The sequence below is a fragment of the Marinobacter sp. NSM genome (genome assembly GCF_052380025.1).
Taxonomy (GTDB): Bacteria; Pseudomonadota; Gammaproteobacteria; order Pseudomonadales; family Oleiphilaceae; genus Marinobacter.
On sequence record NZ_JBQTCK010000003.1, the window covers coordinates 516,060 to 573,730 of the forward strand.

General features: G+C 58.3%; 48 protein-coding genes and 1 pseudogene (2 of these 49 cut by a window edge). 23 read left to right on the forward strand and 26 right to left on the reverse strand.

What is annotated here, in order from left to right:
* Window positions 1-437: the end of a hypothetical protein gene (locus ACTZWX_RS10015; protein ID WP_444713798.1), read on the forward strand. The gene continues 769 nt to the left of window position 1, outside the view; 437 of the gene's 1,206 nt are visible here — the last part of the coding sequence; the start codon falls outside the window, past its left edge; its stop codon occupies window positions 435-437.
* Window positions 438-446: 9 nt separating this feature from the next.
* The gene (locus ACTZWX_RS10020) at window positions 447-860 is read left to right on the forward strand and encodes a substrate-binding domain-containing protein (RefSeq protein ID WP_444713799.1); all 414 of its coding nucleotides are present in this window, start codon (window positions 447-449) and stop codon (window positions 858-860) included.
* A 65-nt stretch (window positions 861-925) separates the two neighbouring features.
* Here ACTZWX_RS10020 and ACTZWX_RS10025 read toward each other — a convergent pair whose 3' ends face one another.
* Window positions 926-2,374 carry an NAD-dependent succinate-semialdehyde dehydrogenase gene (locus tag ACTZWX_RS10025; RefSeq protein WP_152439312.1) on the reverse strand — a complete coding sequence of 483 codons (1,449 nt, stop codon included), beginning with the start codon at window positions 2,372-2,374 and terminating at the stop codon, window positions 926-928.
* Between the two features lie 195 nt (window positions 2,375-2,569).
* Between ACTZWX_RS10025 and ACTZWX_RS10030 the strand changes: the two genes are divergently transcribed.
* Window positions 2,570-3,583 carry a histone deacetylase family protein gene (locus ACTZWX_RS10030; protein ID WP_444713800.1) on the forward strand — a complete coding sequence of 338 codons (1,014 nt, stop codon included), beginning with the start codon at window positions 2,570-2,572 and terminating at the stop codon, window positions 3,581-3,583.
* A 1-nt stretch (window position 3,584) separates the two neighbouring features.
* On the opposite strand, the gene thiI is transcribed toward ACTZWX_RS10030, so the two are convergent.
* Window positions 3,585-5,039, reverse strand: coding sequence for a tRNA uracil 4-sulfurtransferase ThiI (thiI, locus tag ACTZWX_RS10035; RefSeq protein ID WP_444713801.1), 1,455 nt, complete (start codon window positions 5,037-5,039; stop codon window positions 3,585-3,587).
* 121 nt (window positions 5,040-5,160) lie between these two features.
* Between thiI and ppnN the strand changes: the two genes are divergently transcribed.
* Window positions 5,161-6,543 carry a nucleotide 5'-monophosphate nucleosidase PpnN gene (gene ppnN / locus ACTZWX_RS10040; protein WP_444713802.1) on the forward strand — a complete coding sequence of 461 codons (1,383 nt, stop codon included), beginning with the start codon at window positions 5,161-5,163 and terminating at the stop codon, window positions 6,541-6,543.
* A gap of 27 nt (window positions 6,544-6,570) precedes the next feature.
* On the opposite strand, the gene ACTZWX_RS10045 is transcribed toward ppnN, so the two are convergent.
* On the reverse strand, window positions 6,571-6,906 hold the full coding sequence (locus ACTZWX_RS10045) for a c-type cytochrome (RefSeq protein ID WP_444713803.1): 336 nt from the start codon (window positions 6,904-6,906) through the stop codon (window positions 6,571-6,573).
* Between the two features lie 225 nt (window positions 6,907-7,131).
* On the opposite strand from ACTZWX_RS10045, the gene ACTZWX_RS10050 reads away from it, so the two are divergent.
* Complete coding sequence (locus ACTZWX_RS10050) at window positions 7,132-8,235, forward strand: enoyl-CoA hydratase/isomerase family protein (RefSeq protein ID WP_444713804.1); 1,104 nt, start codon at window positions 7,132-7,134, stop codon at window positions 8,233-8,235.
* A 9-nt stretch (window positions 8,236-8,244) separates the two neighbouring features.
* On the opposite strand, the gene ACTZWX_RS10055 is transcribed toward ACTZWX_RS10050, so the two are convergent.
* From ACTZWX_RS10055 to ACTZWX_RS10065, 3 genes are all read right to left on the reverse strand, one after another.
* Window positions 8,245-8,832 (reverse strand): ankyrin repeat domain-containing protein, encoded by a 588-nt coding sequence (locus tag ACTZWX_RS10055; RefSeq protein WP_058091580.1) that lies wholly within the window; start codon window positions 8,830-8,832, stop codon window positions 8,245-8,247.
* A gap of 70 nt (window positions 8,833-8,902) precedes the next feature.
* Window positions 8,903-11,047: a tRNA(Met) cytidine acetyltransferase TmcA gene (locus ACTZWX_RS10060; protein WP_444713805.1), complete on the reverse strand. Its 2,145-nt coding sequence runs from the start codon at window positions 11,045-11,047 to the stop codon at window positions 8,903-8,905.
* Entirely contained in the window at window positions 11,048-11,425 is a 378-nt protein-coding gene (locus ACTZWX_RS10065) for a DUF2237 family protein (protein WP_354447841.1), read from the reverse strand.
* A 190-nt stretch (window positions 11,426-11,615) separates the two neighbouring features.
* Here ACTZWX_RS10065 and ACTZWX_RS10070 point away from each other — a divergent pair, with 190 nt between their 5' ends.
* Together ACTZWX_RS10070 and ACTZWX_RS10075 are read left to right on the forward strand one after the other, a co-directional pair.
* Entirely contained in the window at window positions 11,616-13,943 is a 2,328-nt protein-coding gene (locus ACTZWX_RS10070; RefSeq protein ID WP_444713806.1) for an ATP-dependent helicase, read from the forward strand.
* A 164-nt stretch (window positions 13,944-14,107) separates the two neighbouring features.
* Window positions 14,108-15,271: an OmpA family protein gene (locus ACTZWX_RS10075; RefSeq protein ID WP_444713807.1), complete on the forward strand. Its 1,164-nt coding sequence runs from the start codon at window positions 14,108-14,110 to the stop codon at window positions 15,269-15,271.
* Between the two features lie 81 nt (window positions 15,272-15,352).
* Here the strand turns inward: ACTZWX_RS10075 and ACTZWX_RS10080 are convergent, their stop codons facing one another.
* Window positions 15,353-16,597, reverse strand: coding sequence for a methyltransferase (locus ACTZWX_RS10080; protein WP_444713808.1), 1,245 nt, complete (start codon window positions 16,595-16,597; stop codon window positions 15,353-15,355).
* Between ACTZWX_RS10080 and ACTZWX_RS10085 the strand changes: the two genes are divergently transcribed.
* The gene (locus tag ACTZWX_RS10085; RefSeq protein WP_444713809.1) at window positions 16,596-17,276 is read left to right on the forward strand and encodes a tRNA/rRNA methyltransferase; all 681 of its coding nucleotides are present in this window, start codon (window positions 16,596-16,598) and stop codon (window positions 17,274-17,276) included. The genes ACTZWX_RS10080 and ACTZWX_RS10085 overlap by 2 nt on opposite strands.
* Before the next feature lie 2 nt (window positions 17,277-17,278).
* Here ACTZWX_RS10085 and ACTZWX_RS10090 read toward each other — a convergent pair whose 3' ends face one another.
* Both ACTZWX_RS10090 and ACTZWX_RS10095 read right to left on the reverse strand, forming a co-directional pair.
* Entirely contained in the window at window positions 17,279-18,550 is a 1,272-nt protein-coding gene (locus ACTZWX_RS10090; RefSeq protein WP_444713810.1) for a D-amino acid dehydrogenase, read from the reverse strand.
* Window positions 18,551-18,562: 12 nt separating this feature from the next.
* Window positions 18,563-19,393: a polyphosphate kinase 2 family protein gene (locus ACTZWX_RS10095; protein ID WP_444713811.1), complete on the reverse strand. Its 831-nt coding sequence runs from the start codon at window positions 19,391-19,393 to the stop codon at window positions 18,563-18,565.
* 119 nt (window positions 19,394-19,512) lie between these two features.
* Here ACTZWX_RS10095 and ACTZWX_RS10100 point away from each other — a divergent pair, with 119 nt between their 5' ends.
* The 3 genes from ACTZWX_RS10100 to ACTZWX_RS10110 all read left to right on the forward strand — a co-directional run bounded on the left by ACTZWX_RS10100 (window position 19,513) and on the right by ACTZWX_RS10110 (window position 23,213).
* A complete protein-coding gene (locus ACTZWX_RS10100) occupies window positions 19,513-20,322 on the forward strand; it encodes a TatD family hydrolase (RefSeq protein WP_444713812.1) in 810 nt (269 codons plus the stop codon).
* The gene (locus ACTZWX_RS10105; RefSeq protein WP_444713813.1) at window positions 20,319-21,527 is read left to right on the forward strand and encodes an HD-GYP domain-containing protein; all 1,209 of its coding nucleotides are present in this window, start codon (window positions 20,319-20,321) and stop codon (window positions 21,525-21,527) included. The genes ACTZWX_RS10100 and ACTZWX_RS10105 overlap by 4 nt, the downstream gene beginning before the upstream one ends.
* Before the next feature lie 66 nt (window positions 21,528-21,593).
* The gene (locus tag ACTZWX_RS10110) at window positions 21,594-23,213 is read left to right on the forward strand and encodes a Na/Pi cotransporter family protein (RefSeq protein ID WP_444713814.1); all 1,620 of its coding nucleotides are present in this window, start codon (window positions 21,594-21,596) and stop codon (window positions 23,211-23,213) included.
* On the opposite strand, the gene ACTZWX_RS10115 is transcribed toward ACTZWX_RS10110, so the two are convergent.
* The 8 genes from ACTZWX_RS10115 to ACTZWX_RS10150 all read right to left on the reverse strand — a co-directional run bounded on the left by ACTZWX_RS10115 (window position 23,183) and on the right by ACTZWX_RS10150 (window position 31,192).
* Window positions 23,183-24,580, reverse strand: coding sequence for a diguanylate cyclase domain-containing protein (locus ACTZWX_RS10115; RefSeq protein WP_444713815.1), 1,398 nt, complete (start codon window positions 24,578-24,580; stop codon window positions 23,183-23,185). The genes ACTZWX_RS10110 and ACTZWX_RS10115 overlap by 31 nt on opposite strands.
* A 9-nt stretch (window positions 24,581-24,589) precedes the next feature.
* Window positions 24,590-25,462 (reverse strand): phosphate/phosphite/phosphonate ABC transporter substrate-binding protein, encoded by an 873-nt coding sequence (locus ACTZWX_RS10120; protein ID WP_444713816.1) that lies wholly within the window; start codon window positions 25,460-25,462, stop codon window positions 24,590-24,592.
* Window positions 25,459-26,415: an ABC transporter substrate-binding protein gene (locus ACTZWX_RS10125; RefSeq protein WP_444713817.1), complete on the reverse strand. Its 957-nt coding sequence runs from the start codon at window positions 26,413-26,415 to the stop codon at window positions 25,459-25,461. Before ACTZWX_RS10125 ends, ACTZWX_RS10120 begins: the two co-directional genes overlap by 4 nt.
* A gap of 121 nt (window positions 26,416-26,536) precedes the next feature.
* A complete protein-coding gene (locus ACTZWX_RS10130) occupies window positions 26,537-27,445 on the reverse strand; it encodes a lysine exporter LysO family protein (protein WP_444713818.1) in 909 nt (302 codons plus the stop codon).
* A 65-nt stretch (window positions 27,446-27,510) separates the two neighbouring features.
* A complete protein-coding gene (locus ACTZWX_RS10135) occupies window positions 27,511-27,831 on the reverse strand; it encodes a DUF2288 domain-containing protein (protein ID WP_061330908.1) in 321 nt (106 codons plus the stop codon).
* An 86-nt stretch (window positions 27,832-27,917) separates the two neighbouring features.
* Window positions 27,918-28,325, reverse strand: coding sequence for a response regulator (locus ACTZWX_RS10140; RefSeq protein ID WP_152439329.1), 408 nt, complete (start codon window positions 28,323-28,325; stop codon window positions 27,918-27,920).
* Window positions 28,309-29,463, reverse strand: a complete 1,155-nt coding sequence (locus ACTZWX_RS10145) for an HDOD domain-containing protein (protein ID WP_444713819.1) — start codon at window positions 29,461-29,463, stop codon at window positions 28,309-28,311. The genes ACTZWX_RS10140 and ACTZWX_RS10145 overlap by 17 nt, the downstream gene beginning before the upstream one ends.
* A gap of 10 nt (window positions 29,464-29,473) precedes the next feature.
* Window positions 29,474-31,192, reverse strand: coding sequence for a diguanylate cyclase (locus tag ACTZWX_RS10150; protein WP_444713820.1), 1,719 nt, complete (start codon window positions 31,190-31,192; stop codon window positions 29,474-29,476).
* A 94-nt stretch (window positions 31,193-31,286) separates the two neighbouring features.
* Between ACTZWX_RS10150 and ACTZWX_RS10155 the strand changes: the two genes are divergently transcribed.
* The 5 genes from ACTZWX_RS10155 (at window position 31,287) to ACTZWX_RS10175 (ending at window position 37,089) form a co-directional block, all read left to right on the forward strand.
* Window positions 31,287-33,062, forward strand: a complete 1,776-nt coding sequence (locus tag ACTZWX_RS10155) for a sensor histidine kinase (RefSeq protein WP_444713821.1) — start codon at window positions 31,287-31,289, stop codon at window positions 33,060-33,062.
* Window positions 33,063-33,188: 126 nt separating this feature from the next.
* Window positions 33,189-33,542 carry a GAF domain-containing protein gene (locus ACTZWX_RS10160; RefSeq protein ID WP_444713822.1) on the forward strand — a complete coding sequence of 118 codons (354 nt, stop codon included), beginning with the start codon at window positions 33,189-33,191 and terminating at the stop codon, window positions 33,540-33,542.
* 78 nt (window positions 33,543-33,620) lie between these two features.
* On the forward strand, window positions 33,621-35,132 hold the full coding sequence (locus ACTZWX_RS10165) for a GAF domain-containing sensor histidine kinase (RefSeq protein WP_444713823.1): 1,512 nt from the start codon (window positions 33,621-33,623) through the stop codon (window positions 35,130-35,132).
* 50 nt (window positions 35,133-35,182) lie between these two features.
* Complete coding sequence (locus ACTZWX_RS10170; protein WP_444713824.1) at window positions 35,183-35,677, forward strand: CHASE domain-containing protein; 495 nt, start codon at window positions 35,183-35,185, stop codon at window positions 35,675-35,677.
* Window positions 35,678-35,838: 161 nt separating this feature from the next.
* The gene (locus ACTZWX_RS10175; RefSeq protein WP_444713825.1) at window positions 35,839-37,089 is read left to right on the forward strand and encodes a sensor histidine kinase; all 1,251 of its coding nucleotides are present in this window, start codon (window positions 35,839-35,841) and stop codon (window positions 37,087-37,089) included.
* Window positions 37,090-37,140: 51 nt separating this feature from the next.
* On the opposite strand, the gene acnA is transcribed toward ACTZWX_RS10175, so the two are convergent.
* A complete protein-coding gene (gene acnA / locus ACTZWX_RS10180; RefSeq protein WP_444713826.1) occupies window positions 37,141-39,900 on the reverse strand; it encodes an aconitate hydratase AcnA in 2,760 nt (919 codons plus the stop codon).
* A 262-nt stretch (window positions 39,901-40,162) separates the two neighbouring features.
* Between acnA and ACTZWX_RS10185 the strand changes: the two are divergent.
* The 3 genes and pseudogenes from ACTZWX_RS10185 to ACTZWX_RS10195 all read left to right on the forward strand — a co-directional run.
* Window positions 40,163-41,322 (forward strand): annotated as a pseudogene (locus ACTZWX_RS10185) (PAS domain-containing protein); the annotation flags it as partial.
* Window positions 41,229-44,525, forward strand: a complete 3,297-nt coding sequence (locus ACTZWX_RS10190; protein WP_444713860.1) for an MHYT domain-containing protein — start codon at window positions 41,229-41,231, stop codon at window positions 44,523-44,525. The pseudogene ACTZWX_RS10185 and the gene ACTZWX_RS10190, both read left to right, overlap by 94 nt.
* Window positions 44,522-45,514, forward strand: coding sequence for a response regulator (locus tag ACTZWX_RS10195; protein ID WP_342631360.1), 993 nt, complete (start codon window positions 44,522-44,524; stop codon window positions 45,512-45,514). Before ACTZWX_RS10190 ends, ACTZWX_RS10195 begins: the two co-directional genes overlap by 4 nt.
* On the opposite strand, the gene ACTZWX_RS10200 is transcribed toward ACTZWX_RS10195, so the two are convergent.
* Both ACTZWX_RS10200 and ACTZWX_RS10205 read right to left on the reverse strand, forming a co-directional pair.
* Complete coding sequence (locus tag ACTZWX_RS10200) at window positions 45,511-46,869, reverse strand: methyl-accepting chemotaxis protein (protein ID WP_342631361.1); 1,359 nt, start codon at window positions 46,867-46,869, stop codon at window positions 45,511-45,513. The two genes, ACTZWX_RS10195 and ACTZWX_RS10200, sit on opposite strands and share 4 nt — an antisense overlap.
* A gap of 149 nt (window positions 46,870-47,018) precedes the next feature.
* Entirely contained in the window at window positions 47,019-48,542 is a 1,524-nt protein-coding gene (locus ACTZWX_RS10205) for a methyl-accepting chemotaxis protein (RefSeq protein ID WP_444713827.1), read from the reverse strand.
* A gap of 241 nt (window positions 48,543-48,783) precedes the next feature.
* Here ACTZWX_RS10205 and ACTZWX_RS10210 point away from each other — a divergent pair, with 241 nt between their 5' ends.
* Complete coding sequence (locus tag ACTZWX_RS10210; protein WP_342631363.1) at window positions 48,784-50,238, forward strand: hypothetical protein; 1,455 nt, start codon at window positions 48,784-48,786, stop codon at window positions 50,236-50,238.
* A 50-nt stretch (window positions 50,239-50,288) separates the two neighbouring features.
* Here ACTZWX_RS10210 and ACTZWX_RS10215 read toward each other — a convergent pair whose 3' ends face one another.
* The gene (locus ACTZWX_RS10215; RefSeq protein ID WP_342631364.1) at window positions 50,289-51,740 is read right to left on the reverse strand and encodes a rhomboid family intramembrane serine protease; all 1,452 of its coding nucleotides are present in this window, start codon (window positions 51,738-51,740) and stop codon (window positions 50,289-50,291) included.
* Window positions 51,741-52,035: 295 nt separating this feature from the next.
* On the opposite strand from ACTZWX_RS10215, the gene ACTZWX_RS10220 reads away from it, so the two are divergent.
* Window positions 52,036-52,476, forward strand: coding sequence for an OmpA family protein (locus tag ACTZWX_RS10220; protein WP_342631365.1), 441 nt, complete (start codon window positions 52,036-52,038; stop codon window positions 52,474-52,476).
* A 62-nt stretch (window positions 52,477-52,538) separates the two neighbouring features.
* Here the strand turns inward: ACTZWX_RS10220 and ACTZWX_RS10225 are convergent, their stop codons facing one another.
* The 5 genes from ACTZWX_RS10225 to ACTZWX_RS10245 all read right to left on the reverse strand — a co-directional run bounded on the left by ACTZWX_RS10225 (window position 52,539) and on the right by ACTZWX_RS10245 (window position 56,742).
* Window positions 52,539-52,940, reverse strand: coding sequence for an MAPEG family protein (locus ACTZWX_RS10225; protein WP_061330920.1), 402 nt, complete (start codon window positions 52,938-52,940; stop codon window positions 52,539-52,541).
* Window position 52,941: 1 nt separating this feature from the next.
* Window positions 52,942-53,184, reverse strand: coding sequence for a GlsB/YeaQ/YmgE family stress response membrane protein (locus ACTZWX_RS10230; RefSeq protein WP_061330921.1), 243 nt, complete (start codon window positions 53,182-53,184; stop codon window positions 52,942-52,944).
* 74 nt (window positions 53,185-53,258) lie between these two features.
* The gene (locus ACTZWX_RS10235; RefSeq protein WP_444713828.1) at window positions 53,259-53,978 is read right to left on the reverse strand and encodes a lysophospholipid acyltransferase family protein; all 720 of its coding nucleotides are present in this window, start codon (window positions 53,976-53,978) and stop codon (window positions 53,259-53,261) included.
* A gap of 47 nt (window positions 53,979-54,025) precedes the next feature.
* Entirely contained in the window at window positions 54,026-54,607 is a 582-nt protein-coding gene (locus ACTZWX_RS10240) for a class GN sortase (protein WP_342631367.1), read from the reverse strand.
* Window positions 54,604-56,742, reverse strand: coding sequence for a marine proteobacterial sortase target protein (locus ACTZWX_RS10245; protein WP_444713829.1), 2,139 nt, complete (start codon window positions 56,740-56,742; stop codon window positions 54,604-54,606). The genes ACTZWX_RS10240 and ACTZWX_RS10245 overlap by 4 nt, the downstream gene beginning before the upstream one ends.
* A gap of 181 nt (window positions 56,743-56,923) precedes the next feature.
* On the opposite strand from ACTZWX_RS10245, the gene pdsR reads away from it, so the two are divergent.
* Window positions 56,924-57,625 (forward strand): proteobacterial dedicated sortase system response regulator, encoded by a 702-nt coding sequence (gene pdsR / locus ACTZWX_RS10250; protein WP_342631369.1) that lies wholly within the window; start codon window positions 56,924-56,926, stop codon window positions 57,623-57,625.
* Window positions 57,626-57,627: 2 nt separating this feature from the next.
* A protein-coding gene (locus ACTZWX_RS10255) for an ATP-binding protein (protein ID WP_444713830.1) crosses the window boundary here: on the forward strand, window positions 57,628-57,671 show its beginning. Its footprint extends 2,008 nt past the window's final position; 44 of the gene's 2,052 nt are visible here — the first part of the coding sequence; it begins with the start codon at window positions 57,628-57,630; its stop codon lies beyond the right edge, outside the window.

Genomic DNA, 57,671 nt, shown 5'->3' on the forward strand with positions numbered 1-57,671 from the left:
GAGGCAATTTCTTTGGCCTGGGTGCCAGCTATGACGACGGCAGCTGGCAAATTATCGGTGAGGTGACCCGCGTTGAAGTCGATGGCAAGTTTGCCGATACCGACTCAGCTTACCTGTCCGTTGGGCATCGCTTTGGCAACTGGACTCCTTACCTTGCGGTTGGCTGGGTAGAGAGCAAAGATGACAATGAGCGTTTGGGCTTTGTTACCACAGGCGGCGGAACTATTTTGGCCCCGGAATCCATCCTTAACTTCCAACGCGAAGACTACAGCGTAGGCACCCGCTGGGACATTACCCCAGGCGTAGCCATCAAAGCGGACGTCACCCATTCCCGCGGCTTCGACAAAGGCACCGGCAACCTGAACCCTTCCTATATTCTGGCTTCAGGCACCAACAGCACCAACGTCTACACACTGAAAATCGAATCGGCATTCTAAGGAGGCCCCATGAAAAAGCTTAGCCTGTTGTTTGCGGCCTGCTTGATGGCCAGCCCCCTCGCCCTGGCGGATGTTGTGATTATTGGCCACCCGAGTGGCCCGGACAGCATCAGTTCCAATCAAGTGCGTGACCTGTACCTGAATCGCAGTCAGGCGCTACCGGATGGCCAGAATGCCAAACCGTTCGAGCTGCCGGAAGGCGATGCCACTCGCGCCGAGTTCCACAGCAAAGTCACCGGCCGTAACGATGCCCAGCTGAAGGCGTTCTGGTCTCAGCAGGTGTTCACCGGCCGTGGCCAACCGCCGGAAGAAGCGGGCAATGCCTCTGCCATGAAGGCCCAGGTCGCTTCCACGCCTGGCGCCATTGGCTACATCGACTCCGCCGATGTGGATGACAGCGTCAAGGTGATCCTGACGCCCTGAGCTCCGGCTCTGAAATGCAAAAAGGCGAGCCGAGGCTCGCCTTTTTGCTGTTGTGAGGCCCGTGATCAGAAACCTCTGGGCACCGTCTGCGCTTCCACAAACTCGAACAGGCCTTCCAGACCACCTTCACGGCCAATACCGGAGGCTTTCATGCCACCGAAAGGCGCTTCCGGCGTGGGGCCAGTTCCAGTGTTCCAGCCAACGTGGCCAAAGCGCAGGCCAGCGGCGACCCGCTGGGCACGCTCGGCATCGGCGGTGAACACGTAGGACGCCAGGCCGAACTCGGTGTCATTACCGGCATCAATGACTTCTTCCTCAGTGCGGAACAGAGCCATGGGCACCAGCGGGCCGAAGGTTTCCTCCTGATAACAACACATCTCACGATTTACGCCCAATACCACTGTGGGTGGGAAAAACAGACCCTTGCCCAACTCCGCCGGCTGCTTGCCGGCCACCAGTTTGCCGCCTTTCTCCAGGGCATCTTCGAGGTGGCGTTTGACCTTGTCGAAACCGGCCTGGTTAACCAGCGGGCCAATGTCGACGCCGTCTTTCATGCCATCGCCAACGGTCATCTTGTTGACCCGTTCAGCCAGCTTCTGGCCAAACTCCTCCGCCACCTTTTCGTGCACGAAAATCCGGTTGGCACACACACAGGTCTGGCCACCACCACGGAATTTGTTGGCGATCAGGTTGTCGGCGGCAGCGTCCAGGTCGGCGTCATCAAAGACGATGAACGGTGCATTACCGCCCAACTCCAGCGCCAGTTTTTTCACCTGCTCCGCTGTATCGAGAATCAACCGGCGCCCCACTTCGGTGGAACCGGTAAAGCTGAGCATCGGCACGTCTTTGTGCTCGCACAGCACCTTGCCGATCATGCTGGCCTTGCCCATGACCAGATTGACCATGCCATCCGGTAACCCGAGCTTGTCCATCACGCTGAAGAAGGCCACCATCGTCAGCGGCGTTTCACTGGCCGGCTTGATCACAGACGGGCAGCCGGCCGCCAGGGCAGCCGAGAGCTTTTTGGCTATCATGCCAATGGGAAAATTCCAGGGCACGATCAGGCCGGTCACACCAACAGGCCGGTAATGAACGGTCCAGGTGCAATCCTTGGGCTTCTCCGGGATGGTATGGGCATCCAGGGCGTTGACGTGTTTGGCGCAGTAATCGAAGAAACCCGCAGCGTAGTCCACTTCGCCCTGGGCTTCCTTCAACGGCTTGCCGTGCTCCATGCACAGGATTCGGCCAATTTCTTCGCGATGCTCTTTTAAACCATCGCGAATGTCTTCCAGCCACTTGCGCCGGGTTTCGATGGGCCAGGGGTTGGTGAGCCGGAGCGCAGACTTGCCTGCTTCGACGGCATCCAGCACATCCTGCTCTGACATGGACGGCACTTTGGCAACCACTTCGCCGGTGGCTGGATTGAACACATCAAAGGTGTTACCGCCGGCACTGTCGGTCCAGCGCCCACCGATGTAGCCTGTCAGGTTTTTCAGCAGTGGTGACTCGATCATTTCGGCTCCTCTTCAATAACCTGGGTGCGCCCGAGTGCGACGTGGCGCGGGTGTATTGGGACGTCTTCCATAGTGGATGCTGATCGCCGGCCTGTAAAGGCGGCGCACAAAAAACGCCCCAGGCGATTCGTTGACCCCTCAGTGTCACTGCCTATACTCGGAAGAGTATTTCCAGACTCCCGAGGAGGCGGTTCAATGAAGGCATTTTTTCATCCGGCGCAGGATCTGCATATTCCCAAAACGTATTTCACGCGCGGCCAGATGCGCCAGCCTCAGGAGGTTCCAGACCGCACCAGCCAGATGCTCGAGGGGCTCAAGGCCATGGGAATCCCGGTTCTGCAACCGGCGGATCAGGGCGCAGCGCCCATTTCGAAGGTGCACGACCTGGGCTATCTTCGTTTCCTGGAGTCGGCCCATCGTCGCTGGATGGAGAACGAGGACTGGGGCGATGAGGTGATGTCCAATATCTTCGTGCGTTCCCCAAACGCCATGCGCGGCATACTGGCCGAGGCCGCCTGCTATCTGGCGGACGGCAGTTGCCCGATTGGCGAGAACACCTGGAAAGCAGCTTACTGGTCAGCCCAGACTGCCCTGGGAGCAGCAGATGCCCTGATCGCCGGGGAACGCACATCCTATGCCGTGTGTCGCCCACCGGGCCACCATGCCCGCAAAGACGCAGCCGGGGGCTTCTGTTATCTGAACAACGCGGCCATCGCCGCCGAGCACATGAAAAACCGGTTCCCACGCACTGTCATCCTGGATACCGACATGCACCACGGCCAGGGCATACAGGAGATTTTCTACGACCGCAGCGACGTGCTGTACATCTCCATTCATGGCGATCCCACCAACTTTTATCCGGTGGTCAGTGGTTTCGAGGATGAACGGGGTGAGGGCGACGGCTACGGTTACAACATCAATATACCGATGCCCCACGGCGCCAGCGAAGACGATTTCTTTGCCAAGGTTGAAGAGGCCCTGGCCGCAATCCGGCTGTACCAGCCGGATGTGCTGATCCTGACCCTCGGCTTTGATATCTACAAGAACGACCCCCAGGCGAAGGTGTCGGTGTCCTCTGAAGGCTTCTGCCGACTGAGCACCCACATACGCCAGCTGGGGCTGCCAACACTGGTGGTGCAGGAAGGCGGGTATGACCTGGACGCCCTCAGCGAGAACGTCCAGCAATTCTTTAAAGGCCTGGCGGGTTGAGTCAGGCGGCAGGCTTGTAAACCTTAACATTGCCGTGCCCTTCTGACTTCAGGTGACCGGCGTGCATCCGGCTCATGGTGCCCCGGTCACAGTACAGCAGGTACCGGCGGTTGGCCGGCAGAACAGAAATCTGCTGGTTCAGTTCGTAGAACGGGATTTTCAGGATCTCGTTGTTGGTCAGTGTCAGTGGTGAACGCTCTTCCTCTGACGGGTGTCGCACGTCGATGATCACGTCTTCCACCGCAGGGGTCTGCACCAGCTCCACCTCTTCCGGGGTGGTGATGGTGTCCAGCAACTGGCTGACCATGGTGCCCTGCTGATTGACAATCGCCTGCGCCAGCACCTCCGGGTTCATGTTGGCTTCTTCTTCCTCGATCCGGTGCAGCTTGGCACGGGTCACCGGCTTGCTGGAAATAACCCCGCAGTACTCCGGCATGGTCCGGGCGAAGGGCTCGGTGCCGATCTCTTTGGCAATGCGGATAATCTCCTGCTTGTCCATGGCAATCAGCGGGCGTAACACCACCTCGTCACTGGCGCGGTCCACCACGTTCAGGTTGGTCAGGGTCTGGCTCGATACCTGGGCGACGGCATCGCCCATCACCAGACCGGTCGCAGTGTAGTCCCGGGCAATTTCCGCCGCGGCTTTGAGCATCTGGCGCTTCAGTACCACACCCCAATGCCGGTGATTCACTGACCGCATGATCTCGGCCACCACACCTTCAAAAGGTACCGAAATAAACTTCACGCCATGGGAGGCCCCATACCGCTGCCAAAGGTAATGCACCACTTGGCGCACACCCACTTCGTGGGCGGTGCCGCCCAGGTTGAAGAACAGAAAGTGGCTGCGAATGCCCCGGCGCATCATCAGGTAGGCCGCAACGGAAGAGTCATAGCCGCCAGATACCAGAGTCATTACCGTTTCCACGGTACCCAGCGGGTACCCCCCCAGGCCTTCGTGGCGGCGATGGGCAATGTGGAACTGCTCCTCGTTGAGCTCGATGCGCACTTCGAGGTCCGGATTCATCAGGTCAACGCCCCGGGCATCGGAAGCCTGGAGCAATGCGGCACCCACCGAGCGTTCAAGGTCAATGGAGCGGAACGAATGGCTGCCTTGGCGCCGCGCCCGCACCGCAAAGGTCTTGCCCGCAAGGCGCTCAGCGTAGGCCTGAACCGCCTTTTCGCCGATGTCATCCATGTCGACAAAGGGGAAAACGCCGATTTCCTGAATGGTGGAAATGCCCGGTATACGGGTCAGTTCATCAATCACCGTGCCGGCCAGGCTGCGGCCATCGGGAACCTCCACATCCACCCTGTCCCAACTGCCGTCCACCCGAATCTCAGGGTCCAGCCGGGACAGCAACTTACGAATATTCTGCCGCAACTGGCGCATTTGCTGCTGGCGAACGGGTTTACTCTTGATGGCCACTTCCGGGGCGGGACGAATGAGCAGTTTCATAAAAAAGACTTTGATCGGAATAACGTCGGGTAGCGTAATAAGCAGAAACGCCTTAGTGTACCCTTTTGCCAGAGCGGCTCAAAATCCGTCATTGCCGAAACCATCAGGAGCTCCATCAACGATGACCGAATCCACCATGAATGCCCTGGTTTCCCCGGAGGGCAGCCTCGAAATACTCTCCAACCACGAGGTCAACCGGCTCAAGGACAAGAGCGAGGGTGGCTTGTACCGTCTGTTCCGCCAGTGCGCCCTGGCCGTGCTCAACACCGGCGTTGAAACCGACGACTGTAAGGAACTGATGGAGGCCCACGCCGATTTTGATGTTCGCCTGGTGCCCCAGCCCCGAGGCCTGAAACTGGAGCTGATCAACGCCCCCAGCCACGCCTTCGTGGATGGCGAAATGCTGCGGGCAATCCGTGAACATCTGTTTTCAGTGTTGCGGGACATCGTATATAGCCATTCCATCCCCAACACCGTCGCAGGTTTCCGCCGGGACAACCCGGAAGATATTACCAACCTGGTGTTCCACATCCTGCGCAACGCCCGGGTGCTGCAGGCCGGTCGCCAGCCAGATCTGGTAGTGTGCTGGGGTGGCCACTCCATCAGCCACGATGAGTACCAGTACAGCAAAGACGTGGGCCATCAACTCGGCCTGCGCGGGCTCAGCATCTGTACCGGCTGTGGGCCTGGTGCCATGAAGGGGCCGATGAAGGGGGCCACCATCGGCCACGCCAAACAACGGGTGAAGAACGGCCGCTACATCGGCATTACCGAACCGGGCATTATCGGCGCCGAAGCCCCAAACCCAATCGTGAACGAGCTGGTGATCATGCCAGACATTGAAAAACGCCTGGAGGCCTTTGTCCGCTGCGGCCACGGCGTGATCGTGTTCCCGGGTGGCGTAGGTACTGCGGAAGAAATTCTGTACCTGCTGGGCATCCTGCTACACCCGGATAACGCCGACCTGCCCTTCCCGGTTGTCTTCACCGGGCGCAAGGAGAATGCCGAGTATTTCGAGATGATCGACAAGTTCATCCGCAACGCACTGGGTGATGAGGCGGCCAACAAATACGAGATCATCATTGATGACCCGGCCCGGGTGGCACAAACCATGAAGCAGGGCATGAAAGACGTGGAAACCTTCCGGCGCGCCATGCAGGATGCCTATTACTTCAACTGGATGCTGAAGATCGATCCGGTGTTCCAGTTACCGTTTGAACCGAATCACGACAACATGCGAGCATTGGAACTGCACAGGGACCAACCGGTGCACCTGTTGGCGGCAAATCTGCGCAAGGCCTTCAGCGGAATTGTGGCGGGGAACGTCAAAGAGAGTGGTATCCGGCAGATCCAGGAGAAGGGTCCGTTTGAGATCGCCGGTGATCCGACGCTGATCCGGCCCCTGGAGGCCATGCTGGAGCAGTTTGTTGAGCAGAACCGGATGAAACTGCCAGGTACGTCGGCCTATCGGCCCTGCTACCGGATTGTCAGTGGTGCGGCCTGAGCCGCACCACTTTCACAGCAAGAGGTCTTACTTGCCGCCGTCAGCTGGCAGGCTGGCGTAGTAGGCTGCCAGGTTGGCGATGTCGTCATCGCTCAGGCCAGCGGCCTGGCCTTGCATGACAGCCGCCTGGCCACCCTGGCGCTGGCCATTCTTATAGGCCTTCATGGAAGACACGAGATACTGTTCTTTCTGGCCGGCCAGGTTCGGGTACATCGGGATCTGGGAGATACCATTTTGCCCGTGGCAGGCGGCGCAGACTGCAGCTTTGGCTTTGCCAGCAGCGGCATCGCCCGCAACAGCCGCAAACGGAGCGGCTGCGCCCAGCGCAAACAGACCAGCAACTGCGAAGTGCTTCAGATTCATTGTGTTCACCCTCTCATCGTTTTAACGTTCACTTACCGGCGATGATGCCGGACAGTAATTCAGGTTTCATTTATAGCACAGGCGGCCCCTGCCTCAAATGTGATAGATCAAGGACATTCGTGCGACCATGGTCCCCTTTTACTCTCGAACCGGGTAAGGGACAGTACGAACAAACCGCTAACTGCGACCTGTAACAGAACAATGTGATTGCCGGAGAGACACTTCATGCCCGTAGAGGTTCAGGAACTCCCTTGCCGGGAAGGCCATATTGGCCTGCTGACACTGAATGCGCCCGACACCCTGAATGCACTGACCGAAGAGATGATTGTTCAGGCTCAGGAGGCCCTGGACACCTGGGCCGAGGACGATCGAATCTGCCTGGTGGTGCTGCGAGGAGCCGGTGAACGGGCGTTCTGTGCCGGTGGAAATATCCGCAATCTTTACGATGCACTGAATGGGCAGGGTGACACAGAGGCCCCGGCCCGGTTCTTTACCCGTGAATACCGCCTGGATTACAGCGTTCACCGCTTCCCCAAGCCGGTGATTGGCCTGGCACATGGCATTGTCATGGGGGGCGGACTGGGCCTACTGTCGGCCTGCCGTTACCGCCTGGTAACCCCGGATGTCACCCTGGCCATGCCCGAGATCGGCATCGGGTTGTTCCCCGACGTTGGTGCCAGCTGGTTTCTGAACCGCCTGCCGGGTCGGTTGGGTCTGTTCATGGGGCTGACCGGGGCTCGGCTCAACGTCAGCGATGCACTTCGGGTGGGCCTGGCCGACCTGGTTATCGAGCCCGCACAAGCGAACGATTTGCTCTCACGCCTACAGGACGAACGCTGGACCGGTGAGGCGGCGGCCGACGACAACCGCCTGTTCCGGCTGCTCAACCAGTTGGAAGCCCTGGACTATCGCAGCCTGGCGGCCGGCCACCTGGAGCAGCACGAACAGACCATTGCACGCCTGAGTGCTGGAGACGATCTGCCAACCGTGGTGGATCAACTGCTGTCTGCCGACAACGAAGACCCCTGGTGGCAGGCTTGCCAGCGAACCTTAAGAGATGGTTGTCCGGTCACCGCCTGGCTGGTTTGGCACCAGTTGCGCAAAGGTCAGCAGATGTCCCTGAAGGACGTTTTCCGAATGGAGCTGGCCATCGCACAGGAGTGCACGCGCCGGCCCGATCTGGCCGAGGGTATTCGGGCGTTACTGATCGATAAAGACCGGTCGCCGGACTGGTCTTACCCGTCGGTAGCAGAGGTGCCTGCGGACGTGATCGGACGGCACTTCCAGCCGGAGTGGGATGATACCAACGACCCGATGGGCCTCGACTGACCCGGCTGGCTACCGTGCAGCGCCCGCCTGAACCAGCAACATTTCCAGATCCTGATTGTTGCTGGCCCGGGCCAGGTCCAGGGCGGTGCGACCATCGGCGCTCCGGAAGTGAACATCGGCCCCGGCCGCCAGCAGCATTTCCGCGGTCAGCAAGTCGCCGCTTTCCACCACTTTCATCAACAGGGATTGCCCGTCCTGGCTGACGTTTACATTGGCCCCGGCCGCCAGCAAGGCCCTGACCACCGCCAGGTGGCCGTTTTCCGCGGCGTGAATAACGGCGGTATAACCGCGGGCATCCCGGGCATTCACCTCTGCCCCCGCCGCCAGAAGCAGGCGCACAATCCGGCGATTACCGTTGGCAGAGGCCACCATCAGCGGGCTTTCCCCGGCATCTGCCTGAACATTGGGGCTGACTCCCTGCGACAGCAGGTTGAGCACTGTCCGGTCTTCATCGGCCTTGACCGCTGCCATTAGCTGGCCCGGGTCTCCGGAGATGTCGGCTGCGCCTTTTCCAGCGCCCGTTGACGCGCAGCCGGACAGCATCGCCAATGTGACGGTGACTAACAGAAGAACAACCTTGCCTGCTTCCCTGGCCATAATGAGCAATCTCTTGTGTGATTTTTGCAGCTATTCTGAGCAGCCGATGGCAAGAATTAAATCGAACCGTTCACAACTCGGGCCCGTTTTGCAGAAGTTGACAGGCCAACCCCCGGAGCCGCTGCTCTGCGTCCCGTTGACCGCTGCACAGTAACGCAGCCTGCAGTGCCGCCCAAGACCATCCCTGCAGCACCGCCCGGCACCACAACGGAAAGTCCGGTTGCCGGCTCAGCCAGGCCATCACACCCGGGGCAACGCTCACTGCCTGCAGCATCGGCAGGGCCAGTTCAAACCCTCGAAAACCATGGGCAAAGCTCTGCAAATCCCGCAGATCGTCGTTATCCGCGCCAGCGTTTGGCGGCAAATCCGCGCCCAGGGTGCCCATAAGTATAGGCTCAAGCTGCGACCAGTGGCGAGGAACCAACACCTGCCAGTGGCGGGCAAACCGGGTTCTCAGTTGCGTCTCGAGACTGGCCCCGGCATCGGACAGGCCACGCATCATCTGCACCGGAAACTCGCCGGTGCTTGCTTCCTGGCGCAAACCCAGACGAACCACCCGAAAATCACAAGCCTGCCAGAATCTGACCAACGGATCGTTGCCACCAAAGCTGGTGCCGATCGCGTCCAGGCCCTGCCCGCAGCAAGCTGCGGCGGCAGCATCCACCAGTTGGCGACCTATCCCAAGGTGGCGGGCCTGCTCCACAACTGCAATGCGGACCACTCTCAGGGTTTTCAGGCTGGCGGCTTCCGGGAAGCCACCATGGCTGGCCAGGGATTGTGCCAGCAGGTGGCCCCTTACCCTGCGGCGGCCCTGCACTATCTGCTCGGCCAATCCTGCTTCGATACCGCCTTCAACGGTGCCCCAAAGCACACCCACCGTTTGCCCCCGGTACACTGCGCGCCAGGATTGCGCGCCGGGGTCATCCAGCCATTGCCGCAAGTCTGCGGGCGTTGTCCGGTAGTGAGCATCGACCAGCAGACCGAAGGCCTGTGACAGCTCCTGCTCGCTGGCGCCAGCCGGCACCCAGGGCTGGATATCAACGCCAGCAACCTCCGGCACGGGCTCTACCGCACCCTCTGCGGCCAGCAGAAACAGCCTGAACACCAGCCGTTCCAAAGGATCATCACCAGCCCAGCGTACCGGCTGGTGTAACGGGATTCCTCGCCAGTGAGGCGTTTCCCGGTCGAGAACCTCACGAAACCGGATAGCAAAACCACGCCCGGTGCCTTCATAGCCATGAACCGTGGTGGTAAAAGCCACCCTCGGCCAGCCCAACAGTATGTCGCGTAACCAGTGCGCCGGCAGGCCGGCAGCTTCGTCCACCAGAACCACCTCGGCGGCCGGGCGGGCGGTCAGCAGCTCTGGCAGCGGCATGTAGCTCAAGCGGTGGCCTTCGCGGGTCACAAGAACCGATTCCGACTGTTCAGCCAGTTGATCGCCAAGTTCGAGCACTGCGTGCCTGAACAGGGTATCCACGTTATCCCGGGAAGGGGCCGTCACCAGCACCTGCTCGCGACCGGCCAGGAGCAGACGGGCCGCAGCGATGCCCATGGCGGCAGACTTGCCACGGCCCCGGTCCGCGGTGATCACCAGGGGGCGTCGGCGGCGGCCCTGGCCGAACCGCTCCAGGTGTTGCAGCAGTTGTTGCTGTTCGTCGGTGGTTTGCGGGGTGAAACCGGCAGTATTTGCCGGCAATTCCGGCCAGTTTATCAAGCCTGAGTCGTCTGCCTGTACCCGGATGATGGAGGTATCGCCACTGATCACCATCGCCAGCCTGGCGGCAAATGGATGCGCTTCGGCTTGATCAAGGCCGGTGCGGACATAATCCGGATCGCCATAGTGACGCCACTGATCCAGGGGCGGCACCAGCCAGAACAGTATACCTCCGGCCTGCAGTGTGCCTGCCAGTGCCGCAAAGGCATCGGGCGGGTTTCCTTGCCAGCCGTCCCAGACCAGCAGGCTGGTTTCCCGGCCCAGCCATTGCTGGTAATGGTTGGCCTGAAGGTGTGGCAGGCCCACGGCTTCAGCGTGTTCGGCCCGGCCAACCCACAGGCTGTGGCTGGTGTCCATCCGGGACAGTTGCCGGTGCATCCAGGTGCAGGTGTTTTCCTGCGAGCCTTCCACCAGAATCAGGCGGCGGTGGCCGATGGTCCTGAGCGTGGTTTGCAGGCTTTGCCAGTCTGCGGTCGGATGCTCCCGGCTTGTGTCAGTCATTCAGCTGAGATCCGCGGCATGGGCTTTGAGGTCAGCAAGTTCGCAAGCTTCAAGGGCTCTTTGGTGGGTGGCGCGCAGTTTGACCCGCGGGGCACTGTTGGCTTCGAAGGCTTGCTGCCAGCGGCCGGCGCAGAGGCACCAGCTGTCGCCGGGTTTCAGGCCGGGGAAGCCGAATTCGGGCCTGGGCGTGGAGAGGTCGTTGCCCTGGGCTTTGGAGTATTCGAGGAAGTCGGCGGTGACGATGGCGCAGACGGTGTGGTTGCCCAGGTCATCGGGGCCGGTGTTGCAGCAGCCGTCGCGGTAGAAGCCGGTTTTTGGGCTGTTGCCGCAGGTTTCCAGTTTTTCGCCCAGTACGTTTAGCGATTGCTCAGTTTTCATCTTTCCCCATCTCTTCAGGTTTCGGAGGTGGCAAGGTGTTGGGTAAGCCTTTCAAAACACGCTCCTTCGGCCCATCCCTGGGGCGCTTGGGCTCCGCCATCCCTGGCTCCGCACAGTTTTGAAAGGCTTACCCAACCCCTTGCATTCAACTGGTGAGTAATATTCCCCCATAATCCAATCTTTTACGATTATGCGGGAGCGCTATTCCCGCTACCAGTTGGCCAGTACAATAGCCCGCATGCCTACCAAACCCCAAATCCCGAATACCTCTCACCTGCCCGAGTTTCTCACCGACGAGCAGCGGGCGATTATTACGGCCGGCTATGAGCATGCGGTGATCACCGCTGTGGCGGGCAGTGGCAAGACGTCGACGCTGGCCTGGCGGATTCGGTTTCTGCTGGAGCAAGGGCATGATCCGGACCGGATGCTGGTGTTGATGTTCAATCGCAGTGCCCGGGTGGATTTTGAGCGGAAGCTGCAGGAGGTGTGTGATCGGTCCGGGCTGGCGTTGCCGGAGATTCGGACGTATCACGCCATGGGGCTGCGGTTGTATAAGCGGTTTGTTCGGGAGGGGTATCTGCCGGGGTTTTCGGAGAAGATTCTGACCGAGCAGGAGATTGCGTTTCAGGCCTGGTTGTTGACCCGGCGGTTGGCGCCGGAGGATCTGGCGGATGAGATTCGGCGCAACAAGAAAGAGTTTGTGGAGACGGCCACCGGGTTTATTGATCTGGTGAAGACCGGGTTGTCGCCGGCGGAGGTGGTGTTTGAGGAGTTGGGGTATTCGGACAAGCATCGGTATCTGATCGATTTGTTCCACAGTTTCGAGCAGTGGCGTAAAGGCCAGGGGCGGATCAGTTATGCGGATATGTTGTATGAGCCGGTGATGGCGATACATCAGAACCCGCCTCTGCAGCGTCTGGTGGGTAACAAGATGGATCTGATCCTGGTGGATGAGTACCAGGATACCAATGAGATTCAGCATCTGTTGTTGCGCTACGTGGCCGGTGACCGGGCTCGGGTGACGGTGGTGGGGGATCCGGACCAGACCATTTATGAGTTTCGCGGGGCCAAGCCGGAGTTTATTTTGCGCCGGTTCAGTGATGAGTTTGAGAGCCCGCTGGAGCAGACGCTGAGCTACACCTTCCGGTACGGGCATCAGGTGGCATTGCTGGCCAATCATCTGATTTGCCATAACACCGGGCGTAAGGATGTGATGTGTCATTCGCATCCGTCCACGCCGGCGACCACCGTGGACCTGCATCGAGCGGAGAATGACGGTGACCAGGTGCTGCGCATTCTGCAGCAGCAAGCACCGGGGCAGAACAGTCAGACCGCGATTCTGTTCCGGGTGTGGAGCCAAAGTGTGCCGATTGAGCTGAAGTTGCTGGCCCGGCAGGTGCCTTACCGAATTGACGCCGGTAAGGGGGCACTGTTCAGTCGCGAGGTGCAGGCCATCACCGCCCTGCTGATGGTGGTGACCGGCCGGCTGAAGTTGCTGCCGGATTCCGACCGGCTGGATCTGGCGCGGCTGCTGCTCCGGTTTCCCCATGTTGGCCTGAAAGAGCCTGAACTGGAGAACCTGGCACAGTTCCTGGCAGCGTTTGACGGGGCCTGGCATGAGCGGCTGCTTGAGATGGATTTTGACGCGCTTGCCCCGATGGCGGGCCGCAAACTTCGTAAGCTGGGCGAGGTGCTGGCGCAGCTTGAGCGATATAAGGGTCCGGTCGCGGGGCTGATCAGTGTGTATGCGGAGCACATGGAGCTCTACGAGGGCATTCGCAGCCTGGCGCTGACCCACGACAGTGCCGAGGAGCGCATTGATACCGTGCAGGGCTTCCGGGAGTACCTGAAGGGACTGGATCTGACGGCTGAGGGCGCACTGGATCATCTGAAAGCGCTGAAACAGCAGGCAGGAGAGCAGCAGGGTCACGGGGTGTTGCTGTCCACCATCCATCGCACCAAGGGGCTCGAATGGCCGGTGGTGATTATTCCCGGCCTGCAGGAGAAATACCTGCCCTACAGCCCAAGGCCCCAGGACGATGCCAGGGCTCTACTGGAAAGCGAGCGGCGGCTGCTCTACGTGGCCATGACCCGAACCCGCCAGGCCCTGCATCTGATTACCCGTCCAGCCAGTCAACAACCCCACCTTGAGGGCGATCAGGGCCCCAGCCGGTTTGTGGCCGAGTTGTGCTTTGAGCTGTCCAGGGAACTGGGTGCCGTACTGGAGGGGAACTACCCAAAAGAAACAGGGTCACTGAGCCTTAGCGTCCCGCTTACACCGGTCAGCCTGCGTTATGCAGACCGCGAGGGGATTGTCATTGAAGGCCAGAAGAATGCGCCTCAGGCTGTCACCACGGAACCGGTTTGGCATCATGCGCGTGTTGTCCACGCCATCTTCGGTGCTGGCGACGTGACGTCAGAGGATGAGAGTTCGTTTGAAGTGCGCTTTGCCAATGGCGATACCCTGAACTTCAGCAAGAAGAGCGCTCATCTGTATTTCACGTCGATATCAGATTAAAACGACGCTGTCAGTGAACTGCGTACAATTCCCGACGTACCAACTACTGTCATTTTTTTGTTTTTTTTGGCTTACTGACCTAAATTCCGAGTAATACAGGTGTTTTTCGGAGTTTTCATTCCTGAGAGAACTGCAGGAAATAACAACTAAACAGGAGGTTCTGCATGAAGATCATGCGCCCGGTCGCTCTGGCCGCCCTTACAGCATCCCTTGCCACGCCCGCTCTGGCCGACCGCCAGGAAACCATTTACCTGAACCCATTCGCCGGCTTCCAGCTGTTTGATGACAAACGGGATCTGAGCGAAACCGGCACCTTTGGTGTTGGCGTTGAGTATCGCTTCCTGCCGCGCTGGTCGGTTGAAGCCGTGTACTCACGGGCTGATGCGGACCGCAAATATGTCGCGGGAGAATCAGAGTTCCAGGAACTGAGAATTGACGGCACCTATTACTTTGCCGGCCCGGACGCAGTATGGAACCCGTACGTATCACTGGGTGCCGGCCATGCCGAATTCGGTGTGGGTGCCGGCCATGCCGAATTCGGTGTGGATGATACTATTTACTACACCACTGCAGGCACCGATCACGAAGAAACCCGTGTAAACGTGGGCGTGGGCTTCCGCTACAATGTCAGCGACAGCATCTCCATCCGTGGCGATCTCCGAGAGTTCCACGGTATTGATGAAAGCACCTTTGACACCATGGCCTCACTTGGCCTGAGCTGGGCCTTCACCCGCACTGTTGCTTCCTCGAAGCCCGCTCCTGCCCCCGCGCCAGCACCGGCTCCCGCAGATTCGGACGGTGATGGTGTGCCCGATAACCGCGATCAGTGCCCGAACACGCCAGCCGGTGTTCAGGTAGACAGCCGGGGCTGCCCGGTGGACAGCGATGGTGACGGCGTGCCGGATTACCGCGACGAATGTCCGAATACTGCTGCCGGTGCCACCGTTGACGAGCGCGGCTGCGAAGGTATGACTGAAACCGTGGAAACCATTGAGCTTAGGGTTCAGTTCCCCACGAACAGCTCCGAGATTGATGCCACGTTCGATAACGAAATTCGTCGCGTAGCGGACTTTATGGCCGAGTACCCGGAAACCACCGTGGAAATCGCGGGTCACTCCGACAGCATTGGTGACGCGGAGTACAACCGCCTCCTGTCCCAGCGTCGTGCCGAGGCCGTTGCTAACCGGTTGACCAATGTGCTGGGCGTTGATCCGGAGCGCGTCAGCGCCATGGGCTATGGCGAAGCCGAGCCGATTGCCAGCAATGACACGACCGCTGGCCGTGCCCAGAACCGCCGTGTTGAAGCACGCATTCAGGTTAGTCGCTAAGACCAACTCATAAGGTAATGAGCAAACAAGGCGCCCTCCGGCGCCTTGTTTGTTTCCGAGCCAACGCTCTTCAGAAAGACATCAGTCCGACACCCTGACCGCATCCAGCAACAGGTTGCGCGGAGTCAGTGAGCGCTCACAAAAGGCCCCCAGCCGCACCCGATAGCCCTGCTCCTCCAGGAACACCGCATAATCAAACACCAGCCAGAGCTCCAGCGGCCGCCGGAACAGGTGCCGCAGCAGTTCGTGCCGGCATACTTGCTGGAACCGGCGTTCCCCTTCAGCCAGCCAGTGCTGCCAGTCCAGGCTTTCCGGCAGCTCCAGGCGCTTTTTATCGGCCGCCCAGGCACAGAAGGTTCTGAAATCACCTGCATTCAAACGCCCGGGATGGGATGGTACTGGAAGGTAGCTATCGACGCCGCGAAGGTGCCGCTGAAGGGCATCAAAGCCCAGGCGCCAGATACTGATTTGTCGGGTTTGCTCGCGCACCCTGGCCGGGGCCGTAACGGTCTCCTGCACCGCAAGCCGAAGGCCGTTGCGATCAATGCTCAATGCGCCAGCGTGGTGCCGTGCATGCTCAGACATCAACGGGTAGGTTTCATGTTCGGTAAGGTGATAACAGCAGGGCGAGAAACTCAGACGTGGTGTCTGTTCCACGCTGCCTCGGCGAATCAATTGCCGGTGCAGGTCTCCGCAGGCATGCAAGGCAACACCATGAACACTGCCGGGCCAGGTCAGGGTTTCAGCCATGACATCCTGATGGCGCAGGGTGACAGGATCCTGGTAATGCTGCGCCAGGCGATTGCCATCCGCCACCAGTTCCGGATTCCATTCAAACCCCAGCACCGAAGGCGCCCCTTGCCCAACCAGAGTGCGGGCCAGATGGCCCTTGCCGCAGCACCAGTCCAGTACCGGCCCAGTCAGTGGCCGCACCGATGCTGAAAAGGCGCCTGCCTGCTCGCGCTTGCGCCCCGGCATATCCACCGCAGCCACTTCGGCCAGCGCCGCCGCCCGGCTGTCGTCTGTGGTGGTCAGGGCAGGCACCGCTATCAGGTCAGGGTAACCGGCCAGGTCCGGGACGAAGCAGGCGACGCTTTGTGAAAGTTCTGCCAGATTCTCTTCCAGATACTCACAGTCATGGTCACCCAGCGCTTCCAGCCAGGCCGCGAGTTCCGGACAATCCCGGCTCCACGCCGGTGCTGGTTCCATAAAGGGAATCGGGCGCCAGAGTGGCTCATGCCGGGCAAGCCAGTCGTTCACGGCCTGCCAGCGGTTGTAAAAAGTCACGGGCGACTGGTGTACACTCGCCGCCGGAGGTAACGTCATGAAACTGGCCTTTGTACTGGTTGAACCAAAAGTTCCGGAGAACGTCGGCGCGGCTGCCCGAGCCCTGTGCACCATGGGTTTTTCCGACCTGTGGCTGGTCAATTCCGACCTGCATACCCGGCCGGAAGCCCACTGGCTGGCCCATGGCAGTGATCACATTCTCGATAATGCGCGCATTTTCCCTGATCTGGCAGCGGTAAGAAACTCCGCGGATCTGCTGATGGGCACCTCGGCCAAGCCCCGGCATAACAGGCAGGACTGGCACGAGCCCGCCGCACTTCGCACGGTGCTCTCTAACAAGGGGGATACAGCGGCCACGGCTGCCCTGGTATTCGGGCGGGAAGACCGGGGCCTGGCCAACGAGGAGCTGGCCCTGTGCGATCTGTTGACCGGGTTCCCCATGGCGGTGACTTATCCCTCCCTGAACCTGGCCCAGGCGGTGATGCTTTACGCCTGGGAGCTATCCGGGCTGCAAAAAGCCAGTGTACAGCCGGAAACCGCGGCCAGCACATCAGGCCTGGCGGCACTGCGCTCGCGGCTGGAGAGCCTGTTGCCAGAACTGGACGCTCCGGCAGACGAAAAGCTATCCCAGTGGGTGTTCGAAAAACTGCCGCTGCTGTCTGACCGGGATATCGGCTTCGTTCACACCCTGTGTGGCAATATCGAGCGCAAACTCTGACGCTATTCCGCAAAGCGTCCGGGCCGGAAAGCATCCAGCACCACAGACGGCTCCTCGCCATCAATCACCTGGGCAATGACATCTGCACTGCCGGCAGACAGGGTCCAGCCGAAGGTACCGTGGCCGGTATTCAGGAACAGGTTGTCCCTGGGGCCTTTTCCGATGATCGCGGGGCCGTCCGGCGTCATCGGGCGGAACCCGGTCCACGTCTCTGCCGCCGCCAGGTCCGCACACCCCGGAAAACGGGATTCAACGGACCGTTTGATGGTATCAATCCGCGCTTGCGGAATGTCCCGGTTGAAGTCCGCCAGCTCGACAAATCCGGTTGCACGCAATCGGTCACCCAAGCGGGTAGACACCACCTTGAAGTTGTCATCGTGAATCGTGCTGAGCGGGCCCTTGGCCGCATCATGCAGGGGTACGGTGATGCTGTAACCCTTGATCGGATAGATCGGCAAACGCAGCCCCAGTGGCTGCACCAGTTGAGGTGACCAGCAGCCGGCACAAACTACAAAGGCGTCCGCCTCCAGGGTTTCCAGCCGACCGTCGGCGTTGGTCAGCTGCACCGCTTTCACGCGGGTATCGTCCGCGATCAGCCGCTCCACCTTCACATCGTATCGGAAGTTCGCGCCCAGCTGCTCGCACACGTTCGCCAGTGAGCGGGAAAACCGATGGCAGTCGCCAGTGCCATCGGTTTCATAGCTAATGGCACCGTACAGGGGGCCATCACCGGTCATACCCGGTTCCGTTTCCCTGACCTGTGCCGGCGTCAGTAGCCGGGAGGCAATACCCATGTCATTCAGCAGTTCGTGAATAGCCCGGTAGTCATCCATGGCCTCCGGCTTGCTGGCCAGGTGCAGCAGCCCACGATGCTGGCCGTCGAAGGCCAGATCGTGTTCCTGCTCAAGGGCCACGAAGCGCTCCCGGCTGTGCATGCCCAGACGCAACATGGCCCGTTTGTTCAATCCGAATAGACCCGGCGACCAGGCATAACGAAGTGTGGCGAACATGAAACGCATGGCATCCAGTGACGGCGGCACTTTCAGTTTCAACGGGCCGGATTTCTGCAGAATCCAGGGCAAGGCCTTGAACACCATCGAGGGGTCGGCCCAGGGATAGACCACACCATAGGATCGCTGGGCCGCGTTGCCTTTGCTGGTTTCGTTACCGGCCAGCGGATGGCGCTCCAGCACCGTCACCTGGTGGCCACGGCGCAGCAGCTCACGAGCCGTGGTAACGCCGACCACACCACCGCCTACAACCACGATATGCATAACTCGCCTCCGTTACTCCACGCCATTCTCAGCCAGCAGGGTCCGATACTCTTCCAGTACATCCGGATGCTCCTCCGGATAGTCTGGCGCCAGGCTTTTGAGCACTTCCGCCACCAGCGCCGCCACAATGGCCCTGGCCTCAGGTTTGCGATCTCCGGGCACAATAAACCAGGGCGCCTCATTGGTATGGGTGGCTGCCAGCGCTTCCTCCGCATACGCCTGGTATTTATCTCGCATTTTCCAGCCCTCGATATCGGAGCGGTCAAACTTCCACCGTTTACGAGGCTTGTCCAGGCGCTTTAGCAACCTTCGCTTGTGTTCGTCTTCGGACAGATTCAGCCAGACCTTCACCACACAGGTACCCTCACTGACCAGGTGCTGCTCGAAATCCCGAATCGCCCGGTACCGGGCTTGCCAGTTGTAACTTTCCTCGGCCCGCACCGGCCAAACCCGTTCCGCGATCACCGCTTCGTGGTGGCTGCGGTTGAATGCGACCATCTGCCCATAAGCCGGCAACAAAGGCGTGACACGCCAAAGGAAATCATGGGCAGATTCTGTTGCTGTGGGCCTGCTGAACGACCAGGCATGAAAGCCTGCAGGATCGGCATAGGTAGCAAGTGTTCGAATCAGGCTGTCTTTGCCACTGGTATCCGGGCCATGTATCACCAGCAACAGGGCTTTCCGACCATTGGCCCAAAGCCGGCGCTGGTACTCGCCGATATCTTCCAGGCTCGACTCCAGTGCCGGTAGTTTTTCGTCGTCATCCAGCAGACTGGGGTATCGACCCAGCGCCGGCTTTTTCGGGTCCAGAAACCATGTTCGTGCGAACGCCGTATACTCCATCAAGGAAACTCCCTATCAGCACGATGCAATGCAACGATCACCCAAGGTGATAAACTAGCGTGATCCAATTCTCAGAATAGCAGCCAAGCGACGGCTGTGATGGAGCATAGACCCCAGGCATGAGTAAGAAACGTCGTGAGATTCCCGTATTTGATCACCCGATCATCGAGACCCACTGCCATCTGGATTACCTGAAGGATCGGCCACTGGCCGAGATCCTGGAACAGAGCCGCAAGGTGAACATCGAACGGGTGATCACCATTGCCGTGTCTCCGGAAAACCTGGCCGCTGTGCGAGAACTCAGCCAGCTTGAGCCCTGGGTGTATGGCACCCAGGGCATTCACCCCCACGAAGCGGAAAGCTATTCCGATGAGGTAGAGGCTGAAATCCGCGAGCATGCCCGGGATGACAAAATCGTCGCCATCGGCGAGATCGGCCTGGACTATTACTACGACAATGCAGACCGGGGTGTGCAGCGGGAAGTATTCCGTCGCCAGCTGCAAATTGCCTGCGACAGTGACCGCCCGGTAGTGATCCACAGCAGAGAAGCAGACGACGACACCATCGCCATCCTGCAGGAGTTTGAGCAGACCCTGACCCGCCGAGGAGTGATTCACAGCTTTACCTCCGGCGCCGGGCTGGCCCGCTATGCGCTGGATCAAGGCTGGTGCCTTGGTTTTAACGGCATCACCAGCTTCAACAAGGCAGAGAACGTTCGGGATATCGTGCGCATGGCCCCGATTGAGCAGATTCTGCTGGAAACCGATGCACCTTTCCTGACGCCGGTACCCTACCGTGGCCGGGAAAACGCACCGTTCTATCTGCCGTTTGTTGCCGAGAAAATCGCCGAGGTGAAGGATCTCCCCCTCGACCAGGTCTTAGCCCAGACTTACCAGAACAGCCTGAGGACGTTCTTCCCACAACCATGATCAAACGCATCCCCATCGCTGCGTTGAAGGTCGGCATGTACATTTCCGACCTGAATAACGACTGGATTCCCCATAACACCCAGCGCAAGAAAGGGGTGATCAAGCGGGAAGAGACCATCGAGAAAATCCGCAGGATGGGGGTCCAATACGTCTATATCGACGTTGAGAAAGGGCTGGACTCCCAAGACGCTGAGACCGCCCAAGAAGTGGATCAGCGCAATGAACAGGCCCTGCAGAATGCAGGTGAACAGCGCCCGGGCATCCAGCACAGGGTTGCCCTGACAGAAGAGATTGTCATCGCCCAGCGGATTCACAGCCAGGCCCAGGGCCTGGTGGGCAGTTTCATGAACAACGTCAAAATGGGTGCCGCCATTGATATCGCGCCCATTCACCAACTGGCCGACGAACTGCAAAACTCCGTTCTGAGAAACGCCAACGCCCTGAGTTGCCTCGGCCGCATCCGTGAGAAAGACAACTACCTGCTGGAACACTCCGTTAACCTCAGTGTGCTCATGTCACTGTTCGGCAACTACCGTAAACTGCCGGCAGACGTACTGCATCAAACCGTGGTGGGCGCCCTGCTCCATGATCTTGGCAAGATCCTCACCCCAGATGACATCCTGCATAAACCCGGCCGCCTGACGGCGGAAGAATTTGAAGTGATGAAACTGCACGCCCGGCACTCCAGGGACATCCTTGCCAGCACCGAAAGCATCGGCGAAATCGCCGTGATTACCGCCGCCCAGCACCATGAGAAACTGGATGGCAGTGGTTACCCGGAGGGTCTCAAGGGCGAAGAAATTACCGAATACGGGCGCATGGTGGCAATCACCGATGTGTACGATGCCATCACCTCCGACCGGGTGTATCACAAGGGTATGACGCCGTCCCAGGGGCTGAAAAAACTGCTCGAATGGAGTGGTGACCATCTGGACCCGGAACTGGTGAAACAGTTTATCCGCTGCATCGGCCTGTACCCGGTGGGCTCGCTGGTACTCCTTGAGAGTGGACGGCTGGGGGTGGTGGTGGAAACCAACGATCAGGATCAGCGCCTGCCCGTGGTACGGGTGATATACCACACCCGGTTTCGACTACCGATTACGGTGGAAACCATCGATCTATCCCGCGCCGGCAACCAGGACCGGATTGTCCGGGCGGTGGACCCGGAAGACTACAAACTGGATGTGCGCAAATTCCTGGCCTGAGGCATCGCGCCAGCCAACCTCTGCTACACTCGCCACTAATCCGAAAATCACAACGACAACCGAACCATGATCTCATCCGTGTTCCAGATTCTCGGTGGCCTGGCGCTGTTCATGCTGGCCATGGAAATGATGACCACCGGCCTGAAGAACGCCGCTGGCCACCAGTTACGACACCTGTTAGGCACCTGGACCAGAACCCCCCTGCGGGGCCTGATGGCCGGCTTTGCCATCACCGGTATTGTGCAGCACTCCGGGGCGGTTACCGTTGCCACCATTGGCTTTGTCAACGCAGGCCTTCTAACCCTGGCTCAGTCTCTCGGGGTCATTTTCGGTTCCAACATAGGCACCACCATGACCGCCTGGCTAGTCAGCCTGGTGGGGTTCGGGTTCAAGATCGAAGCCCTGGCGCTGCCGCTGCTGGCGGCCGGTGTCGGCTTCAAGATGATCAGCCGCAATCAGCGGAACCAGTTCCTAGGGGAGGCGCTGGCGGGCTTTGCGCTGTTTTTCCTCGGCCTGTCGATTCTCAAGACGGCACTGGAATCCCTGGCCGGGGGCTTTACCGACGGCGGTATTATCAGCCCGGATTATGGCCTGTTTACGTTTCTGGCCATCGGGTTTCTGGCCACGGTTCTGACGCAATCCTCCAGCGCCGCCCTGGCCATTGTTCTGACCGCTGCAGCCGGTGGGTTGATCAGTCTGGACAATGCGGCAGCGGCGGTGATCGGCGCCAACCTGGGCTCCACTTCTACGGCTGCCCTGTCGGCCCTCAAAGCCACCGCCAATGCTCGCCGGCTGGCGATTGGCCATATCCTGTTCAACGTATTTACCGGCGCCATCGCCCTGATGATACTGCCGGTGATGCTGTGGACCCTGGCGATGCTGACCGACTGGCTGAACCTGGAAGCCAACCCCGCCGTTTCTCTGGCGCTGTTCCACACCCTGTTCAATGTCCTGGGGGCGGCCATTATGCTGCCATTTACCAAACCCTTTGCCCGATTTCTGGGCCGGATGTTCCGAAGCAAGGAGGAAGATAATGCCGTGCCCCGTTATCTGGACGATACCCTGATCACCACGCCAGAACTGGCGATCGGGGCGGTGGACCAGGAAATGAAACGACTGATCGGCCATAGCCGGGGCCTGCTGAGGGTGTGTCTTGATCGGGAGAGCCTGACCGAAGCCGATATCCGGCCGAAAGCCGATGCCATCCGCAACCTGAACCGGGCGATCACTGACTATATCGGCCGACTGAGGGCAGAAAAAATGCACCCGTCTGTGGTGGATGCCCTGACCATCAGTATCCGCACCTGCCGCTACCTGGCCGAAGCCACCGATCTCACCACCCGACTGTTGCAGCTGCGGCAGCTAAGCCACCGGACCGAGTTTGCCGAGCAAGCTGAGACACTGGAGCACTATCTGGATACCATCCGGGAGCTGATCGCGTCAGAAGGCCCGGCTGAGACGCTGCTGGCCGAGGCAGAGGGCACTTACCACCGGTTGAAAAACACGATGTTGCAGATGATGGTACGGCGGGATTTCAGCACCACCCTGGGGGACCAGGCTCTGGATACCCTGAGTTCTGTACGGCGGCTCAATGACCAGTGGAGCAAGGCCCTGAAATGGCAACCGGCCATCCATTTGCTCAATGGCGCCCAGCATCAGCTGCCTGAGTCAGAAAACCTGCAGTAACGGTTTTTACCCTCACGTTTGGCGCGATACATGGCCTGGTCTGCTTGGCGTAACAGCTGGTCGCCATCCAGCTCCACGTTTTGCGGGTACAGGGTATAACCCAGGCTGGCAGACACCTCAACACTGTGGTCAGCTACCCACACCGGGTCGCCAATCTTGGTTAATAAGCGCGCCAACAACGCCTCCAGGGTTTGCTGGTCGGCGACGTTCACCACGATGGCGGCAAATTCATCACCTCCCAGCCGGGCCAGGGTGTCTTCCTCGCGCAGGGTTGAACGCATGCGGCGGGCAACTTCCACCAACAAACCATCCCCTGCGTCGTGCCCGAAGGCATCGTTGATGGGTTTGAAATGATCCAGATCGATGTAAATCACCGCCAACTGATAGTTCTGCCGGCGGGCCTGGGCCATGGATTGCTCCAGCCGGTCCGAGAACAGCACCCGATTCGGCAAGCCGGTCAGTGAATCATAGTGCGCCATGGTGCGCAGCTGTTTCTCGGTTTCCTTGAGCTGGGTGACGTCACTGAACACCCCGACGAAATGACTGAGCTGCCCCTGCTCATCGAACACGCTGCTCAGGGTGAGGCTGAGCACGATGGCGTGACCATCCCGGTGCCTGCTGGAGAATTCGCCGGTCCAGACGCCGTGCTTGCGCGCCGCAATCAGGATGGCACTGCCTTCGTCCATGGGCATGGGTGGGAGGTTGCCTACCGCCACCTTGTGGTCCCGCCCGGTAATCAGTGAGTAGGCTTCGTTGATGTCCATGACAACACCGTGGGCATCGGTGATAAAAATAGCTTCACGGGCATTCTCAAACACTCGCAGGGCCAGTCGCTGGCGCTCCTCTGCATACTTACGGCGGGTAATGTCGTACCAGGAACAGAGAATGGAAGGGCTCTCCTGATCGTGTTCATAGACTGGCGCCAGGGTCATATCCACCCAGACATCGGAACCGTCCGAACGCACGAACAGCCACTCAGACTGTGCCACTTCTCCGGTCGTTACCCGCCTGATCAGTGCATCCGCTTTTTGCAGGGAAGGTGTACCGTCCGGCTGCGCATGGGGCGAGAAAGTGGGCAGGCTCTTACCTAAAAGCGATGCCTCGGAGGTGTAACCCACCAGATCCACGGCGGCCCGGTTGCAATTGATCAGTTCCCCGTTACGGATCATCAGCATCGGCTGGGGCCAGCTGCCAATGAGCTCACGCTGGCGCCGTTCCTCGGTAGCCAGCTGGCGCTTCTTGCGGCTGAGCCAGAGACTGGTGACCACGAGCATCACGAAGAGAACTGCAACCGTCAGCACCCAGATCCGGTACTGGTTCAGCACATCCACCCAGGTGACTCTAGGCACCTGGTCATAGGGCGCCATTCTCAGGGTTCAGGCCAGGTCTTCGACCGACTGGTAGTCTGCGGGGGGTGAAAACCCCGCCAGGCCCGCCGCCCGGGCAGCGGGGTGACCACGTTGCAGAGCAAACAGGGCAGACGCCACCTGACGCACAATCTGGCTATCGACATGGGGCAGAGATACCAGCGGCCACTCAGGGTAGAGGCGGGTAGACACCGCAAACGGGAAGCCGGCCAGCGACTGGACATGAATCATTTTCAGCTCGTCCGCCAACGCCGGATTTTCCTGGATGAGTTCCTCGTATACGCCGGTCCGGACAAACCCAACATCGGTATCGCCGGTCAATACCGCTCGAATGACTCGGTCATGATTACCCAGGTGCACCATCCGGTTGTGGCGGAGAATGTCCACACCCGCATCCCTCAGCTCCAGCGCCGCTGCCTGAAAGCCACCAAGGTAATAAATACCCGGGGTAGCTATGCTTTTGCCTCTGAGGTCTGCCAGGCGATTGATGTCACTGCGTTCGGTGCGGGTCAGGATTAGGCCACCAATACTGCCAGTGGAACGGCCTTGCCACTCTCGTTGCAGGGTGGCAAGCACCCCGGTCAGGCTGCGCTCGCTGCGGATCATCAGAAAGTGACTGGGGTTGGTCAGAAAGAAATCCACGCGATTGGAGGCCAGCGCCCGGTTCATGTCATTCTGATTGAATACCCGCAGTCGCACCTCCAGTCCGGTTTCCTGGCTCAAATACTCTGCCAGCAGGCTATAACGTTCCTCGATCACCGGCTCTGGCCGGTAAGACAGAATCCCCAGAGTGACAGCCTCCTTGGCCACGGCCAGCGGTGCCCAGAGTCCGGCCAGCAGGCCTAGCACTAGAATAAGAGTGCAGGAACACAGCCGGTTCATGACAAACTCCGAGGCAGGAATGACGGGTCGCAAAGGCGTTCGTACACAGGATGGCTGGCCATCAACCCCTCGCGGACCAGAATGCCGGACAGTCGTTTCGCGACCACCTCAATCCGGCCATGATGAGCCAGGTATCGCTGGTTGGCTGCAAGCTCCGGAAGCATCACCGTGGCCAGGGAGCGGCGCACCGAATCCGGCGTTATTCCCTGACGGGTGGCGACTCGATACACTGCATCATGCATGCTGCGCACCAGATGATGCTGGCCCCGGAAGTAGCCGTACACCAGATCACGCACCGAACCGGGTTTTCGGCGGGCGGCTGCCTCAGTGACGATCAGGGTATCAAAGATGGTATCAGGCACGTGACTGCTATCGAATAGCCGGGTACCTCCGGCCTGCTCCAGCACCGAGGCAGTCGGCTCGTAGCATACCGACGCTTCAATATCGCCATTTTGCCAGGCGGACAAATGGCGATTCACCGGCAGATCAACCAACGAAACCTGATCGGTACTCAAGCCGGCCCGCTCCAGAATAGAGAACAGCATAATCCCCGAGACGCCACCCAGTTCGACGGCGATGGACCGGCCCCGGAGCCCGGCAAGACTGGTGATGGTGGGTTTGACCACCAGGACATCGGCACCGACAGACACGTTGGTAACCGTTACCACACGCAGGGGTACGCCCTCCGCGTATACCCGTAACGCTTCATCCAGGATCAAGGCGGCGGCATCCAGCTCGCCGGCCAGCAGACCCGCCATGGAGTCGCTGGCTGCCGAATGTTTGACCAGCCGAACCGAATCCGGCAGCCAGCCAAACTCCTCCGCCAGGTAAAGGGGTTCGTAACCAATCCAGGGATGAATGCCAGTACGCAGCGGTGCGGATTTTGAACAACCGGCCAACCCCAGAGCCGAAAGGGCGGCAACGGACAGTTGCAGGAATTGGCGGCGGTTCATTCAGGCTCCGGAGCGGCATCGTTTATTCGGATACTAATACGTAGCCACTATATCGGTAAATCTGACCAAAGCATTGCACCGGGTCAATTTCAGATTCTGAATGTCATCGGATTCCTGCCGCTCAACCCAAAGCCAGAAAGGTCCCCATCAGCACCGGCGACAGAAACGACAGTAAAAAGCCGGAGGCAATCGCTACCGGCACGCAGGCAAGGCCGCCGCTGCTTCGAATAACGGGAAGGGTGAAATCCATAGCGGTTGCACCACCGTAACCGATGGCCAAGGCCGGGCGCGCACCAATAACCAGCGGAATGATGGCAAGGGCGATGATCTCCCGCAGCACATCGTTCAGGAAGGCCACGCCACCCCAGGCGGGCCCCAGAGCATCGCCGATCACGATGCCAGACAACGAATACCAGCCAAATCCGGAGGCCAGAGCCAGGGAATGGTGCCAGGGCACATCCAGCCACGGAATTAGCAAAAGGCCCGCCAGCAGGGAACTCAACGCCATCGCCAGCGCAATGCCCAGGCCCTGGCGGTTCATCAGCAATTTGCGGAGCGACAACCCGGCATTACGCAACTGCAGCCCAATAAAGAACAGCAACAGCATCAGCGCCCAGGTAGCCACATCGTCAACCAGCGGCAGTTGCGGTAACAGGAAGTAGCCGGCCAGGGCCCCAGCGACAACCGCCAGTAGCGGTTTCAAGCCGGCAAGGAACAACCGGCGATAACTCGGCCTCTCCTGACCGGCTTCCTCTCCCGTGGACATGGGCTGCCAGCGGTGGAACAACCACAGGCCCACGAGGTTGGCCACCAGTAGCACCATTACCAACCCCGCCACCTGAGCAGCCATGGTGCCTAATTGGTCCAGCAGGCCATCCATCTGACCAAGGCCAAGACCCAACAGCGCCAGAATGAAATAGACCAGGGCTTCCACGGTATAGTGTATGACCGTCATCAGACGGCGGCTAGAGAGCGCTATGGCAAAGCCCAGGAACAAAGGCGCCAGAACAAGCAACGCACCAGTCAGCATAAACCCCTCACCGGCAGGTTAGAAAATATCGGAAACCGGCGTCGTGGGCCGGCAACAGCACTGGGTCAATGCAGGCCCTGGCCAGAACGATCCTGAACCAGCACCCAAGGGGCAATCACCACGGCCCAGAGTTCGGCATTGCGATCGTACCAGGCGCGGGCGAGATCGGGCGCGACCTCCCCTACCTGGCCGCCCGACATCCAGTGCTCGAACTGCGCCTTGTTATCGGCGGTCAGTTCGGCCGCCACGTTCAACAGATCCAGCTCCGGCGCTACTCGCACCACCTGGCCGCGGGCGTAATAGGTTTGCAGCTCATGCCAGTGAATTCGGGAGGTTTCAAGGTTCAGCCGTGCTTTGATTTCATCAGGGGATTCAGAAGAAGACATAACACCTCAACTAAGCAGCTACTCATTCAGGCGCGCCAGCCTAACGCAAATTGGCCAATCACGCACTCGTCAGGGCCAGCGCTGCATCATGCCCCCTGCGTATTGTCTTTCGCTATTCGATGAATATCATCCGCCAGCGTCATCGGGTCAAAGGGTTTGGGGATAACACCGATGGCCCCCAATGCCAGATATTCTTGGATTTCAGTGCTCTGAATACGGGCAGTCATAAAAATCACCGGAGTGGCTCGTGTCGCGTCCAGAGCCCTTAATCTCCGCATGGTCTCAGGACCGTCCATTTCGGGCATCATCACGTCCAGAAGAATCAGATCCGGCTCGAACTCAGGAGCCACTTCCAGGGCTTGTTGGCCAGAGCTGCAAAGTGCTGCGTTAAATCCACCCACATCCTGCAATGCCAGTTCGGCAATGGCCCGGATATCCGGATCATCTTCCACGTACAAGATTTTGTTCAGCGATGCCTCAGGAACGGACGCCATACTGCGGCTCCTCGGTGGATGGTTTCAGATCCAGACCAATACGCCGCAAAAGTCGCTGACATTCATCACTATCCGACTGCCCCCCTGCAATCAATGCGGCGGCCCGCATCACGAGGCGATCTTCACGGGTACTGTCTTTCGGCAAGAAATGCACGGCGCCAATCATGTCTCTCAGGCTAAGAGGCAGTTTCCACTGTACTTTCAAACGATTGCCATAATCCTGAGACCGCTGGCCAATGCACTGCTCTACCTCTGAACCGTTCAGCGAGCCTCCTTCTGCCGTGAACTGGTTCAGCACTTTCAGAACTGCCATCTCCCCCAAGCGGCTCAGAAGCCCCGCCTGTTGAAATAACGAGGGCGACTTCCCCAGCCTGATCGCAAGTTTCTGGGCCTCACGCGACACCTGCAATGCCATGTCGTGGAAAGCTCTGGCCTGAGCCTGCAGTTCCGGACTGTCTATCTTTCCGGCCACATCCAGAGCCAGCGCCAGAGCCTGATTCAACGCCATGGCCACGCCCATACTGCTGATGGCATCCCGGAGGGATTCAACCGGCTTGCCCGTGCGCCGGAACGAACTGCTATTGGCCACGTCCAAGAGGCGGGCCGTCAGCGCCGCGTCCTCACGCCAGCGCTCCGCCAGCTGAGCCGGTGACAGTTCTTGCTGCCTGCCGATAAGGTCCAGAACATCGATTGGATCAATATCCGTCGGTAATTGAACCACCGAGTTTAACGACTCTTTCAGATACTCGTCTGCGGATCCGTGACCAGAATCGCCGGCAGGGACAAGCTTGGTCAAACGTTCGTGCAACAGCTGTATATCCAGGGGCTTGGTAATATATCCGCTGATACCATGATGGGCTGCCCTGAGTACCGATTCCCGATCAGAACGCCCGGAAACCATCACAATAGGCACGTCACGATCACCAGCGCGTACTCGCTTGACCAGATCGAGCCCGGAACCGTCTGGCAGCTGCCAGTCAATAAGATACAAGTGGTAACGGCTACCACTGTCTAACAGTTGTTGGGCCTCGCTCAAAGATCGCGCAAGACTCACGGCAGCGCCTTGATGAATACCCGCGACGACCGTCTCAAGCAGCTCACCCACCAGCTCGTCGTCCTCCAGTATCAATGTTTTCAACAGGCACCCCTCAAGATTTCACCCCAACAGGAGACGGATCGTAGAGCGTCACACCATTACGCCCACCCCGTTTTCGCTGGTACAGTGCCTGATCAGCGGCCTCGATGGCTTGATCGGAAACAGGAAAATCATTGATTAACGCAACGCCAGCACTCAGGGTAACCTGAAAACTGACATCCCCTGCCCAGAAAACGAGTTCGGCAAAACTCCTACCAATGGCCTCGATGAGTTTCACCGCCACCGTCGGCTCACAATCGGGCAGAATCAACAGAAACTCTTCGCCACCATAACGCCCGATTACATCAGACTCACGCAGCCGGTTGCGCAGTAAATTTGCCAGGGTACGAATAACAATATCGCCCTGACCATGCCCCCAAGTATCATTTACTCGCTTGAAGTGATCCAAGTCCAACATGACTACACACGAAGTGTGACCGGCACGGCGACAGCGAGCCAGCTCTCTGTCTACCTCCTGCTTGATCAACGAGTGTTTAAGCAGCCCGGTGAGGCTGTCACGGTTCATCAGATCCGATAACTGGCGGGCGCGGTAACAGCGAATGCGTACCGACCGGACAAGGTAATCATCGGTGACCGGTTTCACCAGAAATTCATCGGCGCCTTTGGACAACGCATCCAGCTGGTTTTCAGGATTATCTTCCGATGACAGATACACAATGGGCAGACCCAGCCATCTTTGCTCGTAACGGATCAGCCGGGCCAGGGTAACGCCGGAAAAGTCTCGTAACTGAACATCCATCAGGACAAGGTCTGGCTCAAACGCCGATAATTCTGACATTAAGTCCGAAGGGTCCGATACGAGGCGGGCAATAATGCCAGCCTGCTTGAGCACCAGACAGTAGTGCTCTCCCAGCTCCACATCATCGTCTACGATCAACACCCGGCCCTGGGGACGCGAACCCCGCTCCAGGGCCAGTGATTCGATCCGCTCTGCCAGTTCAGGCAGGTCAAGCGGCTCACAGAAATAGGCCGTTGCCCCCTGCTGTGCTACCCGATACAGACTGTCGAACGAGCTTTCATGGCCAATGCACACCACCGGGAACCGACGATGCTCGGCTTTCGGTAAATGCTGCTCACGAAAGTCCATAACGTCGCCCAACACTGAGTCCACACACAGCAAAATCGAGGCGTTGGCGCGCTCGCGGAGGCGCTCAGCAACGTCATCCGGGTGGTCAATAGAGCCAGATTCACAGACAAAACCGTAGACGGCTAATGACTTCACCAGGCCAGGCAGATAATCAAGACTGTACCCGAGCGCCATGACATTGACCTGCATGCCATGGGCCCCGTCGTATGACTCCGCTGCGGCTGGGGCCTTGGCCTGAAAAACCTCCGCCGTGGTGACGACATCAGGGGCTTTTTCCAGCAACCTAGCGAGTTGCCTGATTTCACTGGCAACTTCAGCTGAAACAGAGACAAACTCATCACCGGCCACATCGGCACTGACCGCCGACTCAAGAAGTGCCTTCAATTGCTTTTCTATCACCCTGGCCGACTGACCGAGCTCAGGCAAGCCAAATGTCCCGGCAGAGCCTGCCATTCGATGCAACAACTTATAACATTTTTCTAGCTCGGAATGCGGCAGCTGTTGCTGATCGATCAGACGGGCAAATCCTGAGAGTGTTTCAATATCGCTCCGGGCACGTTCAAAAAACCGTTCCTGCAGAAGCCTCAAACGTTCCTGCAATTGGTCAACGGCTATACTGTTCAAAAGGCATTCCTCACTATTTTATTCTCAGCATCTAGTGCACTATTCTCATCAAAGCACGTTTTATCTACCACAGCCATTCGCATAAGGGCCTTTCTTGCGAACTTTAAGCCTCAACGCCCGCATTGTCCTGCTTGCCAGCTCAAGCATTGTTATCAGCGCAGCTCTGATTCTATTCATTGCCTACGACAGGCTGGTTCGCGATTTTGAGCAGGTACTCACGGAGCGCCAGGCATTACAAACGGCCGCAGTGGCCAGCAAGGTAAACGAGGAACTGAGTATTCGTCTGAATGCCTTGGAGGCATTTGCCAGCGTGCTGACTGACGGCAACAATCTGTTACCCCTACCGCAACTCGAAATGCTCCTCGGGCGCCAGCCCAACTTGGAAAGGCTGTTTGGCGGTGGGCTGCTGATTTTTGATGACCATGGGGTCGCGGTCGCTGAAAATCGTTTTGTACCTAATCGACTGGGAACTTCCTACGCTGATCGCCCCCATTTCGAACGTGCCATGCAGTCCCGCACACCCATTGTAAGCCGGCCAATTATTGGACGAACAACAGACTTGCCACTGTTGTCATTTCTCGCCCCGGTTGAAAGTGATCATGGCGACTTACTCGGACTAGCCGGGGGCACCATCAACCTGGCAGAGGCAGGCATTCTTCCTGAAGAGATCAAGACTGATGAAGGCACCATTCTCAAGGTGTTGGACACCGGCAACTTTATTCAGGTGGGTGCGTTGCGGAAGGACCAACCTGCACCCGACCTCCCTCCCCCCGGCGAAGATCCCCTGATCGACGCAGCCTTATCCGGCATACCCTTCGGCGTGGTCACAGATCTCTCCGGACAACGCTGGGTGTACACCACCCAGCACCTGGATCGACTGGGCTGGTTATTCCTTAGCGCGGCTCCTTACGAACAAGCGATCCAGCCCGCAAAGGCTTCGTTCCGTAGCTTTCTATGGATCAGCTTAACGACCATGCTTCCGCTGCTGCTCATAACTTATATTGTGTCCAGAGCCGCCACGCGACAGCTTGGCGGCATGTCTCAAAAAATCAACAGAATGGCTGCAGACAGCACTTCTACCCAGCGCTTGAACGCCAAAGGACCGGCGGAAACCCGAAATCTGGCCAAAGCGTTCAATACCCTGATGGCGGAACGAGAAGCGCTGGATGTTTTGAAAAACCAGTTTGTGTCAAACGTCAGTCATGAACTGCGCACGCCGCTGACCTCTATCAACGGATCTCTCAGATTGCTGCAATCAGGCTCCGCCGGCGAGTTGCCGCCGAAAGCATCAGCTATGGTTGAGCTGGCCTTACGCAACGGCCAGCAGCTTCAGGCACTGATTACCGACCTTCTGGACTTTGAGAAGGCAGTAGCGGGAAAGCTCAACGTCCAGATGCGTGACATTGATCTGAGTGAAGCTATAGAGGCCGCCTGCGCCGGGAACCGGCCGATGGCAGGGCACTACTCCGTCAAACTTGTTGCCAAAACCGATAGCATGCTCAGCGTTTTTGCAGATCCTGACCGGCTTCGTCAAATACTGGATAACTTCATCAGTAATGCGATCAAACACTCCCCCAGCGATGGTGTTGTAGCCGTCAGCGCGAGCTCGACAGTCCCCGGGATTGTTCGCATCATGGTTTCAGATCAAGGCCAGGGCGTACCCGAGCACTTTTTACCCCACTTGTTCCAACGCTTTGCCCAGGCAGAGGCTGGTTCCAATCGGGCCAAAGCGGGAACCGGGTTAGGGCTTGCGATATGCCGGGAACTTGCCGGCCTGATGTCCGGAAAGGTCGGCTACGATTACTCAAACGGCGCCCACTTCTGGTTGGAACTGTGTGCGAAAGAACGCCAGGGCGAGGACCATCTATGAGAACGCCTGACCACCCCAAAAACGAAACTTTGCGGCTGTCTGCCCTCGAGGCAGCTCAGCTTCTGGATACACCGCCCGGAAGAGCGATTTGATCGAATTACCAGGCTCGCCGCCAGAACCTTTGACGTGCCCATTTGCCTGGTATCGCTGATAGACAAGGATCGCCAATGGTTCAAATCCTGCTACGGCCTGGGTGTACGGGAAACCGCCCGCGACATTTCCTTCTGTGGCCATGCCATTCTTGGCGCTGATACCTTTGTGGTTGAAAATGCGTTGCAAGACGAACGATTTGCAGAAAATCCCCTGGTCACCGGCGAACCCGACATCCGCTTCTATGCGGGTGCACCACTGGAGGACCGGAATGGCTTTCGCTTGGGTACCTTGTGCCTGATCGACAAGAAGCCGAGAACCTTTTCCAGCGACGACCAAAAAACGCTCCGCGATTTTGCAGACCTGGTCGAACGGGAGTTTCAATATTAGGAGCTCGGGACCTACTATTCGGGGAGAACGCAGGCGCTGAATATCCTGAATGACATTTCTCTGGATTCCAGCGGCAGCGTGTCTGAGAGAATCGAGCGCGCTTTGGCCATTGCGACTCAGTATCTCAAGTTGGAAACCGCCATTGTCAGCAATATCACCGGAGGCGTTTACACGATCCTTTGGCACCACGAGCGGCATCCGACGTCTCTGGAGAACGACATCACATTCCCGCTTGAGCAGACCTACTGCTCACTCCTGGCGGCCCAGGGTAGTGTTCTTGCCATCGACCATATGGCGCGGTCCCGCTTCAGCGAGCACCCGTGTTATCAGCAATTCCAGCTGGAGAGTTATCTGGCAGCACCGGTGTGGATCGATGATGAACTGTTCGGAACGGTGAACTTTTCCTCGCCCATCCCCCGTCGCCCAGTATTTACGGAAACGGAAAAGACATTCGTCAACCTTCTTGGCCGCCGGATCGCCGACATCATTCAGCAGCAAAAGCACACGGAAGTCCTCGACAAACTGGTCGCTAACGCGCCGGGCATGCTCTATCAATACCGCCTGTGGCCAGACGGCCATAGCACCTTCCCCTACACCAGCGGTGGGATTCAGGCCATTTACCAGGTCACCGCAGAACAGGTTGCCAAAGATGCTTCGCCGGTCTTTGAACGCATTCATCCGGATGATCTGGCTGTTGTCGCTGATTCAATACAAGCATCCGCCGACCGTCTGACGCCCTGGACACAGAGATATCGTATTCGCTGGCAGGACGGCAGCTGGCACTGGGTTGAGGGTAAGGCGCGACCTGAGCGGCTGCTCGATGGCAGCGTGCTATGGCACGGATATATTGTGGATATTGATGAACGCCACAAGATCGAGGAAATGAAGAGCCAGTTCATTTCCACGGTCAGCCACGAGCTTCGCACACCCCTGACTTCAATCGCCGGCTCACTGGGTCTCATAAACGGCAACTCCGTGGGCCCTATGCCCGAGAAAGCTCAACAGATGGTGTCTATTGCACTCAGAAACACCGAACAACTCACGCATCTGATCAATGATTTGCTCGACATTGAAAAACTGGTGTCTGGTCGCATGCCCATGCACCCAACCAATCAACCTGTCGCCCCTGTTATCGAGGAATCAATCGAGCGCCTGGCGCCTTACCTGGAAAACCGGCGAATACAGGTTGTCCACCAACAGGATCATCCGGGTGTAACCGCCTGGTTCGATCCGCAACGCCTTAGCCAGGCACTGAGCAACCTGCTCTCCAATGCCGCCAAGTTTTCAGAGCAAGGTGCCAGCGTAAGGGTCTCCACCAAACTATTCCCCGATCACGTCAGGATTTCGGTCACAGACCACGGTATCGGCATTCCCGACAGCTTCCGCGCGCGCATTTTCCAGAAATTTGCCCAGGCCGACAGTTCAAGCACAAGGGGCAAGCAGGGGACGGGGCTGGGGCTGGCGATTACCCGAGAGATCATGACTCAGATGGGTGGCAGCGTTGATTTCGGGTCGACAGAAGGAAAAGGCGCAACCTTCTGGCTTGAACTGCCGCTGGCGCAGCCGTCGAAGCCTGAGGCGTCCGAGTGAAAAGGGGCAACGATCAGACGTTTCGATCGCTCATATGGATTGCCCGCTGCATGGTTCTGATACTCATGGTGTCGGTTGCCATCACCGTGGACAGAGTCAGCACGGAACGCATCAGAACCGAGGTTCGGCAGGAATGGCACGCAAAGATCGATGACCTGGCGCTGGATCTGCAAGGCAGGATTCTGCAGAACATAAAAACGGTGTGGGGCTTGGCAGCAGGTGTCTCGGTGGAACCAAAACTGGGCGAGGCTCGTTTTCAGGAACTAACCGCCGATATTTTTCGGCTGGCCACTGAATTAAGAAACATCGGCCTGGCGCCTGATTTTGTCATTAACAACATATACCCCCTGGAGGGCAATGAAGCCGCCATTGGCCTGGACTTGAGGACGCAAAGCCTCCCGGCCGAACAGGTTCTCATGCTTATGGAAACGGAACGCGCGGTGTTCAGTGGCCCCGTTAATCTGGTGCAAGGAGGCCAAGGACTGGCAGCCCGAATTCCGATTTTATCTCCGGCTCCGATGAGTTCTGGGGCGTGGTTTCCGTGATCCTTGACCTTCAAAGCCTTTACGAAGCCGTCAACCTGGGCAGCATCATGCAGGAAGCACAGCTCGTGCTGTCCACGTAATCTGACCTGGCCACCTCGGAGAGCATCTTTTTCGGAACCCGGGATGTTAGCTGGCAGCAGCCGGTATACAACGCTCTGGACATGCACGGCACCAGTTGGCACCTGTTGGCTCAACCCAAGGCGGGGTGGCCAGACCAACCACCACAGCCCTGGTTGTTACGCGGGATTCTCGCATTGCTGGTGTTACTGGTAACCTCTGCAACCTTCTGGCTGACCCGGCTGCTGCTGAAAGATCGGCAGATGCAACAATGGTTTTCAGGGCTGTTCGAACTTGCACCGGTCGGGATCGCATTGTTCGATGCAGAAAACAACAAACTACTGCAGGCCAACCCGAGCCTGAAAAGCATCCTTGGTGATCATCCACGCTCCCTGGCTTTTTTCAACAGAACGTTTGACGAGCATGGAGACCCCATTATCGAGTTCGAGGGTGTAACACAGACGCTAGCCAGGTCAGAGAAACTAACCGGCCGGCAGAGCCTTGTTAAGGATAGTACTGGCTCACTCAAGCCGATCATGCTGCACGGTCTGAAACTTATCACCACCGATGGAAAGCCCGTTGTCTGGCTGATTGTTGAGGATGTTTCTGCGCAGAAAAACGCAGAACGGCTGAAGAATCAGTTCACCTCTACGGTAAGCCATAAACTGCGAACGCCACTGACATCCATCTCCGGGGCCCTCGGGCTATTGGCCAACGAGGCTGCGGGAACGCTTCCTGATAGCGCGCTTCGACTGACCCGGATTGCCCACAGAAACAGCGAGCAACTAACCTATCTGGTCAATGATCTGCTCGACATTGAAAAACTGATCGCCGGTAAAATGACGCTCGAGATGAAGACACTTCAAGTTTCTGATGTTGTGCGTGAGTGTGTCGAGAACATCGGGAACTACGCCTCGGAGCATCAGGTGACCGTGGATATCCGGCAACTTGCAGATGTGAAAGTGACCGCCGATAAGCGACGACTGATGCAGGCCCTGAACAATCTGCTTTCCAACGCCATCAAGTTTTCACCAGAGCATTCCGATGTGCACGTCTACACGGAACGGGAGGGCCGCAAAGTGAGAATCCTGGTGCAGGATTTTGGTAAAGGGATACCACCCGAATTCGAGTCCCTGGTGTTCGAAAAGTTCGCCCAGGCCGAGACCGATGGCCGGTATTCAAAAGCCGGAACCGGGCTCGGACTGGCCATTACCCGTGAGTTGATGCTCAAAATGCATGGGGCGGTTGGCTTCATCTCCCGACCTGGACACGGCGCCACATTCTGGCTGGAATTAACCGAAGAGGAACAGACAACGAGCGCATCATCGGACGACGAAGGGCCCGGAAAAACTTGAACAAAGGAGGCTGAGAACAGAGCCCCAGCCTCCTGCCTTAGCACCTGTATCTCAGGCGTTTTTCAGCATCTCCCTAACCACATAGTGCAAAATGCCACCATGCTGGAAATACACCGCCTCGTTGGCGGTATCAATCCGTGATTTCAGCTCACAGGTTTGTGTTGATCCATCCTTGTAGGTCACCGTCATGGTCAGGGTCTGGCCCGGCTTGATCTCGCCAGACAGCCCCTCGATGCTGATGGTTTCCTCACCCGTCAGTTTCAGGCTCTTGCGATCGCTACCCTCCGGGAACTGCAGGGGCATCACGCCCATACCGATCAGGTTGGAGCGGTGGATACGTTCGTAGGATTCCGCCACCACGGCTCGTACACCCAGCAAGCGAGTGCCCTTGGCGGCCCAGTCCCGGCTGGAGCCGGTGCCATATTCCTTGCCGGCGATGACCACCAGCGGCGTGCCCTGCTCCTGGTACTTCATGGCGGCATCGTAGATGGCCATCTGCTCACCGGTGGGCACGAATTTGGTGTACCCGCCTTCCACGCCGTCGAGCATCTCGTTACGGATACGCACGTTGGCGAAGGTGCCGCGCATCATCACTTCGTGGTTACCCCGGCGTGAGCCGTAGGAGTTGAAGTCTTTCGGCTCCACCCCGTGTTCCTGCAGGTATTTGCCGGCAGGGGTGTCGGCCTTGAACGAGCCGGCCGGGGAAATATGGTCGGTGGTCACCGAATCCCCCAGCAGGGCCAGGATGTTGGCGTCCTTGATATCGTCGATGGCATCCGGTTGTTCACGCAGCCCCTCAAAGAACGGTGGATGCTGGATGTAGGTGGACTTGTCGCTCCACTCATACACCTTGCTCTCGGGCACCTTGATGGACTTCCAGATATCATCACCTTCAAACACCTCACCGTATTCCTTGCGGAACATATCGGTTTTAACCTTTTCGACGGCTTCGGCAATCTCAGCCTGGCTGGGCCAGAGATCGTTCAGGTACACCGGCTTGCCGTCTTTGTCGGTTCCTAGCGGGTCCTTGGTCAGATCCAGCCGCACGTTGCCGGCCAGGGCATAGGCCACCACCAGGGGCGGCGACGCCAGCCAGTTGGTTTTCACCAGCGGATGCACTCGACCTTCGAAGTTGCGGTTGCCGGACAGTACCGAGGCTACCGTGAGGTCACCTTCATTGATGGCCTGTTCCACGGCATCCGGCAGCGGGCCGGAGTTGCCGATGCAGGTGGTGCAGCCATAGCCCACCAGGTTGAAACCCAGTTGATTCAGGTCGTCCTGCAAGCCGGCCACTTTCAGGTAGTCCGTCACCACCTTGGAGCCCGGCGCCAGGGAGGTTTTCACCCAGGGCTTGGTTTTCAGGCCCCTCTCCACCGCTTTCTTGGCAATCAGGCCGGCGGCCATCATCACGCTGGGGTTGGAGGTATTGGTGCAGGAGGTAATGGCGGCAATCACCACAGCGCCAGGGTCAAGCCGGGTTTTCTCGCCGTTCATGTCCAACGGTTGGCTGGCCGGGTGTTCGTAGCTGTTATCCACACCCACGGCGGTCTGGCCGCCTTCCGATTCCAGCTTACTTTCTTGGGCTTTAGCCGGGCCTTCGGCGGTTTCCATCAACAGCTCGAAGGAGGCTTTCATGTTTTTCAGTGCCACCCGGTCCTGGGGCCGTTTCGGGCCCGCCAGGCTGGCTTCCACCTCGCCCATGTCCAGTTCCAGGGTGTCTGTGTAGATCGGCTCGTGGCCCGGTTCCCGCCACAGGCCCTGGGCCTTGGCATAGCTTTCTACCAGCTCCAGCAGTTGTTCATCCCGGCCGGTCAGGCGCATGTAGGTGATGGTCTGGTCATCCACCGGAAAGAAACCGCAGGTGGCGCCGTACTCCGGCGCCATGTTGGCAATGGTGGCCCGGTCCGCTACCGGCATGTCTTTCAGACCGTCGCCGTAGAATTCCACGAACTTGCCTACGACACCTTTTTTGCGCAGCATTTCCACCACGGTCAGCACCAGGTCGGTGGCGGTGATACCCTCGCGCAGCTTGCCGGTGATCTTGAAACCCACAACTTCAGGAATCAGCATCGACACAGGCTGGCCCAGCATGGCCGCTTCCGCCTCAATACCACCCACGCCCCAGCCAAGAATGCCCAGGCCGTTGATCATGGTGGTGTGGGAGTCGGTGCCCACCAGGGTGTCCGGGTAGGCAATGGTTTTGCCGTCCACGTCTTTTTGCCACACGGTTTTACCCAGATACTCCAGATTCACCTGGTGGCAGATACCGGTGCCGGGCGGCACCACCCGGAAGTTGTCAAAGGCCTGCTGGCCCCAACGCAGGAATTCGTAACGCTCCTGGTTGCGCTCCATCTCAATGGCGACGTTGTCCTTGAAGGCAGAGGGGTTGCCGTACTTGTCGACCATGACCGAATGGTCAATCACCAGGTCCACCGGTGACAGCGGGTTGATCAGGGCCGGGTCTTTGCCAGCCTGTTTCACCGCCTCGCGCATCGCCGCCAGGTCCACCACGCCGGGTACGCCGGTGAAATCCTGCATCAATACCCGGGCCGGGCGGAACTGAATCTCGGTGTCGGAACTTCGGTCTTTCAGCCACTGCACCATGGCATCGATATGGGAGCGATCTACCGTGGTGTCGTCTTCGTTACGCAGCAGGTTCTCCATCAGGACTTTCAGGGAGAACGGAAGGCGGTTCAGGTCGCCGACGGTATCGGCGGCCTTGGGCAGGCTGTAATAGTGATAGGTCTTGCCAGCCGCACTCAGGGTGGAGAGGGTATTCAGGCTGTCTTTACTCAGCGAGGTGTTCGACATGCGGAGCCTCCTCTTGGTGTGATCTACACTAACTATCGCATCGAATGTACATACTTCAACTCAACACCGATGAATCTTCGCTATTCCCGGGATGAATACCGCTACCCGGCGCGCAGAATAGGGACTTCCACGCGTTGACAGCAACCGGTGTTTAGACAAAGCTGGCCAGGCTCCAACCACAATAAATCAAACCCTTGCAGGAACGCCTTTGAACCCGGACACCTCGTTGTCGTTACCCGGACTTTCCAGTGAAGATTCCCTGTTGCTGCTGCGTGCTTCGGCCGAGATGTCGTTCAACTCCATTCTGGTAACCGGGCCGGATCGTCGGATCATCTACGCCAACCCGGCGTTCTGTAACATGACCGGTTACTCGCTGGACGAACTTCTGGGAGAGAATCCCCGGATGCTTCAGGGGCCGCTCACCGAGCAAAGTGTGATCGACCGAATGACTGCCGCGTTACAGAAGAATGGCTCCTTCAACGGCTCCACCATCAATTACCGGAAAAATGGCCGCCCCTACCTGGTGGAATGGACGATCTCACCCATTTTTGGTGCATCGGGCGAACTGCGCTACTTTATCTCTACCCAGAAAGACATCACCCAACTGCATGCCGAACAGTCCACCGGCAACCTGTTTGCCAAGGCCATTGATGCGGCCTACGACGGCATATTCATCGCCAACGCCGATGGCGTGATTGAGTTTGCCAATCAAGGTTTTGAGATCATCACCGGCTACAACCCCAATGAGGTGGTGGGCAAAAGCCCTCGGTGCTGAAGTCCGGCAAACACGACAACACCTTTTACAAGGGCCTATGGAGACACCTGAGCGAGGGGTTGCCGTTCCGGGCCATGATCGTTAACCGTCATAAGAACGGGCATGAGATTCACTGCCAGCAAACGATCACACCGGTCAAGAATTCTACCGGCGAGATTTCCCACTTCATAAGTATTATCAAAGACATGACAGACCGGGTCTTTGAGGAACTGAAGCTCCGGGAGCAGGCTTCCCACGATTCACTCACAGGGTTACTCAACCGGCGGGCCGGTGAGATCGAGCTGGATGTTGCACTGATTCAGGCTCAGGAGAAAAACGCGTCGTTCTGCATCCTGATGACCGATATCGATGATTTCAAAATCGTGAACGATACTTATGGCCACCCTCGGGGCGATGAAATCATAAGGGCCGTTGCCGATATTCTTATGGACCAGACGCGCAAAACAGACAAATGCATCCGCTGGGGTGGAGAAGAGTTTATTGTGCTGCTGCCTTTCTGTGATCATGCAAAAGCCATGGAAATTGCCGAAAACATTCGCTCGCTCATGGAAGCATGCGACTTTGCCGAAGCGGGACAGGTGACGCTCTCCATCGGCGTATCCGAGTCAAGGGCCAATATGATCTTGGGCTGGTTATCCTTTCGCTGGTGATCGCCGCTGGCGCCTCCTATATGGCGCTAACTCTGGCCGCAGCAGCAAAACGCAGCCGAACTCATTCCATGCAACGCCTGCACCTGTTGAGCGGTTCCGTCTCACTGGGGCTTGGCGTCTGGTCAATGCACTTCATCGGCATGCTGGCATTCGAAATGCCCAATCAGGTGCACTACCACCCCGTGATCACCATGCTTTCCGCTGTCCCAAGCCTGTTTGCATCCTGGGTTGCACTCAGCCTTTTATCAAAGCAAGACATTACTACGTCAAGGCTGCTCGGTGGTGGTGTGGTGGTCGGTGCAGGCATCGGCACCATGCACTATCTGGGCATGGCGGCCATGGAGATAGGGCCATCACTGCGCTACGATCCAGCGTTGTTCGTGCTGTCGATTGTCGTTGCCATATTGCTGGGCACACTCGCGTTGTGGATCAGTTTTGGATTAAAGCAGAGAACCCGAATGCGCGGTTACAGGCGCAGGCTGCTGGCTGGAACGGTCATGGGGCTGGCCATCGCCGGCATGCACTACACTGCCATGGAGGCTGCCCGATTTATTGGCCTGCCAGACGCGAATTTCCTGCCGGGCAGTAACCGCCACACTATTCTTGCCCTGACCATCGCTTTCATCACCGTCAGCCTCAGCCTGATGGCTGCCGGTGTCAATGCCGTGGCCCGTTACCGGTCACTGATGAGTCGCAGCCAGGAGATGGCAAGTGAACTTCAAGCCATGTTCGATACTGCCGTCGACGGCATTATCAAGATCTCTGGGCGCGGAATCATCCAGTCTTTCAACCGATCGGCGGAACGCATCTTCGGCTACCGTGAAGTCGAGGTTGTGGGGCTCAATGTCAACATGCTCATGCCAGAGCCTCACCGCAGTGCGCACGACAGCTACTTGCGCCAGTACCTGAGAACAGGAGATGCAAAGATCATTGGTGCCGGGCGAGAAGTTACCGCCCGGCACAAAGATGGCCACAGCATCCCCGTCCGCCTCTCCATCGGTGAATCACGCCTCGGTGGCATCAGCAGTTTTGTTGGTGTGATCACTGACATCAGTGAATCCAAGGCCATGGAGGCTGCGCTCAGAAAACAGAAAGATCAGCTACGCACTCTGATGAGCAATATACCGGGGGCCACCTTCCGTTGCCGCTGGGACGATCAATGGAGCGCTATTTTCCTGAGTGAAGCGATCACCTCCCTGACAGGCTGGCAACCGGCGGATTTCACCAGTGGCCGCATTTCGCTGGCATCCCTGGTCATCGACAAAAACGGCGAGCAAAATCAAACCATCATGGAGGACGCCGTTAGGAACAAGAGTCCTTTTACCATTGAATATCAGCTGAAACACAGGGATGGCAGCCAGCGTCAGGTAGCGGAGATTGCTACTCCGGTGACAGATGAAGACAGTGGAGAGCTTCTGATCGATGGAATCCTCCTGGATATCAGTGAACGACACCATATGGAAATGGAACTTCGTGAAGCCAAGGAACTGGCAGAGCAGGCTGCAGCCGCCAAAAGTGCATTCCTGGCCAACATGAGCCACGAAATTCGCACCCCGATGAATGCGATTATTGGTTTCACCGATCTGGTGCTGGATACGTCCCTTGATGAATCCCAGGCCCGACAACTGGGGGTCGTGAAAACCTCTGCCCAGTCCCTGCTTAACCTGCTTAACGATATTCTGGATACCGCCAAACTGGACGGCGGCCATACTGAACTGGAGCATCGGGATTTCAGCCTTCGGGCACTGTGCGAGCAAATCATTGCTACCCAGTCCCTGAATGCCGGGCGCAAAGGTCTGTATCTGAAACTGGATTACCAAGCCAAAGAACATTTCAAAGGTGACCCACTGCGCATCCAGCAAGTCGTGCTTAACTTGGTGAATAATGCCGTCAAATTCACCCAGACGGGTGGTGTCACACTTCGTATTCAACAGCCCGATCAAGAAAAAGTCATCATCCTGATCGAGGATACCGGCATCGGCATCTCAGCCGACCGGATCAACAAGATCTTCGAGCCGTTTACCCAGGCTGATTCCAGTATGACCCGACGCTTCGGCGGTACCGGCCTTGGGACCACCATCTCCCGGCAACTGGTGGAGTTGATGGGTGGTCATATTGCGGTGACGAGCGCCCCCGGGCAGGGTTCTACTTTCAGAGTCAGTCTTCCCCTCTTCACTGGCCAGCCCGTCGCTGACGCACAGAGCTCCGATCTCGAGACCGAGTTACCACCGATCAGGATTCTGATCGTAGATGACGTGCCCCAGAACCTCGAGCTGCTCTCAACTCTGCTGAGCCAACGCAAACACACGGTGACCACTGCCTGCAATGGTCGCGAGGCGGTCGAACGGTATTGTCATCAGGCCTTTGACCTGATCCTGATGGATGTCCAGATGCCTGAGATGAACGGTCACCAGGCCACGCAAGCGATCCGAGAGCACGAGGCCGCTGAACACCGCCATTACACACCCGTGATTGCCCTGACGGCCAGCGTACTGGAAGACGACCGCCGAGAGGCCCTGAAGGCGGGTATGGACGGGTTTGCCATCAAACCCATTGACCTGCCCGAGTTAACCAGAGAGATTGCCCGCGTCATGGGGATGGAAGCTTATGGAGCTGTCAATCAGCGCGATACAACGTACATTGGCGTTGTGGATGACAGCGTGGTCTCTCAACTCTGGCCGAATGCGATCACCCACCAAAAGGCTGTCGCCCACTTCCTGCAATCCGACGACAACCAGCCGCTCCGGCTTCGCCAACAAGCCAAACTGGCAGATGCAGCAGCTCTGGCCCATCGCCTTCGAGGTGTTGCCGGCAATCTCGGACTGAAACCACTGGCAAGCATCCTTGGGGGACTGGAGTCTGCGTTTTCCGCTGGTCATTCCATCGCCGACAGCCTGTGGCAGCGTTTGGACCAACAGTATGCCGAAGTCCACCAGTGGCTGGAGAACCAAGAGAGCGCTCAAGCCTGCGACCCGCTGACGGCATCCGTCACCGCCGAAAAACCGACCCCCGAAGCCCTGGCGGAAATCATTGAACTTTTACAACACGGCGAACTGCCTGACCGGCTGTTTGCGAGTTTGAAACCACAAATGCCCGGATCATTGGCAACCGCCGTCACCCATGCCATGAACGACTTCGAACCAGAGAGGGCTGCGGAGCTGCTGAAACGCTATTGCCAGACTCAGGAGGAAAAACAATGATCACAGACACCCGCACTCTGCTGATCGTGGATGACGAGCCGGCCAACTTGCAGGTACTCAGAAACATACTTTCCGATGACTATCGGTTGCTGTTTGCCAAGGACGGTGAGCGAGCACTGGAACTGGCCTCAACAGAGAAGCCGGATCTAGTACTGCTGGATGTGATGATGCCGGGCATGACTGGCCACCAGGTTTGCCAGACCATCAAGGCCAACCCGGCAACCCGCAACATCCCAGTAATTTTCGTCACGGCCCTGGCCGAGGCTGACGATGAAGCAAAGGGTTTTGAGCTGGGTGCCGTGGACTACATCAGTAAGCCGGTAAGCCCATCGATTGTCCGCGCCCGTGTAAAAAACCATCTGTCCCTGGTCAGAGTGGACGAACTGGTTGAAACCCGGCTGACCGTGGTACAGCGTCTGGGCCGGGCGGCAGAATATAAAGACAATGAAACCGGGCTCCACGTTATCCGCATGAGCCATTTCTCACGGCTGATTGCCCTCGAAGCCGGTATGGGCGAGGCTTGGTCAGACACTCTGCTGAACGCTGCCCCCATGCACGATGTCGGGAAAATCGGTATTCCGGATGCGATCCTCCAGAAACCGGGAAAGCTGGACCCAGACGAGTGGGCCATTATGCAGCGCCATGCAGAAATCGGTGCAGAGATAATTGGTGAGGATGGCTCAGACCTGCTTAACATGGCACGGGAAGTTGCTCTTAATCACCACGAGAAGTGGGACGGAAGCGGCTACCCAAGAGAGTTGAAAGGAGATGCCATTCCTATCTCTGCCAGAATTGTAGCACTCGCCGATGTATTCGATGCCCTGACCAGTGAACGCCCTTACAAAAAAGCCTGGCCCATTGACCGGGCGACCGACCTGATTCGCGAGCAAAGCGGCCAGCATTTTGACCCACAACTGATTGAGGCCTTCTTCCGCTGCCTGCCGGCGATACTGGAGGTCCGCGACCAATGGCGGGAAGGGGCTGCTTAGCAGCCCATATCACCACGTTCCAGCACTTCCGAGATCATCCCGTCGAGCAATGCCAGCACTTCCGCTGATGACGCCCTCAGAGTTTGAACCAAATCTCTCGATAATTGTGCGTATTTCTCCGTGGTCATTCGTTGCGCGTGATAATCGCTGGCCGCCTTGTAAAGTTCCCGCCCCGCTCTGTGTACTTGCGGATGCATTTCGTCAATCAACCTTTGCGCATTTCGTAATTGGTGCATCGGTTTTGCCTGCTCACTGGCAAGGAAAGTCCCCAAACGACACTGGGTGTGGTCCTTCACCTCGGCTTCGGTAATGGTATTCTCCGCAAACACCGCGAAACGGATCAGCTTATCCACCCAAACAACATGATCTCGCTTAGCACTGGCCAAGACAAGACAAGGAGTAGATAACTGCAAGCGGCCGAAGATGGTGTCTGTGTCCTGCCGCAACGGACCTATGGACTGCATCAGGTCCCGGAAAATAGCCGCCAGTGCGTCCGAGTCTTCCGAGTTAGAACTGACCTGCCTCGCCATATCCTGGGCGACCTGGCTTTGCTCTTCAGCCGCTGCGGCGATGGATGTTGCCTGGTCGTAGTTGATATTCGAAGATTCACGCGATTTGTGAATGACTTCCGCCACCCGCCCCCGACTCTCGCCGGAAGCTTGCACTGCTCGCACCGAATTACCCAACCGCGACTGCACTGTTTCTGAGCCCGAAATAATCTGTGAAACGATCCCATTAATTTCCTGAGCAGCCCCCGAACTGCGGGCTGCCAGCTGACGAACCTCATCGGCAACCACCGCAAATCCTCGCCCCGCTTCCCCTGCACGAGCCGCCTCAATAGCAGCATTGAGCGCCAGGAGGTTTGTCTGATCTGATATTTCATTGACCGTGTTCGTTAAAGACTCGATGCTGCGTGTCCGCTCCGCCAGCGACCGCATCTCTTCATTCGCCTGGGTCAGAGCAATGTCCACTTCCGCCAGCCTCGCTTCCATTTCATCAAGGGCTGCAATTGACTCTTCAGTGTATTCATTGACCCGCGACGCTTGCTCGAGGACATCTTGCCCGAGGCCACCCACTTCCGTCGCGCTGGCAGACATTTCCTCAATGGCAGCCGAAAGTGCCTGTATGTTGGCTACCAGATTATGAATGCGTTCATCAAACTCCAGGGCACCCTGACCAAGGTCGGATATGTGGCGGGAGACATCTACCGCCCCGTTAGCAACCGCCAAGTTTTGGGAATTTGCTTCAGTCAGGTACTCTGCCAAAGGCTTTGCCCATGATGGGTATTGCGCAGGGACGCCATGTGACAACATCGACTCTATTAATTGTTTTACTTTTTTCTCAGTTAACAGCATTGGTATGCTCTTATCGTCATAGGGATATGCTTAGCAAGCTTGGAAACATTTCATACGTGCCTAGGATAACGGCACACTAAGGCGCACCTTTAGGACCAAGATCAATTTTCAGGATGCTTCCGAGGCGAAAGATCCAACCGGAAACTCGGTCAAGGCAGCCGATACTGCGCAACCAGCGCATCAACATATGCCACTCTGGTATCAATCTCGCCCGCCAAGCCCTGTACCCGCTCAGCCTCTTTTGCCACATCGGTGGTTCGGGTAGCTACGGTACGGATGTTCTCGTTGATCTGCAGCGAGGTCGCGGCCTGCTGTTCGCAGGCGGGGGCGATCTGGTTGTTCATGCTGCTGACGGCGTCTATCGCTCGCTCAATGCGGCTAATGGCTTCGGCGGCTTCCTGAATAGCCCGATTCGACTCGGTTGACCGGGTCTGCCCCATCTCCATGGCGGCGGTGGTCGCTTCCGAAAGGTCTTTCAGTTCATCGACTGTGGTGCGGATTTCATCGGTGAATTCCTGGGTACGGCGCGACAGCGACCGCACCTCATCGGCGACCACGGCAAAACCCCGACCGTGCTCGCCGGCCCTGGCGGCTTCGATTGCCGCGTTCAGCGCCAGAAGATTGGTCTGGTCTGAAATGTCGTGTATCGAGCCCGTTACCCGGGCAATCGATTCCACCTTTTCCGCCAACTGAGCCACCATGCGGGCACTGTCTTCGAGAGTGTTGTTGGTGGCGTCTGTCATGGTGCGGGCACTGGCCATAGCCTGACTACCAGCCGAGGCAGAACCTGCCGCATCAGTAGCAGCTTCGGAAGCCAACTGGGCGTTATGGGCCACTTCCTGCACACTGGCAGACATCTGATTGGTCGCCGTGGCCACCTGATCAGCCTGCTGCTGTTGCTCCTCGACATACTGACGGGTGCTTTCACTAGCTTGAACCAGTTGCGCTGTATTGCGCTGAAGCTCATCAGAGAAACCGCGCATCTGCCGGATCAGCTCGCAGGACTTCTCCATCATGTCGTTGAAGGATTTTGCGCTGACACTGCGGCCATCAGTGGGCAAACGACCGGAAAGATCATGCTCCTGGTCAAACGACTGGACAATCGACATCATACGGAACGCCTGATTGCGCTCCTGCTTCATTTGCACCGCAAAGAACACAAGGATACAGGCCTCGAAAACCACAAAGGCGGCATGGACCATGGCGGTGTCCCAGCCATGCCCGTGGTCGTATATCATCAGCGGCATCGAGCCTATCTGCGTGCCGGCATGTTGAAGTGCCGTGAACAACAGGTGATGTAAGGCGATCGTGACCGCTGCAACCACCACAGGCAGCCAGTCCCGGTAAATAATCGTCAGGGCAAGCGCCGAGAAAATGTGAAAATGCATTTCGATTCGCCCCATCTGGGCCTGAATCATGATGGCTGAGAACAACATCAAACAGACTGCAAAAAAACTCGAACTGGCGCGACTTCCCCGCAACAGGAAGTAACCTCCAGCTGCCAAGCCTCCCACAAGCATTGACGCCACAAGTGCGAAAGCGTGAGTGCCATAACCAACGGGCACCAGCAAGCCGACCACAGGCACGTGGGCCAGCAATATGAGCAGCATTTGCCGGTCGGTGACCAGAGTTTGCTCTCGGGTTAGATCGCTGACGCTAACAACGGTTGTCATTGGAATCACTCTCTTGGGTTTATCGCGCGGGAATTGTCTGGTGGGTTGCACTATCAGGATGCATTGGATCTGGTAATTACGAACCTGAATTGTTGCAGATCACAGACAACACAGCTGGTTCGTACTTTCACTTAACGGATGTTTCTCGTGTTCACGGTAGGGATGTGTGAACAGATCAGCTGCGGCCCGAGGCCAGTTCTGTCATGATTAGCAGCTGTTTTCTGACGGATCAGGACCTGCCGTGAAGCACGATTGTCATTACCACCCGGGCGACCCGGCCAAGTGGCACTGTGGTGAGTGCCAGATGCACTATTGCAACCGCTGCATGCCCGATGCAGACACCCGCCAGCGCCGCGCCCTGTGCCCTCGCTGCAGCAAGGCCATGAGGTATCTCGGGGCGGCAACCGAGGTGGTGCCCTTCTGGCACCGTATCGGCGCGTTCTTCCGTTACCCGTTCCATACTGATCCACTGATGGTAATCGCTATCTGCACTCTGGTGCCCATCGTTGCACCGGCAAACATTGTTGGTCTGATCATCTGGCTGGTGCTCGCGCTGGCGCTGTTCAAATACACCTATGCCGTGATCAGCCACACCGCAGAAGGCCATCTGAAACCGCCACCGGTGTCGGTTGCGTTCACTGGCAGCGGTTTTGACATCGTCATTCTGCAGTTTCTGGTGTTCGTGCTGATGGGCGGCCTGGTCGCTGCCGCGGCAATGGTCGGCGGGCCGATTCTGATGCTGCTGGCCCTGGCGTTTGTGATCCTGGCGCTGCCCGCCAGCATCATGGTGCTGGCGATGGAGCGATCGGTAGGTGCGGCGGTTAACCCGATGAATCTGGCGGTAATGATTTCCCGCATCGGTACCCCCTACTTCCTGCTGTATGGCTACCTGATTCTGCTCACCCTGGCGTCCGGAGCGGCCCAGGACTTTGCCGTTGATCACTTTCCGATGTGGGTGGCACAGCCCCTGGCGGGCTTCCTCAACAGTACGTTTACCCTGATTCTGTTCCATATGCTGGGTTACCTGCTGTTCCAGTATCAGGAAGAGCTGGGCTTTGCCTCGGACGTTCAGGGGGAAGACAGCGATGCAGACCAACAGAACCGGGATCGCAGCACCCGATTTGATGCCGACCTGGACATGAATCTGAAAGACGGCAACTACGACCGGGTTCAGAGCATGCTGATCGAGTCCCTCAAGAAAGACCGGGACAATCCGAAACGCATCGGGCAGCTCTATCAGATTCTGACCGCCCGGCAGGCAACTGCAGAACTGTACCGGTATCACCCGCGCCTGATGGCGTGGTTGACCCAGCGGCATGACGGTGACGGGCTGAACCAGCTGATGCAGACCCTGCAAGCGGCTGAGCCCGGCTTTCAGCTGGACGATCCGGAACTGGCTGTGCAGTGTGCCAGCGCGCTGTATCACCGGGGCCACTTCAAGCCGGCACTGCGATTACTACAGGATTTCCACAAACGGTTCCCGGACAGCGACCAGCTGGCGCCGGCCTATTTACTGGCCGCCCAGGCACTGGCCAATGGCCTGCAACAGTGGGAGAAAGCCAGTGCGTTTCTCGCGTTTATCAAGAAACGCTGTGTCACCCACCCCTTGCATGGGCAGATCGACACCTGGCTGGACCAGGCCCGCAATCAGCAACCGCTGAAAGGCCCGAAAGCGAGTTTTGAGATACCGGAGTAATCAGAAAGCGCCGGCACAGGGCAAGCTGCGCTGTGCCGGCATTTAAGGCTTCAGAGAGTGTTCTGGAGCAGTTGGCGGTAATGGCGGACTTTTGGCTCCATCTGGTGCTTCTCGAACTCCGCCAGCAACAACCGGCAGGCCTCGTTGACCATTTCCACATCCGCCGTTGAGCGCATGCGTTCAAAAGCCTTTTCCGCTGATTTCAAATCGTGGTGCTTGAGACTGGCAAACATTACCCGGTTATGGTCTTCCACCGCCAGCGGATGATGGGCCTCACCCTTGCTCAGATATTCCTGCCATACTGAGATCATTTGCTCTGGCTGCCGTCGGGCCATGGCATCGGCCATCAGTTCCCGGGACAGGTCCCGGTAGGCTGGCAGGTCTGGCCGCAGTTTGGCCAGCTGGTACAGATGTTCCAACACGATGGTGCGCTCGGGGTAGCGCTCCCGCAACGCGTCGAACTGGCGCCAGGCCAGGTCAAACTCCATCCGCCCAAGGCTGGCCATGGCCTGGGCATACGCCGAGGTAAAGCGGGCGTCCTGCTCATCTTCTTCGGGTTCAAAAAACTCTTCTTTTACCTGCAGCCAGCTTTTACCCAACAGCCAGACCAGTCCAGCGCCGGCAAGTAGCCCGCCAGCGTGGGCCATATAGGCAATACCGGTAGAACCGGCGTACCAGTAATCGTAGATTTCCTTGCCTACCCACACCGGCAACAGGGCGATGGCCGGGGCCCGGAAGTAATTGAAATAGACCACCAGGAAGTAGAAAAACCGGATTCTCTGCACGCCGTATATGGCCACATACATGCCCATCAAACCGGAAATGGAGCCAGACGCGCCCACCAGAGGAATCTGACTGCCCATGGAGAAGCCGGTGTACATCAAACCAGATAACGCACCGCAGGCCAGGTAGGCCATCAGGTAACGGCCCGGCCCCAGGGCTTTCTCGACGGTAAAGCCAAGCAGGAACAGGAACAGCAGGTTACCGATGATATGGCCCCAGCCACCGTGCAGAAACTGGTAGGTAATCAGGCTGTAAAGCGACAATTCCGCCGGGATAAGTCCCAACTGATAGGCACTCATGCGAGACAGCCACTGTTCGTCGATGGAAACCCGCTGTTCCAGCCAGTGACTTCGCTCAGCCGGCGCCCAGATCAGGTCCCGGTTTTCTTGCAGATACTGGTAGAACTCCCGGTCCACCAACAGGGTGGCTGCCAGCCAGAAGGTCTCGTTGTCCTCCTGCAGTTGCTGGAATTCCTGAAGCTCCAGCACACTCTGGGCATCACCAGAAAACCGGATTTCCCGTTGCAGGTAGTCTTCATAGGCCGGTGCTTCGAGCGTCAGCAGGTCGGCATCCAGATACTGTTCCAGGGCGGCTTCAAACTTGCGGTCGTCACCACCCTGATAAAACAGGAAGACCAGCAGGCAAACCATCATCAGGCTGAGGGTTACCCAAGGCGGGCGTTTCCAGTTAACGGCGTTCTCGGCAGGAATAATCAGCATGGGCGGTCACAATTCATCACAATCTGTCCCTGAAAAGCTGCTTTTTACCACAGCAGCGACTTCTTTTCCCGGTGTAATGACACCTGGCGAGCAGAAATCAAAGGTCTGCAACGGGAATTGTGGCGCAGCACACAACCATGGGTGTCATCACACAGTCACACAAATGCCATTCAATCGGTAACCACTCACTTCCGGTGCCTATCGACCATTCGCCAATTGCCGTTATTGCTTCAACCAACAATATTGGGGTAGCGATAACAACAAAAACCGGATTCTGGACTCGAGGATACTGCACATGACCGTACTAGTTCTGGACAACCCTGACCTGCTGGCGAAGGCCGCACTGGCATTCGGTGGCATGGCAGGCCAGCCTTCGCAAGACGGAAAGCGTCCTCACCGCACCCGCTTTCACTATGGCTTCAACAAACACACCCCGGATGCCGGTGACATCGAGGTTTTGAAGCAACATGCAACCTACCTGAAGAACCACCCGGGGGTGCGGGTAAGAATCCATGGCCACGCCGACCGCTTTGGCTCGGAAGAATATAACCGGTTCCTGGCTCGCCTGAGGGCCAACTCCGTTGCCCGCCTGCTCATGCGCGAAGGTGTTCACCAGTCCGCCATTGTGCTGGCCACCTGGGGGTCAGATCGCCCCTTGACCCGGCCGGAAGACCACGCAGCCAACCGGCGGGTGGAACTGGAATACCTGACCATGGACATTGCCCGAGCACTCTGAGCACCCGGTACAAACACAAACGGGGCCAACAGGCCCCGTTTAAGCAATCGCTGCCGGCTTGGTCAGCCGTACACCTGCCAGACGTTCCAAAGTAACAGCAACGCCGCCACCAGGATCGCCAGCCAGGTTAACAGGATACCGATCATACGGGCCTTGTGGGGCCCCCCCTTGCCGTTGATCATGCCCCAGGCATGGAGAATGCGGCCCACGACCAGCGCCATGCCGGTCCAGTAGATCAAACCCGAAGCAACACCGTTCAGCTCGGCAATCGCCAGCATGATCAGGCCAATGGGAGCATATTCGACCAGGTTAGCGTGGGCGCGCACCGCTGCCTCAAACTCCACATCATCGTTCACGCCCAGACCTTTCCGGTACTTCAGCCGGTATTTCACCACCTGGCCGGACAACACCAGCAACAACAAACCGAGGACGGCCGCGAACACAGCGGTAACGGGTACAATCATGTCAGCCCTGCTTGATCTTGTTAACCACCGCCAACAGCAGTACCGCACCGACCGTCGCTGTGACCAGCTCACCGACCATGCTCTTTACCGCCAGCCCCAGCACGCCAAACAGCACGCCGCCAATCACCGAACCGACAATACCGATACCGATATTGGCCAGTACACCAAAGCCCTTGCCTTTCATAATCAGGCCGGCCAGCCAGCCGGCAAGACCACCGATGATCAGAAACCAGATCAGGCTCATCTCCGCGTTCTCCCAAGGTTTACCAGTTCAGAATGTAATCCTGTTCAGAAGACTGCCCTGTTTTTCACGGCCATTCAAGCAGTTCCGGGAGTTCGTGCCAGCCCTGTGATGGCTTCCGACATCTGTTGGTGGCACCGGGCGATCAGCTCGGGTACATCGGCAGAGGTCAGCCCCTGGGTTTCGACAGGAGGAAGAATCCGCATCGGGACGGGCTCCCTGCGACCAGACCAGCCTCGTGTTTTGCCGTGATACTCACCGGCACACACCATGGTAATGGGGGCACCGGCGGCAATGGCAGTGTGAAACGCACCTTTCTTGAAGCTTCCCAGGCCACGGCCACGGCTACGGGTGCCTTCCGGGAATACCCAGATACTTTTACGCTGCTGGTTGATCGCCTCACTGGTGGCCTCCATCACCGCCACCGCTTTTCGGGACCGACCGCGGTTCAGAATGATGTTGCCACCCAGCCAGAATACCTGGCCAAAGAACGGCACCCAGACCAATGAGGACTTACCTACCGCCACCGTGCGCGGCGGTAGTAAGTCACCCATCAGGAACAGGTCGTCGTTCTGTTGGTGGTTAGCGATGATCACCGTTGGCCTGTCCTGCGGCATGTTCTCAGCCCCGTACAGGGGGCGCTTCATGCCCAGCAAACAACGCCCTACCCGGGCGACAATCCAGCCCAGCAGACGGTTATTATCCGGGTTGAACGGCCGGGCCAGGTATAACATCAATGCCAGAAGGCACAAGACTGGCACGCTGATCCACGCCAGGATTTTTCTTACCACTGCCATACTGCCTTTCCGTTGAGACTCACTTGGCGCACAAGTGTACGCCAAACCTAAAGCGCGGCAACAGTATCCTTTTGTTCGAGTGCGTAAACGGGATGGGCTTCAACCACATAGCGCAGAGGGCCACGGGCATCTATGGAATTGAAGGGATAGCAGGTAACCAACAGCAGGGTGCCGGCCGCCAACGCATGAGTGTTAATTAGCTCCTTACGACTGTCCACTACCCGGATACTGGTCACCCGATAGTCCTGCCAATGCTGATCCTGGCCTTGCAATCTGACCGGGTTGCCCGGAGCGAGATGTTGGAGGTGGCTGAAGTGAGTGTCCCGGTGTCCGGCCAGAATCACCGGCCCGTCGGCACCGGCCACCACCCGGCCTGGCCCGAAGGCCAGGCTTTCGCCATGCAGGCCATCCAACACGATCATCGACACGTCCAATTCAGGCATTTCCAGCCTGGCCACTGGCCAGGTATCCGCCCAGGGCCAGGGCCGGGCCTGAACCTGACGGGCCTGGGTTTCCGCCCAGGCAAGTGCCAGCAGCTCCTGTGCCACCAGCGCCTTGAAGGGAATCCACAGCCCAAACATGAGCACCGTGGCGGAACAGCCGAACAGCAACAGCAGCAGGCGGCTCACAGGGATGACCTCCGGTTCAGCATGGCAATCGCCAGGGAAAACATCAGCCCCAGCAAACCCAGCGCAGTGAACAACGGTGCGAATGTGGCTGTCTGGGGGTACCTGAGCATACCGGGCTGGCTACCTGCCGGCAGCAGGGTGGGTATGCTCTGCGACCCTGCGCTTTCGGTTTCCGGACGAGCCTGGCGCTGCTCCACCACCACAAAGCTGGTGAATGGAGAAATCACGCTATGGCGAACCGACAGCTCAGTGATCTGCTGCTCATCCGGCGTCTGACCCTGAAGCCGGGCGGCATCGGTCAGCTCATCAATCCGGCCGCGGGCCCAGTGACGATTCAAACCACTGGCGGGCGCCGCCTGGGCCAGGTCCAGAGATGTGGACCAGCGACGGCCTCCGGGCAACTGGCCGGAAACCTGCAACTGCCCTGCTGCCGGCAGCCCCCGGACTACCTGGACCAACGGCGTGCCGCGAAACAGATCCCCGGGCCTGGCCGGTACTGGCTCCAAAGGCTGCCCCTGATCCGGCCAGCGGACGTCCAGATTGGTCAGCACCGGTGCCTCCATGGCGGCAAACAGACGGTTCAGGGCCCGGTCTACCTCGGCGCCTGAGTGAATTGCAGTAAACTCACCCCGGCCCCACCGGGCCGCTTCCCGCAAAAAGTGCATATTGGGAGCAGAACCAATCCCCACGGTAAACAGTCTTCGGTCCGTCAAACCCGAGCGGATCTGGTTAAACAGGGCAGACTCATTGCCCACGGCACCGTCGGTGATAAACACCACCTGGCGCACCCGTTCACCACCCGGGACAGAGTCCATTCCCAACGCCAGCGACAGGGCACCCGCCATTTCGGTACCGCCATTGGCCCGCAAATCCTGGACATAACGCCGGGCCCGGGCCAGGTAATGGCCTTCTGCCGGCACAGGCTGGGCGAACAGGGCATGGGCCTGGCTATTAAACTGGATCACATTGAACGAATCACCGGGGCGCAGGGTTTCCAGCCCCTTCAGCAGGGCAGAACGGGCCTGGGCGATTGAATCCCCCGCCATGGAACCCGAGGTATCAATAACGAAGACAAGCTCCCGACGCAGCATTGGCCCGACGGTTTCCGGCGGCAGCACCATGGCCATCAGATAATCCTCACCCTGCCAGGTCTGGTGAAACACCGCCGCTTTTGGCTCACTGCCAGCCACCGGGCGCCACCTGACGATCACATCGCGGTCCATGAGCACCTTTTCCTGTTCCGTCCTCACCGTCGCCCTGGCACCGTCTAGCTCTGTGTACAGTCGATGGCTTGGGCTGGAGACATCCGCCAGAGCCAGGCCGCTTTCGATCTCTATTCCGATTCTGGCCCGGTGGCTGCCGCCATCAACGTCCTTGGGGCGAACGGTAAACGGACTGATTTCGTGGGCGTCGGCAACCTCTGTGGTGGCCAGCGCCCAACCCGACTGCCACGGGCCTTGCGTTTCCGCCAGCGGTTCGCCTGGCATATAACGGGGAGTCAGTGTGGCGGGCAACCGAAGCTCGAATTCACCGTGCTTGTAGGCCACCGGTTGCTGGTAACGGATCTCCACCTGCACACTCTCGCCTGGCGGGATATTGGCTACCCGGCTGGTGAACAGGTTCGGGCGATGCTGCTCCAGAGTAGCTGCATGCTGCCCGGCCTGCCTGGCCCGCTCATAGGTTTGGCGGGCCTTGGCTTTGGGCTCGATGTGGCCCACGATTTCACGCTCGCCAATGGTCATGCGTAGCCCGAACACCGTGGCCTTGTCGGGTAACGGGAACACGAAAATCCCCTCCTGCCACTGATCGCTGGTATTACGAAAAACCCTGGTCAGCCTGGTCTCCGCCAGCAGGCCAGACACATGAACCCGGAAGTCACTGTCCAGAATCAGGGCCGGCTGCTGCCGGGCACTTTGATCATTCATCAGGTACAGTTGACCCGGCTGTTCCATGTCCATCTGACGCGCCTCCGCATACAGGGGATGGACAAACAACATCAGCAGAACCGCCAACCAGAGGCTGATACCCTCGGCCATCCGCAACCACCTGGATTGTTTAGCGGCTGGCTTCGCCCGGCGGGCAGTGAACAGGTCGGGCCGTACGGCCGGATTGGCAAGCAGCGATAGCAACATCATCACGACATCCTTTTTGTGGAAATTAGTGATGCCATTGCAACAGCCTGAATGGGCCCTGCCGTGGCAGAAACGGGCAAGCTGGCGATAGAAAATGATGAATTATGGCAATCCCGCGGCATCGACTTGTGCCGCACAAGGAGCATGGTTTAATGGCAACACATCTTGCTGAACAGCATCACTCATGAAAAAACACATTGTTCTGATTGAAGACGAAGCAGGCATTCGCGATAACTACCGGGCGGCGTTCGAGCGCCGGGGTTACCGGGTATCTGCCTATGGAGACCGGCCATCGGCCTGGCAGGTGCTGCGCCAGGCGTTGCCAGACCTGGCCATTATCGATGTCGGGCTCGGAGACGAGCCGGAAGGCGGCTTTGCTCTGTGCCAGGACCTTCGGTCACAGTCTGCCACCTTGCCGATTATCTTCCTGACCGCCCGGGACAGCGATATCGACTCGGTGCACGGCCTGCGCCTGGGCGCAGACGATTACGTCACCAAAGACATGAGCCTGGACCACCTGCTGGCCCGGATTACTGCCCTGCTGCGCCGGGCCGATGCCTGGGCTGAGGCGCTGCAGAAGCCGGATGAGCTGCTGCACCGGGGCCGGCTGTCGCTCAACGTCGACCGCATGACCGTGTCCTGGGACAACCAGCCGGTGGACTTGACGGTAACCGAATTCTGGATGCTGCACAGCCTGGTTCAGCATCCCGGCCACGTTCGCAGCCGGGACCAGCTGATGGAATCCGCCAGCACGGTACTGGATGACAACACGGTGACCTCCCATATCAAACGCATCCGGCGTAAATTCAGCCAGCTGGACAGCAGCTTTGATGGCATTCAGACCGCCTACGGCATGGGTTACCGCTGGAATGCCCGTGAGGTCTGACCTTGAGCCTTAAACGCCAGCTGTTTCTCGCCAGCCTGCTGATGCT

Bases quoted from the DNA above. Each gene is read 5' to 3' on its own strand.
- ACTZWX_RS10020 (WP_444713799.1), top strand. From the start codon at position 447: ATGAAAAAGCTTAGCCTGTTGTTTGCGGCCTGCTTGATGGCCAGCCCC.
- ACTZWX_RS10025 (WP_152439312.1), bottom strand. From the start codon at position 2,374: ATGATCGAGTCACCACTGCTGAAAAACCTGACAGGCTACATCGGTGGG.
- ACTZWX_RS10030 (WP_444713800.1), top strand. From the start codon at position 2,570: ATGAAGGCATTTTTTCATCCGGCGCAGGATCTGCATATTCCCAAAACG.
- thiI (WP_444713801.1), bottom strand. From the start codon at position 5,039: ATGAAACTGCTCATTCGTCCCGCCCCGGAAGTGGCCATCAAGAGTAAA.
- ppnN (WP_444713802.1), top strand. From the start codon at position 5,161: ATGACCGAATCCACCATGAATGCCCTGGTTTCCCCGGAGGGCAGCCTC.
- ACTZWX_RS10045 (WP_444713803.1), bottom strand. From the start codon at position 6,906: ATGAATCTGAAGCACTTCGCAGTTGCTGGTCTGTTTGCGCTGGGCGCA.
- ACTZWX_RS10050 (WP_444713804.1), top strand. From the start codon at position 7,132: ATGCCCGTAGAGGTTCAGGAACTCCCTTGCCGGGAAGGCCATATTGGC.
- ACTZWX_RS10055 (WP_058091580.1), bottom strand. From the start codon at position 8,832: ATGGCCAGGGAAGCAGGCAAGGTTGTTCTTCTGTTAGTCACCGTCACA.
- ACTZWX_RS10060 (WP_444713805.1), bottom strand. From the start codon at position 11,047: ATGACTGACACAAGCCGGGAGCATCCGACCGCAGACTGGCAAAGCCTG.
- ACTZWX_RS10065 (WP_354447841.1), bottom strand. From the start codon at position 11,425: ATGAAAACTGAGCAATCGCTAAACGTACTGGGCGAAAAACTGGAAACC.
- ACTZWX_RS10070 (WP_444713806.1), top strand. From the start codon at position 11,616: ATGCGGGAGCGCTATTCCCGCTACCAGTTGGCCAGTACAATAGCCCGC.
- ACTZWX_RS10075 (WP_444713807.1), top strand. From the start codon at position 14,108: ATGAAGATCATGCGCCCGGTCGCTCTGGCCGCCCTTACAGCATCCCTT.
- ACTZWX_RS10085 (WP_444713809.1), top strand. From the start codon at position 16,596: ATGAAACTGGCCTTTGTACTGGTTGAACCAAAAGTTCCGGAGAACGTC.
- ACTZWX_RS10080 (WP_444713808.1), bottom strand. From the start codon at position 16,597: ATGACGTTACCTCCGGCGGCGAGTGTACACCAGTCGCCCGTGACTTTT.
- ACTZWX_RS10090 (WP_444713810.1), bottom strand. From the start codon at position 18,550: ATGCATATCGTGGTTGTAGGCGGTGGTGTGGTCGGCGTTACCACGGCT.
- ACTZWX_RS10095 (WP_444713811.1), bottom strand. From the start codon at position 19,393: ATGGAGTATACGGCGTTCGCACGAACATGGTTTCTGGACCCGAAAAAG.
- ACTZWX_RS10100 (WP_444713812.1), top strand. From the start codon at position 19,513: ATGAGTAAGAAACGTCGTGAGATTCCCGTATTTGATCACCCGATCATC.
- ACTZWX_RS10105 (WP_444713813.1), top strand. From the start codon at position 20,319: ATGATCAAACGCATCCCCATCGCTGCGTTGAAGGTCGGCATGTACATT.
- ACTZWX_RS10110 (WP_444713814.1), top strand. From the start codon at position 21,594: ATGATCTCATCCGTGTTCCAGATTCTCGGTGGCCTGGCGCTGTTCATG.
- ACTZWX_RS10115 (WP_444713815.1), bottom strand. From the start codon at position 24,580: ATGGCGCCCTATGACCAGGTGCCTAGAGTCACCTGGGTGGATGTGCTG.
- ACTZWX_RS10120 (WP_444713816.1), bottom strand. From the start codon at position 25,462: ATGAACCGGCTGTGTTCCTGCACTCTTATTCTAGTGCTAGGCCTGCTG.
- ACTZWX_RS10125 (WP_444713817.1), bottom strand. From the start codon at position 26,415: ATGAACCGCCGCCAATTCCTGCAACTGTCCGTTGCCGCCCTTTCGGCT.
- ACTZWX_RS10130 (WP_444713818.1), bottom strand. From the start codon at position 27,445: ATGCTGACTGGTGCGTTGCTTGTTCTGGCGCCTTTGTTCCTGGGCTTT.
- ACTZWX_RS10135 (WP_061330908.1), bottom strand. From the start codon at position 27,831: ATGTCTTCTTCTGAATCCCCTGATGAAATCAAAGCACGGCTGAACCTT.
- ACTZWX_RS10140 (WP_152439329.1), bottom strand. From the start codon at position 28,325: ATGGCGTCCGTTCCTGAGGCATCGCTGAACAAAATCTTGTACGTGGAA.
- ACTZWX_RS10170 (WP_444713824.1), top strand. From the start codon at position 35,183: ATGGTTCTGATACTCATGGTGTCGGTTGCCATCACCGTGGACAGAGTC.
- ACTZWX_RS10175 (WP_444713825.1), top strand. From the start codon at position 35,839: ATGCACGGCACCAGTTGGCACCTGTTGGCTCAACCCAAGGCGGGGTGG.
- acnA (WP_444713826.1), bottom strand. From the start codon at position 39,900: ATGTCGAACACCTCGCTGAGTAAAGACAGCCTGAATACCCTCTCCACC.
- ACTZWX_RS10190 (WP_444713860.1), top strand. From the start codon at position 41,229: ATGCGACTTTGCCGAAGCGGGACAGGTGACGCTCTCCATCGGCGTATC.
- ACTZWX_RS10195 (WP_342631360.1), top strand. From the start codon at position 44,522: ATGATCACAGACACCCGCACTCTGCTGATCGTGGATGACGAGCCGGCC.
- ACTZWX_RS10200 (WP_342631361.1), bottom strand. From the start codon at position 46,869: ATGCTGTTAACTGAGAAAAAAGTAAAACAATTAATAGAGTCGATGTTG.
- ACTZWX_RS10205 (WP_444713827.1), bottom strand. From the start codon at position 48,542: ATGACAACCGTTGTTAGCGTCAGCGATCTAACCCGAGAGCAAACTCTG.
- ACTZWX_RS10215 (WP_342631364.1), bottom strand. From the start codon at position 51,740: ATGCTGATTATTCCTGCCGAGAACGCCGTTAACTGGAAACGCCCGCCT.
- ACTZWX_RS10220 (WP_342631365.1), top strand. From the start codon at position 52,036: ATGACCGTACTAGTTCTGGACAACCCTGACCTGCTGGCGAAGGCCGCA.
- ACTZWX_RS10225 (WP_061330920.1), bottom strand. From the start codon at position 52,940: ATGATTGTACCCGTTACCGCTGTGTTCGCGGCCGTCCTCGGTTTGTTG.
- ACTZWX_RS10230 (WP_061330921.1), bottom strand. From the start codon at position 53,184: ATGAGCCTGATCTGGTTTCTGATCATCGGTGGTCTTGCCGGCTGGCTG.
- ACTZWX_RS10235 (WP_444713828.1), bottom strand. From the start codon at position 53,978: ATGGCAGTGGTAAGAAAAATCCTGGCGTGGATCAGCGTGCCAGTCTTG.
- ACTZWX_RS10245 (WP_444713829.1), bottom strand. From the start codon at position 56,742: ATGATGTTGCTATCGCTGCTTGCCAATCCGGCCGTACGGCCCGACCTG.
- pdsR (WP_342631369.1), top strand. From the start codon at position 56,924: ATGAAAAAACACATTGTTCTGATTGAAGACGAAGCAGGCATTCGCGAT.